The organism is Gordonia marina, assembly GCF_052036135.1.
Classification (GTDB): Bacteria; Actinomycetota; Actinomycetes; order Mycobacteriales; family Mycobacteriaceae; genus Gordonia.
Map to the genome: position 1 here is coordinate 57,672 of NZ_JBPSDN010000002.1, position 54,641 is coordinate 112,312.

A 54,641-nucleotide genomic window follows, 5' to 3' on the forward strand; every position below is an offset into this window, starting at 1 on the left:
GCTGGCCCGCTTTTCCGTGGCTGCGGCGTGCGGTGCTCGCAGAACATCGGCCGTCTCAGGGCCGCGGGCGGCGATCTTCCCTCGGCGGCCCGCTATCGGCCGGTGTTCTGCGCGGGGCGGCGTGATCGGTGGCGGTCCTTGGTGGTGATCGCCCGGATGTCTTCCAGTACCTCCGCCCAGCCGAAGAGGACGTCGTCGTAGGTGAGCCGAATGACGATCCAGCCGTCGACCACGGCCTTCCGGTCGCGGGTGCGGTCGGCTTGGAACTCGGCGGCCGACGAGTGGTACTGGCGGCCGTCGCATTCGATCACCAGCCGCCCGATACGGAGATCGGTGTGGCCCACACCGTCGATTCGCGGCTGGACGGTCACCTTGTAGCCGAGCGAGCGGAGCCGGACCCGGACCACCGATTCGGTGCCCGACTGAGAACGGGCGTCGGTTCGACCGAACCACTCCCGCACGCGCTGCGGAAGATCGCCCATCTCGGCGCGGAGCATCTCGGCCGAGACCCCGAGTGAATTCTGCACCGAATCGCAGACGGCGATCCAGTCCTCCTCGCGCATGCACCGCGCCGCGCATTCCAGGGCGACCGCCACCGGATCCACCGCCGTGCGACCGGCGGCGATCCGGGAGAAACCCCGGCACGACGACTCGTATTTCGCGGCGCCGCGGGCGCGGCGCACATGCACCTCCGGGTAGCCGGGCGGAACCCAGAACCTGTAGTACTTCAGCGCCGACACACACGACAGGACGCCGCCGCCCCGGACCGCCTCGTGCACCGTGGTGTGGCGGGCCGGGACGGCGAACCAGTCCTTGCGCGGCGACTCGAGCTCACCGGCCGCGAGCATCTCGCGCCGCTCGCGGTCGCCGATTCCGAGCGCTTCCAGCTCGTCCCGGTAGTACACGCCGTGGACGGCGCCGCCGTGACATTCGGTGGCCGACGAGACGGATACGACGGCCGATACGACATCCCCCATGTGTACTTAGACGCGCGCGGCGCCGATCCGGTTCCAACGGCCGGCGTGCCGGGCGTGTCCGCTACGGGACGGCGCGGCGGAGGGTGAGGTAGCCCAGCCCGGCGAGGACGGCGCACACGCCGAGAGCGATCAGCGCCACATACAGCGCGTCGGCGTGCACCAGGGCGTGTCCGACGCCCGCCCACGAATGCGTCGCCGAGATCGCGAACGCCGCGATCACCAGCGCCACGACCAGCCCGATCGCGGTGAGTAGCAGCCACAGCAGACCGAACCGCTTGTAGATCACCGCGCCGAGGAAGCCGAGGAGGAAGGCCAGCATCGCGACGACGAAGTAGAACAGGGCGGCGGCCAGGGCGCCGTGCGCCCAGATCCACGGCAGATAGAAGAAGTAGCCGTGGAAGCCCCAGCCGTCGGTGGCCCGCTCGATCAGGCCGCCGATTCCGAAGGTGACGGCCAGGATCAACGACGTTCCCGCGGCGGTCAGCACGGTGCCCGAGAAGAACTCGCGGCGCGTCACGCTCATCGCCTGGGAGAACGGGAAGGTCAGGTTCATCGCCTGCACGCCGACCACCAGGAAGTACCAGAGCGGCGCCTGCGTGCCCCCGCTGTACATCGGATGCTCGACCGGCCCGGGGACGGTGAACAGGATGATCCCGTAGATCGCGAGGGTGATCGCGAACGACGCGAACAGGATGAGCAGCGGCAGCCCGACGAACGTCTGGCGGTTCATCAGCTGCATGCGGACGACATTGGTGGTGCGGTTCATCGGACTGCTCCGTTCGCGGAGTCGTGGTGTTGGGTCAGGCGCACGACCAGCTCTTGCAGCGAGACCGGTGCGGTGCTCAGACCGGCGGCGGCCAGCCGGCGCTCGTCGTCGCCGGACAGCGCGCCGAGGACGGTGGCCGAGGCGACGGAGCCCAGCCGTTCGCGGTGCAGTTCCTCGCGGCCGGCGACGAACTCGTCGACGGCGGGCTCGGGGCCGACGACGGTCACCGCGCGTCCGCGCAGGTCCTCGACCGGCTCGTTCACGACGATCCGCTCGTCATCGACGACGAGGACCTGCTCGATCAGGTCGGCGATCTCGTCGATCAGGTGGCTGGAGATCACCACCGTGCGCGGGTGCTCGGCGTAGTCGGCGAGCAGCCGGTCGTAGAAGATCTGCCGGGCGACGGCGTCGAGCCCGAGGTAGGGCTCGTCGAAGAAGGTGATGTCGGCGCGTGACGCGAGTCCGATGATCACCCCGACGACCGACAGCTGCCCGCGGGAGAGCTTCTTGATGCGCCGGTTCATCGGGAGATCGAAGTCGTCGATCAGCTGCGCGGCGAGGTCGTCGCTCCAGTTCGGGAAGAACAGCTTCGCGATGGCGAAGGCGTGTCGCGGTTTCGCGTCGTCGGGGTAGCGCTGGCTCTCCCGGACGAAGCAGATGCGCGGCAGGACGCGGGGATTCTCGTACGGCCGCTCACCGAAGATCTCGGCGCGACCGGAGTCGGCGAAGTTCTGCGCGGTCAGGATCGACATGATGGTGGTCTTGCCCGAGCCGTTGCGGCCGAACAGGCCGCAGATCACGTTCTCCGGGATGTCGAAATCGATCGCGTTCAGGACGGTCTTGTCGCCGTAGGTCTTGGTCAGCCCCCGGACCCGGACGGCCGGTGCGGCGGTGGTGGCGCTCATTGCTACTCCTTTTCGGTGGCGTCGGTGCTGCGCCGGTGGATGAGGTCGATGACGTCCCCGGCGTCGAGGCCGAGCCGGGCGGCCTCGACGAGCAGGGGATCGAGGTATCGGACGGCGAACGACTCCTGCCGCTCCCGCCGCAGCCGGTCGCGGGCGCCGTCGGCGACGAACATGCCGATGCCGCGGCGCTTGTAGAGCACCCCCTGCTCGACGAGCAGGGTGATGCCCTTCGCGGCGGTGGCCGGGTTGACCCGGTAGAAGGCCGCCAGCTCGTTGGTCGACGGCGCGCGGGTCTCCTCGGCCAGTGATCCGTCGACGATCGAGTCCGCGACCCGGTCGGCGATCTGCTGGAAGAGCGGCCCGCCGTCGTCCTTCATCGTCGACTCCCTTGGTTACTTACTTGACTAACTAACCATGACACCTCGATGCCGGGCTGTCAACGCCGGATCGGTAGCGTGAGCGGCATGGGTGAACGGGCATGGTCGGAGAGCAGTCGTTGTCCGTGCGGGAGCGGCGACACCCTCGGGGCCTGCTGCCTCCGCTACCTCGCCGGGGGCGGCGGGGCGCCGGCGCCGACGGCCCGGGCGCTCATGCGCAGCCGCTACACGGCGTTCGCTCTGGGCGACGTCGCGCACCTGCTCGACACCTGGCATCCGAGCACCAGGCCGGCATCGCTCGACCTCGATCCACAGCAGCGATGGCTTCACCTGAATGTCGAATCATGGAGTGGCGGTGGGCCTTTCGATACCGAGGGCACGGTGGGGTTCACCGCCGTCTGCCGCGGTCCCGACGGCCGCGGAGAGCTGCGTGAACTCAGCCGCTTCGTCCGCGAGGACGGCCGCTGGTACTACGTCGACGGCGCTATCGGGTAACGCACGACGGGGTTGCGCGCGCCCTGATTCCAAGCATGGGCTCACCGGCGGAGGCCGCGTACACCTTGTCGGGTGACCTCACTGACCAACCACCCGGCCGCGGGCCTCGCTCTGCCGGATGCCGCCGTGCAGCCGGGCGAGCGGAGCCCCGGCTCGGGCGACCACCAGCCCCTCTGGCGCCGGGCCGGCCGAGCCGTCGCCCTGCCGGTCGCCTCGGTCCTGATCTTTCTCGGTCTCTGGCAGCTCGCCGCGATCTCCGGGATCTGGTCGGAGACCTTCGTGCCGCCGCTCGGCAAGATCTGGGACGCGTTCGTCGACATGTCGACCACGCACGACGGCGTCCGCGGCTACGCGGACTACTACCTGGCCGAGCACCTGTACATGACGCTCCGGCGGGTCTTCGTCGGCGTGCTGATCGGTGTGACCGCGGGCGTGGCGCTCGGCGTCGCGATGGGCTCGGTGCCCTGGGTGCGACGACTGCTGGAGCCGTGGCTGACCTTCCTGCGTGCGCTCCCACCGCTCGCGTACTTCTTCCTGCTGGTGATCTGGCTCGGCATCGACGAAGCGCCGAAGATCACCCTGCTGGCCCTCGCCGCGCTGCCGCCGGCCGCCGTCGCCACCACGTCCGCGGTGGCCGCGACGCCGCTCCCGCTGGTGGAGGCGGCCCGGGCGCTCGGCGCCTCGCGGCGCGCGGTGCTGCGTGATGTGGTGCTGCCTGCCGCCCTCCCGGAGACCTTCACCGGCATCCGGCTGTCGGTCGGCATCGCCTACTCGTCGGTGGTCGCCGCCGAACTGTTCAACGGAGTTCCCGGAATCGGGGGCGTGGTCAAAGACGCCTCCAACTACAACAACACCCCGGTAGTGCTGGTGGGCATCATCGCCATCGGCCTGTCCGGACTGATCATCGACGGGGTGCTGCGCGGCGTCGAGACGCGCGTCGTTCCCTGGCGTGGAAAGGCTTGACCCCCATGAAGATTCGTCCCCACCTGCTGCTCGCCGTGATCGCCGTGGTGCTGGCCGCGGTCACCGGCTGCTCGGTGTCGAACTCGGGCGACTCGTCCAAGCCGACCATCCGGCTCGCGTACCAGAGCTTCCCGAGCGGTGACCTGATCGTGAAGAACAATCACTGGCTGGAGGAGGCGCTCCCGGACTACAACATCGTCTGGACCAAGTTCGATTCGGGCGCCGACATCAACACCGCGTTCATCGCCAAGAAGGTCGACTTCGGCGCCATCGGGTCCAGCCCGGTCGCCCGGGGTCTGTCCGACCCGCTGCGCATCGGCTACAAGGTGGCCTTCGTGCTCGACGTCGCCGGCGACAACGAGGCGCTGGTGGCCCGCAACGGCACCGGTATCGAATCGGTCGCGGACCTGAAGGGCAAGCGCGTGGCGACGGCGTTCGCGTCCACCGCGCACTACAGCCTGCTGGCCGCGCTGGCCCAGGCGCACGTCGACCCGAAGTCGGTGGACATCATCGACCTGCAGCCGCAGGCCTCGCTCGCCGCCTGGCAGCGCGGGGACGTCGACGCCGTCTACACCTGGCTGCCGACGCTCGACGAGTTGCGCAAGACCGGCAAGCAGCTGATCTCCAGCCGCCAGCTGGCCACCGACGGCAAGCCGACCCTCGACCTGGGCGTGGTGCGCAGCGACTTCGCCGCGAAGAACCCGAAGGTCGTCGACGCCTGGCGACAGGTGCAGGCCCGCGCCCTGAACCTGATCAAGTCCGACCCGGCCGCCGCCGCGAAGGCGGTCGCCGCGCAGATCGGCACCACCGAGGCCGACGCCGCGGCACAGCTGAGCCAGGGCATCTTCCTCACTCCGGCGCAGATCGCCTCGCCGGAATGGCTGGGCACGCAGGGGCATCCGGGCAATGTCGCGCACAATCTGCGCGCCGCCGCGGAGTTCCTCAAGGAGCAGAACCAGATCCCCTCGGTGCCGTCGCAAGCCGACTTCGACGCGGCGATCTACACGGAAGGACTGCCCGGTGTCTTCGACGACGTCCACTGAACGCGGCACCACCCGCGCACCCGCGGACCGCCCGGCGGGCCGGGTCTCGATCACCGGTGCGGTCCGCGAGTACGGCAAGGGCGACCAGCGCGTCACCGCGCTCGGACCGGTGGACCTGCAAGTACCGGCCGGGGAGTTCGTGGTCCTCGTCGGACCGTCCGGTTGCGGCAAGTCGACGCTGCTGCGGCTGATCGCCGGCTTCGAGCCGGCGACCGCCGGCACGGTGCTCGTCGACGCTGCGGCGCCGGTGCCGGGACACAGCTCCGGGGTGGTCTTCCAGCAGCCCCGGCTGTTCCCGTGGCGGACCGTGCGCGGCAACGTCGCGCTGGCCCTGAAATACGCCGGAGTCCCGCGTGCGGAGCGCGCCGCCCGCGCCGACGACCTGCTCGAACGGGTCGGGCTGCACGGCACCGGCGACCGGCGGATCTGGGAGATCTCCGGCGGCCAGCAGCAACGTGTCGCGATCGCCAGGGCGCTCGCGGTGCCGACCTCGCTGCTCCTCATGGACGAGCCCTTCGCCGCCCTCGACGCGCTCACCCGCGAACGACTCCAGGCGGACGTGCGCCGGGTCGGCGCCGAATCGGGCCGCACGACGATCTTCGTGACCCACAGCCCGGACGAGGCGGCCTTCCTCGGGACGCGGATCGTCGTGCTGTCCGGCCGGCCCGGCCGGATCGTCGCCGATCTGCGCTCGACGCTGCCACGCACCGGCGTCGACCCCGATGCCCTGCGGGAGACCGGTGACTACCACCGGCTCCGGACCGAGATCGCGACGGCCGTCAAGGCGGCGGCCGCCGCAGCCGAGAGAGGACAACGATCATGACCGCCATCATCACCGCCCCGGCCGCGCGCAGCCGCGGAGTCGAGTTCGACGTCGAACGTCTCGGCCCGAACCTCGGTGCGCGGCTGCACGGCGTCGACGTCGCCGCCGTCGACGACGCCCAGGTCGCCGCGATCCGCGCGGCGCTCACCGAATTCAAGGTGCTGATCCTGCGCGACCAGGCGATCGACGACGCCGCGCACATCGATTTCGCCCGCCGTCTGGGTGACGTGACCTTCGGGCATCCGGTCTGGGACAGCGGCGACGTGCCTGACGAGGTGTACGAACTCGACAGCGCCGACGGCGGTTTCGCCGACGTCTGGCACACCGATGTCACCTTCATGCCGCGTCCGCCGGCCGCGTCGGTCCTGCGGCCGCTGATCCTGCCCGACACCGGCGGGGACACCAGCTGGGCCGACGCGGAGGCCGCGTACGCCTCGCTCTCGGCGCCGCTGCGACGGCTCGCCGATCAGCTGGTGGCCGTGCACGACGGGAACCGCGAATTCGGCTACTACCTGCGCCAGCGCCGCGGCGGGTCGGGCAACGTCTGGGACGGTGAACAGGTCCGCGACCTGCGCCCGGTCCGGCACCCGGTGGTCCGGATCCACCCGGAGACCGGCCGTCGCAGCCTGTTCGTGAACCCCGGCTTCACCTCGCACATCGAGGGCGTGTCGGACGCGGAGAGCCGGGGGCTGCTCGACGTCTTCTATGCGCACCTCACCAAGCCAGAGCACCTCGTGCGGCACCGCTGGCGCCTCGGCGACCTGGTGCTCTGGGACAACCGCAGCACCGCCCACTACGCCAACCGGGACTACACCCAGCGGCGCCTGATGCATCGGGTCACCCTGCGCGGCGACCTCCCGGTCGGCCCGAACGGCCCGATCGAGCCCTACCTGGACCCAGCGTGACGAGGTGCTTTGTCTGACGGCGCCGCTCTGACGGCTCACGGTCCATATGTGCACACGTGAGCTGCCATGGTGCCGGTGTCATGCGGGGGTGGTGTGCGGCCGGTGCCGCCAGGAGCCGGTGATCGCCCGGATGTCCTCGACCACCTCGTCCCAGCCGAAGAGGGCGTCGTCGTAGGTGAGCCGGATCGTGATCCATGCGCCCGCGGCCCGTACCAGTCCTTCCGCGGCGACGTCAGTGACCCGGCCGCGAGCATCCTGCGCCGCTGCATCGCGTCGATCCCCAGTGCCGCCAGTTCGTCCCGGAAGGACACGCCGTGCATCGCCCCGGCCTGCCCCGCCTTGACCGCGTCGACGGCACCCCGGCGCATCACGATTCAGGCCTGAGTTCGCGCACCTGAGCACAGATTCGACGGTTCAGGAGCGATTGGCGCTGGTCAGGAGGTCTCTGTTTCGGCGGTTCAGGCACTAATCCAGGCCGGTGTCGCCCTATCGCAGACGTCGAGGCGAGGATGTTGACGTGATCGCGGGACGCCGACCGGCCTCGCGCAAGGGAGTTGTTGTCGCTCAGAGTGGGCAGATCAGGCGTCCCAGCACCCAGGGGTGACCGGCCGACGACGCTGTCGTCACACCGACGCCGGCGCTGCACGATCGAGTTCTGCCCACTCTGAGCGACAACGCACCGACAAACGATCAAGGCCCGCCCGCGGTGCTGCTCCGGATCGAAGCCGCGCGAACTCAGGTCAGATAGGCACGTGTGACCGGCTATCGTGCCGTCGTCGTGCACGACGACGCGGGGTGTCGGCGGGGACGATCGCTCGCATCGGTACGCTTGCCCCGTTTGTGAACAATTTCGGTGGGGGGACGAGCATTGCCTGCGGAGTCGCGCGGAGTTTCGGGATCGGAGCAGTGGGGTGAGCAAGTAAACGACGCGCTGATCCGCCTGGGTCGCCGCGCCCTGCGCGGCGCATTGGGTGTTGGATTCGGCCTGTTGCCTGCCGCGATGACAATGGCGGTCCTGAGCATCCGCGGCACCGACGACGTCACCGAGCACGGGGTGACCCTCTCCGACGTCAGCCGCGTGCCGACGAACGCGATCATCCTGTTCGCCGCGGCGCTGGTCCTGCTCGTCGGCGCGGTGATCGCGGTGCTGCCGAAGCTGCGGAAAGACACCGCCGCGTGCGCGATCCTGATTGCCGCGGGCACCGCGCTGCTACTGACAGTGGTGTTCTCCCTGTACTTCGGCCTCCCCGGCGGCGACTCCGGTCACGACGACAAGGTGATCTCCGGGAGCGCCCGGCTGCGGGGACTCGCGGCGTTCTGGCTGGCCATCGTGGGACTCGGCGCCATCCTCGGCTGGTTCATCGGGGTCGTCGACGTGGTGAAGGCGCCGATCCGCCGGAGCGTGGTGCTCCTGACGGCCGTCGTGGTCGGCGTGGTGTCGGTGACCTTGATCGGGGTGGTCCAGCCGTGGCGTGGACAGCCGGCGGACACCTCACGTGTCGTCATCGACCGCATCCGGATACCGGACCCGGCGCCGCAGGCACCCCCGGCCGCGGTGAAGCTTCCGGGGAAGGAACTTCCCGATATCGTCAGCCTCTCCGGGAACGCGACGATCATCGGCTCGGGAATTCTGCTCCTCGACTCCGAGCGGGCCGCCATGTTCAACCTCGACGGGTCCGTGCGCTGGACGGCGAACCCTCCCGGTGGGGTGGGCCGGTCCTTTTCGATCGGCTCCATCCCGGAGGCGGGCGTGGTGCTGATCGCGACCCGCGCCGGGCTGTCCGGCATCGATGCGAGGACCGGCCGGACGCTGTGGGAGCGTGCTCCGGAAGACATGTCCAGGGTGTATCCGGACCTCGCCAGGGTGTATCCGTACCTCGAGCGAGAGGACGGCCTGCCAACGGCGTCGACCCTGACGGAAGTCGTCGATCTCGGTCGCGCGCTCCTGATCCTCGACCCGCGAACAGGGAAGCCGCGCCACCGTCATGAGTTCGCGGCCGACTGCGCACCGATCAGGGTGTCGGACGATGCCGGCGGTGTCGTCGTCGAGGCAACCTGCGTGGACGACCATTTCTACGAGCAGCGCATCGACGGCGCCACCGGCGCGGCGGGGCCGAAACGCTGGTACCGCCGAATGGGCGGCCTTGGTACCGACGATCCGTTGATGCGACCGTCGACGACCGAGTCGCCGGTGATCACGCTGGCCGACCAGGTCCTGACGATCAAGGACGGACGGCTCGTCGTCACCGACCGGAAGACGCACCGGGTGCAGTCCTTCGACGGCTACGTGCGGATTTACGACGTACCCGGTGGCGTACTCGCCGAGCACGGGTCCGGACGATTGACCTACTTCCCCGGGGTGGCGTGATGACCGAATCGAACCCGATGGCCCGCGGTGCCGCGCTCGCCTCGGCCCTCGTCGCCGGCGTCCTGGCCGTGTTGGCGCTGGTGTGGTCCGGCGGACTCTCCTCGGCTCCCGCCGTCCAAGGACAAGTGCGGTGGACGGCGATATTCGCTCTTGTCGCCGTGGTGCTGTCGATCGCTCTCGCCCTCGCACCGGTACGGCGTGCGCGGCGCAGCGCCGCGACGGTCGCCGGAGTGATCGCTGTGGTGGTTCTCGGCATCCGGACTGTCCACCTCAGTCATTCATTGGCGACGATCGCCTTCCTCGATTCGCGGCACAGCGCCTTGCTGGCAACCTTGTCGTTGACGGCCGGTGCGGTGTCGTTGCTCGGTGTCGCGCTGGCGACGGCTATTGCGCCCCGTCCAGACCGGACAAGGCGATTGCGTGCGGCCGGTTACGCCGGGCTGGCGATGGCCGTGGTGTGGACCCTTGCGGTCGGGATGGCGGTCGGCTCCGCACCCGCGACGCCGTGGCGGTCGTCACCGACCACGGCCGCCCCCGCCGAGTCCGCGCCGCTCACCGGAATCGACGAGGTCGCGTTCCGGAAACGACTCGAGTACGACGCCGACGTGTACCCGATCGAGGGCGGCTTCTTGGTCGACGGCAGCCCGATGACCGCGTACGACGGGCGCACCGGGCAGCGCAGGTGGTCGTTCGGGTTCGACGGGTATCCGCCGGAACCCAGTCAGAAGTCCCGCGAGGTCCGCAGCATTACGGTCCGCGATGCCGGCCGCGAAGTGGTGGTGACCAGCGGGATATTCACGGTGGGACTCGACGCGGTCAGTGGCCGCATGCGCTGGCGGTCGGCAGCCGAATCGGCTGCGATCCCGGGAAAGGACCGCCGGAATATGGACGAGCGGTCGGCCACCTGGATTCACGACGACGATCAGTGTGCCGCGCTGCTCGCGACGGCCGAGTACACGGCGCGACGTGTTTGCGACACCGATCGGATCGACATCTCCGGGCCGGGTGGCACCAACCGCGTGTTGACGATTCCCTCGCCAGCGGGTTTCAGATTCGACAATATGTGGGACGCCGGAGCGGGTCTGCTCGTGGTGACCTCCACTCCGTCGGGTCGTCAGAGCGGAGACAAGATCGTCCCGACTTCGGTGGCGGTGATCGACGGACGCAGCGGATCGGTCATCGATCAGTTCGAAGTCTCCACGAGTCGGGTCCGGATGGCGCTGGTCGGGACTGCGCACAACGGTCTCCTGCCGGTGGTCGTCCAGCAGAAGCGGCCGGGCAGCGAATGGGGGCGGGACGTGCTGGAGCTCCGTTCGCTGCGGAAGCACCAGAGCACGAGTCTCCTGCTACCCGACGAGGGAGTGGTGAACGGAACGCTGAGAGGCATCGGCGTGGTGATTGGAGCGTTCGCCTGGGTGGAGGACCGGCTGATCCTCGCGCGCGTGCACGGCCTGACCGTGGTCGATACGGGACAGTCGAACGCGCTGACGTATCGAGCTTCACCATGCATCGGCGATCAGGAGTCGTCCAAGATCACCGATCTCGTCGGCGTACCGGGATCGCTTATCGTCCGGTGCGAGTCGGGGCCGTTCGGCTACAAATTGCCGTTCGACTTACCATTCCGCGGCGAGCTCGTCGGCCTGCGCTGATCGCGGTTGCGCAGCCCGCCGGGCTCGTGCACGACGAGGCCCTATCAGGAGCCGAAGTGCGGGTCCCGGCCGGTGAAGGCGATCAGCTTGTCGGTGGCCGAGGCGCCGTGACCGGCGTGGACCTCGGGACCGAAGATCCCGGGGCCGCGGTAGATCTCGGCGGGCATGTCCTTGAACATGCCGCGGATGAAGTCGACGGCTTCGCCGGGGATCTCCACCCGGCGGCCGGTCGCGGCGGCGATGTCCCAGCCGTGCAGGAACAGGTCGGCGGCCGGGAAACTCAAACCCTCTTCGATGGTGCGCGGTCCCCGCGGTGAATCCACCACCCGATCGAGGTCGTCCACCGAGGTCGCGGCGTCGCGGGCGGCGGCCTCCACCTGCGCCCACCACGTGCCGGGGTCGCCGGTCACCGCCCCACCCGGCGGATCGACGCGGGTGAACTCCACCGGTTCACCGGCGAGGATCGCGGCGCCCATCGCGGTGGCCGCGCCGACGTGACCGAGGACGTCGAGCGCCGTCCAACCGGCGCACGGCGACGGCCGGCCCCACCCTTCGGCGGGCACCGCGTCGACCACCTCGCCGAAGAAATCGAGTCCGTTGGAGTACATCTGCAGCGAGTCCCAGGCCATGAGATCGACGCTACCCGCGGGATCGGCGAGTAGCGTGGAATCGTGGCATTCGAGACTGCGCACCACTCCGCGAAATCCTCCGCTCCGACCGCCGCGACACTCGGCGAACTTCGCGCCTCCGGGCACGTCGAACGCGACGTCCGGGACGAGATCCGGCACAACCTGCTCACCGCCCTGCGCGCCGGGGACGACCCGTGGGAAGGGATCGTGGGCTTCGAGTCCACGGTGGTCCCACAGTTGGAGCGGGCCCTGATCGCCGGGCACGACGTGGTGCTCCTCGGCGAGCGCGGCCAGGGCAAGACCCGACTCCTCCGCACGCTGCCGAATCTGCTCGACGAGTGGACGCCGGTGATCGCCGGCTCCGAGCTCGACGAGCACCCGTATTCGCCGATCCTCCCCGAATCGATCCGCCGCGCCGCCGGGCTCGGCGACGACCTGCCCGTCGAATGGCGTCACCGCAGCGAGCGATACAGCGAGAAGCTCGCCACCCCGGACACCTCGGTGGCCGACCTCGTCGGCGACATCGACCCGATGAAGGTGGCCGCCGGCCGCAGCCTCGGCGATCCGGAGACCATCCATTTCGGCCTCATCCCGCGCGCGCACCGCGGGCTCATCGTCATCAACGAGCTGCCCGACCTCGCCGAACGCATCCAGGTCTCCATGCTCAACGTGATGGAGGAGCGCGACATCCAGGTCCGCGGCTACAACCTGCGCCTGCCGCTCGACGTCCTCGTCCTGGCCAGCGCCAACCCCGAGGACTACACCAACCGCGGCCGCATCATCACCCCGCTCAAGGACCGCTTCGGCGCCGAGATCCGCACCCACTACCCGCTGGAGCTGGACGACGAGATCGACGTCATCGAGCAGGAGGCCGACCTCGTCGCGACGGTGCCGGGCTTCCTCATCGAGATCCTCGCGAGGTTCACCCGCTACCTGCGCGACCACCCGTCGATCGACCAGCGCTCCGGTGTCTCGGCGCGCTTCTCCATCGCCGGGGCGGAGACCGTCGCCGCGGCGGCGCTCCACCGCGCGACGGTGACCGGCGAAGAGATCGCCGTCGCCCGGCCGATCGACCTCGAATCGGTGATCGAGGTGCTGCGCGGCAAGGTCGAGTTCGAGTCCGGTGAAGAGGGCCGCGAACTGGAGATCCTGGAATACCTCCTGCGCAAGGCCACCGCCGACGCGGTCCGCGCGGGCCTCGGCGGCATCGACATGCGACCGCTCGTCGAGCGGCTGGAAGGAGGCGACGCGGTGCTCACCGGCGACCGGATCCCGGCCGCGCAGGTGCTCGACGCGCTCGACGACGATGCCGTCACCGATCTGCTCGACGAGCTGGCCGAGCAACTCGAGATCGACGACGCCGAACGCGCGAGCGCCCTCGAATTCGCCCTCGAGGGGCTGTATCTGGCGCGCCGCATCGGCAAGGAGCCCGACGAGCGCGGCCGCACCGTCTACCACGTCGAGCAGCCCGACGATGAGTCCTGACCGCTATCACCGCACCCGCTACCGGCGCTACACCGGTGGCCCTGATCCGCTGGCGCCGCCGGTGGATCTGCGGTCGGCGCTGGACGCGATCGGCGAGGACGTGATGTCCGGGGTGTCGCCGGAGCGGGCGCTGCGCGAATTCCTGCGCCGCGGCGACGGCACCACCCGCGGGCTCGACCGGCTCGCCGAACTCGCCAACCGGCGGCGCCGGGAACTCCTGCGCGAACGCAACCTCGACGGCACCTTCGGCGACATCCGGAAACTGCTCGACGAGGCGGTGCTCGCCGAACGCAAGCAGCTCGCCCGGGACCTCGACGACGAGGCCCGGTTCGCCGAGATGCAGATCGGCGCGCTCCCGTCGTCGACGGCGCAGGCCGTGCGCGAACTGGCCGACTACCAGTGGCGCAGCTCCGAGGCGCGGGAGAAGTACCAGCAGATCGCCGACCTCCTCGGCCGGGAACTCCTGGACCAGCGGTTCGCCGGGATGAAGCAGGCGCTCGAAGGCGCGAATGAGCAAGACCGCCAAGCGATCTCGGAGATGCTCAGCGACCTGAACGAGCTTCTCGACGCCCACAACCGCGGCGAGGACACCACCGAGCGGTTCGCCGAGTTCATGAACAAGCACGGGGAGTTCTTTCCGGAGAATCCGGAGAACACCGAGGAACTGATCGACGCGCTGGCACGCAGATCGGCGGCGGCGCAGCAGTTCTTCAACTCGCTCACCCCGGAGCAGCAGGCCGAACTGGCGGAACTCTCGCAGCAGGCGTTCGGCTCACCGCAGTTGATGGGGCAGCTGTCGCAGATGGATGCGGCGCTACGGGAGGCGCGGCCGGACCTGGATTGGGATGGCGGGCAGCGCTTCTCCGGCGACAACCCGATGGGACTCGGCGAGGGCGCCGCCGCCCTGCGCGACATCGGGGAGCTGGAAGACCTGGCCGAACAGCTTTCCCAGGGCTACGCCGGGGCGCAGCTGGAGGACATCGACCTCGACGCCCTCACCCGGCAGCTCGGCGACGAGGCCGCCGCCGACGCGCGGACACTCGCCGAACTCGACCGGGCACTGCGTGAGCAAGGCTTCTTCCAGCGCGACCCGGACGGGCAGCTGCGGTTGTCGCCCAAGGCGATGCGTCAGCTCGGGCAGGCGATTCTGCGTGACATCGCCGCGCAGCTGTCGTCGCGAGCGGGGGAGCGCGACGCCGACGTCGCGGGCCGGCTCGGTGAGCCGACCGGCGCCACGCGCGAATGGGCGTACGGCGACACCGAGCCCTGGGATGTCACGCGCACCATCGGGAACTCGGTGCTGCGGACCGTCGCCGAGGCCCCGCCCGGATCGGATCCGCTGGCGGACATGGCCTCTCGTGGTGTGCGCATCGACATGGGCGACGTCGAGGTGACCGACACGCAGGCACGCCCGCAGGCCGCCGTCGTCCTGCTGGTCGACACGTCGTTCTCGATGGTGATGGAGGGTCGCTGGACGCCGATGAAGCGCACGGCCCTCGCGTTGAACCAGCTGATCTCGACGCGGTTCCGTTCCGACGAACTGCACCTGATCGAGTTCGGCCGCTACGCCCGCGACACCGACGTCAACGAACTGACCTCGCTGGAACCCCGGATGGAGCAGGGCACCAACCTGCATCACGCGCTGCTGCTGGCGCAGCGGCATCTGCGGCGCTTCCCGAACGCGCAGCCGGTGGTGCTGGTGGTGACCGATGGCGAGCCGACCGCGCATCTCGACTCGGGCGGGGAACCGTTCTTCTACTACCCGCCGCACCCGCAGACCATCGGCCTCACCGTCCGCGAACTCGACCACCTGTCCCGGATGGGTGCCCAGGTGACCTTCTTCAAACTGGGCGACGACCCCGGGCTCGCCCGCTTCGTCGACCAGATCGCCCGCCGCATCGGCGGCCGCGTGGTGAGTCCGGACCTCGACGGCCTGGGCGCCGCCGTCGTGGGCGACTACCTCCGCTCGCGCCACTGACTCCCATGACGGTCGAGCGGAGTCGAGACCACTGACTCCCATGACGGTCGAGCGGAGTCGAGACCACTCCCGCGCACATACACTGACAAGCGTGACCCAACCGCAGCACGGCAAGTACTACCCGGCGCCGATCGGGAACGACCAGCGCGCCGGGATTCGCGCCAGCAACGCGGACCGCGAGGAGGCGCACGCCTTTCTCTCGGCCGCGATGAGCGTGGGTGCGCTGACCCCCGAGGAGTACACCGACCGGGCCGGTACGGCGATGGCGGCGACCACCCTCGCCGACCTGGACGCCCTGTGCGCCGACCTTCCGATGAACCGGCTGACCGGCGCCGTGGCCGACGTGACACTGAACGAGACCCGGGTGAGCGATTCGGGCGCCGCCCCGGTGACTCGGGCCGTCGCCATCATGTCGGGCAGCGAGATCAGCGGTGGCGCGGTGGTCGGCGCTCACCTGTCGGTGGTGGCGTTCATGGGCGGCGCCGAGATCGACCTGCGCGACGTCGAGTTCACCTCCCCGATCCTGGAGATCTCGTGCCAGGCGATCATGGGCGGGATCCGGATCACCGTGCCGACCGATGTGACCGTCGAGGTCCACGGCTCGGGCATCATGGGCGGCTTCTCCGGGCGCGCGGCGGGCCCCGGCCAGCCCGGCGCTCCGCGCATCGTGATCCGCGGTTTCGCGCTGATGGGCGGGGTCGACACCCGGCGCGTGGGCCGCGGCGACGACACCGGCCCCCGTCGCGCGAACTGAGGCCCGCGCGGATGGGCGTGACGAACGAGTACTTCGCGGCGGCCGACGACACCGCCGCGGCGCGGGTCCTGGGAGTGGGCCTCGGAGTGGTGCTCGGGCCGCTCGACGACGGCTTCGTCCTCGGCGGTCCGGTCCTGGGGCCCGACCCCGTCGTCGAACTGACCACGCTGGAAGCCCTGCTCCGGGGCCTGCCGGACGAGGCCGCGATCGCGCTGATCGACCGCCCCGACTGCGGGCGGGTCGTCGCCGGTGATCCGGGCGAGCAGGCGGTGCTGGCGGTCGCGGACGGCACGGTGGCCGCACTGCTGGGCGCCGACGACGGTGCGCTGGAACGAGCGGCCGGTCCGTGGTCGCAGGCCGAGGAGTTCTGGGGGCAGGCCGAGCCCGAGGTGCTGCTGGCGGTGGCGACCGCCCTGCGCGAGCTGTGCCGGCGGGCGGAGTCCACGGCGCGCGTCTACTGCCTCACGACTCTCTGACGGAGCTGACCGTACCGTGACGTAGCTTTGCCGGGGAACCCGTCGTCCTCGGTGAAACCGCAGGTCGCCGGCATTTCGGCGGCACATCACCGAAAGCTACGCCACGGTCGGGTCACGATGCGCCGAGCCGCTACGTCAGCACGACGGCCAGCAGGGCGATCACCGGGATCGACGCGATGGTGGTGACCAGGGCGCTGTCCCGGGCCAGGATCTCGCCGCGGGAGTAGCGAGTCGCGTAGACCAGCACGTTCTGCGCGGTCGGCAGGGCGGCGATCACCACCTGCGCGAACAGGTGGTGGCCGGTCATGCCGAAGCCCCACCGGGCCAGCACGTAGGCGAGCGCCGGCATGACCAGCATCTTCAGCACGCTCGCTAGCGCGATGTCCTGGCGCGGCGCCGCGCCCTTGGCGAACACCTTCACCCCCGTCAACGACAATCCGAAGGCCAGCAGGGCGAGCGGAACGGAGGCCTTTCCCAGCATGTCCAGCGGCGAGAACACCGCCGCGGGCAGGTGCACACCGGCCAGCGACAGCGCCAGACCGATCAGGCCGCCGATCACGATCGGGTTGCTCAGCGGGGTACCGATGGTGCGCCACAGCGACCCCCGGTGCGCCGCGTCGAGCGCGGTGAGGTCGAGCACGGTCAGTGCCACCGGCGAGTACAGCATGATCTGGAACAGCAGCAGCGGTGCGATGAACGACGCATCGCCGAGCACGAACAGTGCGATCGGCAGCCCCAGGTTGACGCTGTTCACGTATGACGACGAGAGCGCGCCGACCACGGCCTCGGGCACCGGCCGCCGCCACAGCAGGCGGACCAGGAGAAAGTAGATCGCCCCCACCGACACGGCGGTGATCGCCGCGACGGCCAACGTCGAGGAGAAGACCACGGACAGATCGTTGCTGGTCAACGAGGTGATCATCAGTGCTGGCGTGCACACGAAGAACACCAGCCGGGCCAGGACGGAGATCCCGTGCTCACCGAGGACGTCGAATCGGCCGAGCAGCCAGCCGATCACGACCACGATGAGGATGACGGTGAAACCCGAGACGACGCCTGACACTGCCGCCAGTCTAAAGGTGCCTGGCGCCGCGTTTTGCCACCGGGCACCCGCGGCCGTTAGTCTGTTCTGGTTGTGTGTTGCGCGGGTAGCGCGCAACACCTCAGCGAGACTTGGCCGCGAGTCGGCCGGATCGGGTACCCCGAACCCCACTCGCGCACGCAGGATAGAGCTAGTAGAGAAGGGCTGGAACCATGGCAGTACCGAAGCGCCGGATGTCGCGGGCGAACACCCGCAGTCGTCGTTCGCAGTGGAAGGCGGACAACGCCCCGCTGCAGGAAGAGAAGATCAACGGCGTGACCCAGCGCATGCCGCGCCGCCTGGTCAAGGCCGCGAAGCTGGGCCTGGTCGACCTCGACCGCCGCTGAGCTAAGACACTCGACGAAGCCGCGATTCCCTCCGGGGGATCGCGGCTTCGTCGTTTCTCCGCCGTGGCGGTCCGGCCCTCACGATACGAAGATGTACCGAAATCACGATCGCTCAATACGAATCTGTATTGAATCTGTTACTCTCACCCCTCAGATGTGACAGAGATCGCCCTCGCCGAGGGTGAAGACGAATCAGGGTTGGGGAATCCATGCGCCGTTCGATCTGGACCGCCGTCCTGGCGGCCGTACTCGTGCTCGCCGGGCTCGGTCAGTCGCCCGCGACCGCCGCGCCGCGCGTCGGAAGCGGCCACGGCAGCGTCTACCAGGCGTATCTGCTCGACGCCCGGCCGGGCGCGCAGGTCCGGCTCCTCAACGGCGCCGGGGCGACGGTCGGCAGCGGAACGGTCGACCGCCTCGGCTCCTTCCTGGTGCGCGATCTGCCGGCCGGCGGCGGCTATCGCTTCGTGGTGAACGGCGCCACCGGCAACACCTTCGCCGTGCGCGACGAGGCGCCGCCGAACCGCTCGCTCTACACCGGCCAGCATCTGCGGCCCGGACTGAACTACGTGCGCATGCGCGACGGCGTCGAACTGGCCGTCACCGTCCGGCTGCCGATCGGCAAGACCATGGCCGACGGCCCGTTCCCGACCGTGATCGAATACTCCGGCTACCAGCACGCGGCGCCCGACGACTTCCTTCTCGGCGCGCTCGGCGGCCTCGCCCACATGCCCGATCCGATGGCCCCGGCCACCGGCACGCTGCTGGGCAACGAGGTGGCGCCGGTCGCCGGTTTCGCCTCGGTCAATGTCCAGATGCGCGGCTCGGGCTGCTCCGGTGGCGCCTTCGACCTGTTCGACTACCCGACCATCTACGACGGCTACGACATCGTCGAGACCGTCGGCGCGCAGTCCTGGGTGAAGCACCACAAGGTCGGCATGGTCGGCATCTCGTTCTCCGGCATCTCGCAGATCTCCGTCGCCGGCACACGGCCGCCGAGCCTGGCCGCGATCGCCCCGATGAGCCTCACCGACGACCTCTACTCGACCGGTTTCCCCGGGGGCATCTTCAACACCGGTTTCGCGAACTCCTGGCTGTCCGACCGGCAGGCCGAGGCGCGCCCGGCGCCGGAGAAGGGCGCCCAGCCGTACGCGATCGAACTGGTCCGCCGGGGTGACCAGCACTGCAAGGCCAACCAGAAGCTGCGGCTACAGACCCAGCAGATCAAGCAGCTGATCGAGGAGAACCCGACCCGCAACCGGGCGCTGCTCGACCACCGGTCGCCGTCGTACTGGGCGCCGAAAGTGAACGTGCCGGTGTACCTGGTCGGCGCCCTGCAGGACGAGCAGACCGGACCGCAGTGGACGTCGATCATCGACAAGTTCAACGGCAACAAGAACGTGTGGGTGCGGATGATGAACGGTGCCCACCTCGACTCGATCGGGCCGCAGTTCCTCGGCCCGTGGTACGAGTTCCTGCGCATCTTCGTCGACCGGACGGCACCGACGCAGAACGACGCACTCACCGGGCTGATGCCGGTGATCTACGGGGCGGTGACCAACTCTCCGGGACGGCCGCTGGTGACGGCCCGGCACCCGGAAGCCACCACGCTCGCGCAGGCCAAGCGGGCCTTCGAGCGGGACCCGCGCGTGCAGGTGTTCTTCGACAACGGGTCCGGCACCCCGATCCCGGGCAATCTGTCGTCCCCGTGGTCGCGGGGCTTCAGCGCGTGGCCGGTCCCGGCGGCCGGTGACGGCCAGCGCTGGACGCTCGACGCCCGCGGCGCGCTGACCGGCGCGCCCGGCGCCGCGTCGACCGTCGCCTTCCGGCCCGATCCGAAGGCGCGCCCGGCCGGGACGATGAACGTCTCGGGCGCCTCGACCGAGCCGTGGTCGGCCTCGGCGAAGTACGACTGGGCGCCGATCCCCGGCCGGGCCGGCGTCGGATTCGTGACCGGTGCCCAGCCTCACGACCTGATGGCGGTCGGCCCGGCGAGCCTGGATCTGAAGCTGTCGAGCAGTGCGCCCGACACCGATCTGCAGGCGACCGTGTCGGAGGTGCGGCCGGACGGCACCGAGATCCTGGTGACCACCGGGGTGCTGCGGGCCTCGCTGCGTCAGACCAACGCGCAGGCGACGGCGCTGGATCCGCGCCGCGACTGGCTCACCCCGACACCGATGTCGGGGGTCCAGACCATGCGGATCTCGCTGAATCCGATCGCCCACACCTTCCGCGCGGGGTCGAGGATCCGCGTCACGATCACCGCGCCCGGCGGCGACAAGACGTCGTGGCGCTTCGACACCCCGGCGACCGGCGGCCGGGTGATCGACACGCTGCAACTGGGCGCGGGCGGTTCGACGCTGGTGCTCCCGGTGATTCCGGGCCAGCGGGCCGGCGGGCCCACCCCGCCGTGCGAATCGTTGCGCGGTGAGCCCTGCCGGTCGTACCGCCCCGCCTTCAACGGCGGCTAGCGCCGGGAAGGTCGTTTCGACACGTCTCGGCTAGCGCCTCGACGGCTCAACGGGCTGTCGCAGCCTGCTCGCCTCGACGGCGGGGGGGGCTGTCGGTGACCTGCCGCAGCCCGCCCCGCCGTCGACGAACATTTCGACGGAGCTCAATGTGAACTCCGTGAGGAGACGTGTCGAAACGCCCCTCCCGAAAACGGCGACTTACTGCGACAGCACCTTGTTGACCAGGCGGACGGCGCTGTTCGGGAGGAACTTGGAGGCGTTGCCGAGGAACGTGGTCTGGGCGCCGACCGAGTAGCTGGTGCGACGGGTCAGCAGGTCGACGCGGTTCGGGTGCACCGACTCCCACACCTTCTCGGCGACGTCCTCGGGGGTGAGCCGCACGCCGAGGGTCTGCGTCGACTTCGCGTCGGTGTCGGCGAGCGCGGTCTTGGCCCAGAGCGGCCAGATCGAGACGGCGCGGATGTCGTCGTGCTGCCATTCCAGTTCCAGCGCCTCGGTGAGGCCGCCGACGAAGAACTTGGTGGCGCTGTAGACGGCGATGCCGGGCTGGCCGTAGATCGCCGAGGCCGACGCGATGTTCACCAGGTGCGCGCCGGGGGTCGCCTTGAGGTAGGGGTGGGCGGCCTGCGCGCCGAGGGCGACGCCGAGGGCGTCGATGTCGATCTGTGCCTTGATCGCCTCGGGGGTGATGTCGGCCAGGTCGCCGGAGATCAGGATTCCGGCGTTGTTGTCGAGGACGTCGAGACGGCCGTCGGTGTGCGAGGTGAAATCGGCCAGCGCGTCGGCCCACTGCTGCGGCTCGCGGACGTCGAGCTTGCCGGTGATGAAGTCCGGGTTCTCCGCCTTCGCAGCGGCGAGGGCGTCGTCGCTGACGTCGTAGATCCCCACGGTCCAGCCCTCGCCGGCGAAGCGCTTGGCCGTCGCCAGACCGATGCCGGCGGCACCTCCGGAGATGAAGATCGATGACATGAGTTCCTCCACTCGTCCCGCGCGCAGGGCGTGTCCCTCCGCAAAACTTACTGATCAGTAACGGTTCCAGACGCCTCGACCCGGGCGCAACCCGGTGATAACGTGACAATAGATGTTGTAACAATGAAGTCCGTCACACGACGGGCTCGCGCACACGACGTCCCCAATGGAGGTGGACGACATGACTGTCACCGTGAACAACGACGTTCTCACCAGCCTGCAGGATGACGGACCGAACGAGGTCTCGGAACGACTGCTGGCCTCGGCCGCCCGGCTGTCCCGCAACGCGATGACCGAGATCGACTGGTCGCTGCCGATGGACCCGGACAAGTACGGCTGCAGCCCGGAGTGGAGTTCGCTCTACGGCACCGACTACTGGAACGAGATGTCCGAGGAGCAGCGGATCTCGCTGACCCGGCACGAGTTCGCGTCGATCATGTGCATCGGTATCTGGTTCGAGATGATCCTTCAGGAGATGGTCGTCCGCGACCAGTACCTGGGCCAGTATCACTCGCCGGAGTTCCAGTTCGCGCTCACCGAGATCGCTGACGAGTGCCGTCACTCGATCATGTTCGCCAAGGCATCGGAGAAGATGGTGGGCCGGTCGTACCGGCCGGGGCGCACGGTCGGACGGCTCGGCAAGTTCTTCAAGGCGACGGCCAAGAACGAGGTCGCCTACGCCGGGATCCTGGTGGCCGAGGAGGTGCTCGACGTCTTCCAGCGCGGCTGCATGCGCGACGATCGCGTCCTCCCGTTCATCCGGACCGTGAACGAGATCCACGTCCTCGAAGAGTCGCGTCACATGAAGTTCGCGCGCGAAGAGGTGCGCGAGTCGGTGCAGGGCATCAGCCGGTTCCGCCGCCAGTTCAGTGCGCTCTACGTCGCCCTCGGCGCGTACATGATCGTCACCAATCTGATCCAGCCGCAGGCCTACGCCGACGCCGGGCTCGACGCCGACCGCGCCGTCGCCGAGGCCGGCGCCAACGCGCACTTCCATTCGATGATCCGCAGCAGCTGTGCGCACCTCATGGAGTTCCTCGATGAGGTCGGACTGCTCACCAAGCCGGCGATGCGGTACTACCGCGCCGCCCACATGCTGTAACGGAGCGACGATGGTCTTCGTCATCACGCAGTCGTGCTGCAGCGACGCCGCGTGCGTCGCCGTCTGCCCGGTGAACTGCATCCATCCGACGCCCGAGGAACGCGGCTTCGGTACCTCCGACATCCTGCACGTCGACCCGCAGGCCTGCATCGACTGCGGTGCGTGCGCCGACGCGTGCCCGGTGAACGCGATCTTCCCGGCCGACAAGCTCGGCCCGCGCGACCGGATCTTCGCCGAGATCAACGCCGACTACTACGCGAACAACCCGCACATCTCGTCCGGGTGGAGCGATGTGGTCTATCCGGACCTGCCGCGGCTGCCGGACGGCCTGCGCGTGGCCGTGGTCGGCACCGGTCCGTCCGGCGGCTACGCCCTGCGGACCCTCCTGAACCGGACTCGCGCGCACGTCACGGTGATCGACCGGCTGCCCACACCGGGTGGCCTGGTCCGCGCCGGGGTGGCGCCGGATCACCCGAGCACCAAGGACGTGATGCGCACCTTCGACATCCTCTACCGGGATCCGAAGGTGACCATGGCGACCAACGTGGAGGTCGGGGACGACGTCGAGGCCGGCCAGATCACGCCCGCCGAACTGGCCGAGCACTTCGACGCCGTCTTCTACGCGGTCGGCGCATCCCAGAGCCGCCGCCTCGGGATCGAGGGGGAGGATCTGCCCGGATCGACCTCGGCGACCGATCTGGTGGCCTGGTACAACGCGGTGCCGGGCGCGCCCGACCCCCGGATCCCGGCGCACGGCACCGGCCGCGCCGTGATCGTCGGCACCGGCAACGTGGCGCTCGACGTCGCCCGCATCCTGGTGTCGCCGCCGGAACTGCTGGCCCGCACCGACATCGCCGACCGCGCCCTGGCGCTGCTTCGGGAACAGAACATCCACGAGGTGGTCGTGCTCGGCCGCCGCGGCCAGGAGTCCGCGGCCTACACCGCTGCCGAATACCGCGCGCTGTCGGTGATCCCGGGCGTGGAGGTGGTCGTGCACGACGACGCCGACGGGCCGCTGCCCGAACTGGACCGGCCGGCGGACCCGGAGAACCGGCGCATCGTCTTCCTCTTCCACACCTCCCCGGTGCGGACCGACGGCGACGGCCACCTCGAGACGGTGACGGTGCGGACCGGCGAGCGCGAACATCCGATCGCGGCCGACCTGCTGGTGCGCTCCATCGGCTACCGGTCGGCGCCGATCGGCGGCCTGCCGTTCGACGCCGATGCCGGCTACTTCCCGAACGTCGACGGACGGGTGATCGGTGCCGACGGCGAGCCGCTGCCGGGCACCTACGTCCTCGGCTGGGCCGGCCGCGGTTCCACCGGCGGCATCGGTGCGAACAAACTGCAGGCGACCGCGACGGTCGAGAGGTTCATCGACGACGTGGTGAACGGCGGAATCGTGCGGCCGACGTCGGAGCCGGAGGCGTTCGACGCCCTGCTGCGCCGCCGGAAGCGGGCCGTCGTCGGATACCGCGGTATCCGGGCGATCGACCGCCGGGAGCGGGAGAATGGGCGGCAGCAGCGGCGCCCGCGGGTGAAGTTCACGGAGGTCTCCGACATGCTCTCGGCCGCGGGCCGCCGCAAACGCTGACCGAAGGAGAGTGACCCGTATGTTCGGCATGAAGGGGCGCAACGAGCGCATGCACGACGCCGAGCTGGCGCAGGCGCGCGAGCAGGCCGAGGCCGCCGTCCGCGACACCGAGACCGACGATTCGTTCACCGATCCGGATGAGCCGCTGGAAGCCGAAGAGGAACCGACCGCGCCGGAGTGACCCTGCCCGGGTCCACCGAGGCCGGCGGCTACCGGGCCCGGGCGGCGCTGTCCGCGTCCAGCCGCTTGCGCCGGGCTTCACCGTCGAACGACCAGGTGCCGTAGAAGACCGAGCACACGGCGACGATCGCGAACCCGATCAGCCCGGCGATCGCCTGCGTCGTGAGCCCGGTTCCGCACCAGGCCGGAACCGTCAGTGCCGCGAGCCACGCCACGCGCCACGAGATCCCGCGCACCGTGACATCGCGGTTCCTTGTCAACACCATCGTCGCTCCCGTTCTGTGCGGTATCGCGTACCGGCTCACATGATCATCCGGCGCGGCGCGGCGCCGCGGGCGTCGCTGAGGCGAATACGCGCAGGTAGATTCGCCGAAACCGGTTTCTGGTCCAGAAATCTCGCGACCGCCGGATACCGGTCCGGCGGGCGCCGGCATGCCGGACCGGAATGCGGTCCGGAGGCCGCGCCGCCGTGGAAGGCGCTTTCCCGGCGCGGCGCTCAGCGCCTTCTTACCTGGGAGGGTTAAGACTAGTAGCCATGCGGATTCTTGTGGTCGACGACGATCGTGCCGTCCGGGAGTCGCTGCGCCGCTCCCTGACCTTCAACGGCTACACCGTGGAGACGGCCGGCGACGGGCTGGAGGCACTGGAGAAGGTGGTGGCCGATCGGCCCGACCTGATGGTGCTCGATGTGATGATGCCGCGCCTGGACGGACTCGAGGTGTGCCGCCGGCTCCGTTCGGCCGGCGACGACCTGCCGATCCTGGTGCTGACCGCGCGCGACTCGGTGTCCGAGCGGGTGAGCGGCCTGGACGCCGGCGCCGACGACTACCTGCCCAAACCCTTCGCCATGGAAGAACTGCTCGCGCGGCTGCGGGCCCTGTCCCGGCGCACCACCCGCGACGACGACCTGGACTCCGAGGCCATCAGCTTCGAGGACCTGACCCTCGATCCGGTGACCCGCGAGGTGACCCGCGGTGAACGGCAGATCAGCCTCACCCGCACCGAGTTCGCGCTGCTGGAGATGCTGATGAGCAATCCGCGCCGCGTGCTCACCCGCAGCCGGATCCTGGAGGAGGTCTGGGGCTACGACTTCCCGACCTCGGGGAACGCGCTGGAGGTATACATCGGCTACCTGCGCCGCAAGACCGAGGCCGACGGCGAGTCGCGCCTCATCCACACCGTCCGCGGCGTCGGCTACGTGCTCCGCGAGAACGCGCCGTAGCTCGTGGGTCCCTTCGGGCGCGGCCTGACCCGCCGCGCGCACGCGGCCAAGCGCACCATGCGCGACCCGCTGCCGCTGACCCGCTCGGTGTCGCTCCGCAGCCGCGTCGCGCTGCTCGCGGCGGCCGTCGTGGCGCTCAGCGCGATGCTGATGGCCGGGGCCACCTACGTCTTCGTCTACCGCGCGCTGTATCAGGACGTGGACACCCAGCTCACCGCGCGCGCCGACGGGATGACGGCGCTGGCCACCACCGGACAACTCGCGGCCGACCCTAAGAGACTGCTCGCCGGCACCGTCTTCTCCACCAACATCACCATCGCGCTGGTGCAGCCGGACGGGCATGCGTACGGGGTGGGCGACGTCCCCTTCGAGGAGGCTGAACGCAAGATCGCCGCCTCGACCAATCCGCCCGGCAAGCTCAACCAGAGCCTGCGCACGGTCGGCAACTACCGGGTGCTCGCCCGCAAGCTGTCCGACGGCACCACGCTGGTGCTGGCCCAGAGTCTGGACCACACCGACGCCATCCTGCGGCGACTCGCCTCGGTGCTGTTCGTGGCCGGCGGGATCGGTGTCGTCTTCGCGGTGGTGGCCGGCACCGTCGTCGCTCGCGGCGGATTGAGACCCGTGGCCCGGCTCACCGAGGCCGCCGAACGGGTCGCGCGAACGCAGGATCTACGGCCGATGCCGGTGGTCGGGCGCGACGAGCTGGCCCGTCTCACCGAGGCGTTCAACGCGATGCTGGCCGCGGTGGCGGAGTCGCGGGACAAACAGGCGCGGCTGGTCGCCGACGCCGGCCACGAACTCAAGACGCCGCTCACCTCGCTGCGCACCAACCTGGAACTGCTGATCGCCGCGTCCGAACCGGGCGCGCCGCCGGTGCCCGCCGCCGACATGATCGAGCTGCGCTCGGATGTCGTCGCCCAGATCGAGGAGTTGTCGACGCTGGTGGGCGACCTGGTCGACCTGGCCCGCGAGGACTCCCACGACGCGGTCTTCGAGGAGTGCGACCTCGAGGAGATCATCGACGAATGCCTGGTCCGGGTACGACGACGCCGCACCGACGTCGACTTCGAGGTGTCGACCCAGTCGTGGTTCGTCTTCGGCGAGGTCAGCGGGCTCTCCCGGGCGGTGCTGAACGTGCTCGACAACGCCGCGAAGTGGAGTCCGCCCGGCCGCGCGGTGCAGGTCCGGCTGCGTCAGACCGGCCCGGAGACCGCCGAACTGACCGTCGCCGACGCGGGTCCGGGCATCCCGCCGGAGGACCGCGAGCTGGTGTTCGAGCGCTTCTACCGAGCGGCGTCGACCCGGTCCATGCCGGGTTCCGGCCTGGGCCTGGCGATCGTGCGGCAGGTGGTGGAGCGCCTCGGTGGCCGGGTGCGGGCGGAGCAGTCCGAACAGGGCGGCGCCCTGATCCGCATGACCTTCCCCGGCCTGCCCATCCACACCGAACCCGACCCTGTGCTGGTCCCGCGGTAGTACCTTGTCATGCCGCTGCGGTTACCGCCGAGCCCATCACCAGCCCGTTGAGCCGCCGCGGAGCCCATCACCAGCCCGTTGAGCCGCCGCCGAGCCCATCACCAGCCCGTTGAGCCGCTGCCGAGCCCGATAGGGCGAGGTGGCGAGTCGAATCGCCCACCAGTCCCAGGAGCCCACCGGGCCACCGCCGGCTGGTTGAGCCGGTCAAGCCCTTCGACTTCGCTCAGGAACCACCGCCAGGCGTAGAGCGTGTCGAAGCCCAACCCACGACACGGAGTCCGATGACAGGAACCACCGAGCTACCTCACAGGAAAGTGTCTTAGGGTGGTGCGCATGACAGACCGGGGACCCAGCGACGCGCAGACGCCGCATGATCCGAATCCCTATGCACCCGATTCTCGAGCGGACCTGCATGACGGTCACGCCGAGTCGAGGCCGTTCACCCCCTACGAGAACGTTCCCGGAGCGGCCGCGCCCCCGCCGCCCATGACCGGCCCGCAGCCCACCCTCCCGTACGGCCCGGGCACCTATGGCCCAGGCACTCAGGGCACCAGCAGCCCTTACGGCCAGGAGCCCTACGGCACCGGCGCTTTCGGCGTCGCGCAGCCGCCCGCCGGGCCGCCGCCCGCACCACCGGGCACGGGCGGGCCGTCGTCGAACGGCGGCGGCCGTGGCCGCGGCCCGCTGTGGATCGCGTTGATCGCGATCCTGGCGTTGGTCGCCGGTGTGGTCGGCGGCGTCATCGGCGTCGTGGCGACCCGGGACTCGACCTCCTCGAGCTCCACCGACGTCGTCGCGGCCGGGTCGCCGAGTGCCCGCGTCACCACGCAGCCCCCGGCCAAGCCGGGTTCCGTGCAGGACGTCGCCGCGCGGACCCTGCCTGCCGTGGTGTCCATCCTGGTGACGGTGGGCCGCGAATCGGGCTCGGGTTCCGGCGTCGTCCTCAACTCCGACGGCACCATCCTGACCAACAACCACGTGGTCTCGGCGGGCGGCAGCACCCCCGCGCAGGAGGTGCTGGTCAGCTTCAGCGACGGCACCGTGTCCAAAGCCCGCGTGATCGGCACCGACCCGACGTCGGACATCGCCGTCATCAAGACCGAGAAGACCGGCCTCACCCCGATTCCCATCGGCACGTCCGACAACCTGTCGGTCGGTCAGGACGTCATCGCGATCGGCTCGCCACTCGGCCTGGAGGGCACGGTGACCACCGGTATCATCAGCGCGCTCAACCGGCCGGTGTCCACCTCGGGCGCCGACGGTTCCACCGAGTCGGTGATCGATGCGATCCAGACCGACGCCGCCATCAACCCGGGCAACTCCGGTGGTGCGCTGGTCAACGCCTCCGGTGCACTGATCGGTATCAACACGGCGATCGCCACGCTGGGCGCGTCGGAGGGCTCCTCCGGCTCCATCGGTCTCGGCTTCGCCATCCCGATCGACCAGGCGATGCGCGTGGCCAACCAGTTGATCAAGGGGGAGAAGGTGACGCGCGCCAGCCTCGGCGTCAACGTGCGTCCCAGCGCCGACGCGACCCAGCCGGGCGCGCTGGTCGCCAGCGTCGTCCGCGGTGGTTCCGCCGCACAGGCCGGTATCCCGGAGGGCGCGTTGATCACCGCCGTCGACGACCGCAAGATCCCGTCGTCGGAGGCGCTGGTGGCTTCGATCCGGTCGCATGCGCCCGGTGACACGGTGAAGATCACCTACACCGACCGGGGCCGTCAGCAGACGGCTACGGTGAAACTCGGATCGTCCTGACACCTGCGAGGAGATGACCATGATCGACGCACCCGACATCGACGAGATCGAGGCCGACGCCGCAGCGCTGGCCGACGACGGTATTCCGGCCGAGGCGCTACTCCGCGCGCTGGTCGTCGTGGTCGACGACGAGGGCGATGCCGGCCGGCTCGGCCCGCTGATGTGTGAGCTCCTCGAAGAGGGCGAGTACCACGTCGATGCGACGGTGACGGTCTCCGAGGACGAGGTGGAGATCCGCAACGCGCTGAACACCGCGGTGATCGGCGGCGTGGACCTGGTGGTCTCGGTCGGCGGCGTGGGCGTGCGTGCCCGCGACGTGACCCCGGAGGCCACCGAACCGCTGCTCGATCGTCGGCTGCGCGGTATCGAGGAGGCGCTGCGGGCGTCCGGGCTGTCGGCCGGCGCCACCGACGGCGGCCTGTCCCGCGGCATGGCGGGGATCTCCGGCCAGACCCTCGTGGTGAACCTCGCCAACTCGCGCGCCGCCGTTCGCGACGGGATGGCCACCCTGATTCCGCTGTCGCACTACATCATCGATCAGATCAGTGAATTCTGACGCACCCAGGGACTATTCCTTGGACGAACCTGAGTGGCGCCGCAAGCGACGGCTCGAAGAGATTTTTGGGGATCTGCTTCCGGATCAGGTCACCAAGGATGGTGATACTCCTCACACTGCGCGCGATCGTCACTGGTTCGACCAAAACCGGCCCCCTCACTACGAGTAGCGCCTGGCCAGGGCCTATAAATAAAACGCAATATGACCGCAAATCGCACGCAATGCGCCGTTCATCGTCTGATACCTGGAAGTAACAAAGTGCCTCGTTGATCCGATGGCGGCGGGTGCCTCGCATCGGTTACCGTTCTCGCGACGGGTGTCACTCAGGGAACTCTTACCCGGGGGCGCTTCTCAGTAGACACTTTCCCCGAACGAGGAGAATCAGATATGCGCAAGAACCTAATGCGCAATAGCGTGATCGCCGGTGCGATCGCCGCAGTCGGTGCCGCAGGCATCCTGTCCGGTGCGGGCGAGGCCTCGGCCCTGCCGAACGGCTCCAAGGTAACCAGGGGCCTCGACGGCGAGAGCGCCAAGATCACTCGCAAGGGTGAAAGCGCTCGTGTGATCGGCACGGTGGCCAACAACCCGGCGTCTCGCGGCGCCCTGCTGTCCGGTACCTACACGGCGGACCTCGGCGGGGGGATCAACGGCACGGAGACTTTGTACCTCATCGCGGGCTGCCAGGTGGACGTCAGCGGTGTGACGCTCGACTTCAGTGCGGCGATCTCGCTGAATGCGCTGAATGCGTCGACCGGGCTGAGCCTTCCGCTCAAGCCGGGCGAAGTCGCGATCGCGAAGATCACCGACAAGTCGATCAAGACCGATGGCAAGGCCTCGATTCAGCTGTCCGGCTACTCGGTCGCGATCAACCAGTGCGGAGGCTACGCATCGGCGCGTACGGCTGCGGTCGTCGAGGGCGCCAAGGGCTACGCGATCAACAATGACGACGACGTGGTGACCGGTACCGGCACCTTCCTCAAGACCACCCTCTACGGCCGCCCGTTCAGCCTCGGCTGAACCGTCCGTCGTCAGATCTCACACTTGCGTAAAGGAAGACAATGAACAAGTTCAACAAGCGTCTGGTCGGTGCCGCAGCGGTTGGTGCCGCGGCCGTGGTCGGACTGTCCAGCATGAGCGTCGGATCCGCATCGGCGACCCCCGTGCCCGGCGGCACCGCGACCAAGAAGTTGGTCGACGGCACCCCGGTCACCATCAAGCTCTTCGATCAGCATGCGGCGGTTCAGCGGGCAGTGACCAACGTCCCGTCGTCCCGCGAGGTCTGGGTTTCGGGCAAGGTGCGCGTCACCGTCGGTGGTGCCGCTGAGGGCGGCTCGATCAAGGTCGGCTACGACGTGGGTTGCCAGGTGAACTTCGGTGGCGTGGATGTCGACACGCCCCGGATCGGTGGCACGCTTGACAGCTCGGGTCCGTCCATCACGAGCCCGGGTTCGGATTCCTCCCTTCGTGGAAAGGTCACCCTCGGCCCGGGACAGGTCAAGCGCGTGTGGCTGATCAACGACACCGACGATGACGACGACGCGGTCAGTTCGTACAGCTTCGCCGGCGGGAACGGCGGCGTCGTTTACGGCCAGGAGGCGTTCCGCGTCGAATCGTGCGCCGGCTATGCCTCCGCGCGACCGGTCATTTCGGTGACCGTAAACACAGACTCGGTGAAGGGCATCGTCACGTACACCGGTCGTCCGTTCACGATGGGCTGATCCCCGGTCACACTGACACGACGTCGGGCCCCGTCTCTGCTGAGAGGGGCCCGACGTCGTGTCGATCCGGCTCGCCGGCGAGAGCTATTCGATTCGGCGCGCGGTGACCAACGTTCCGACGAGCCGTGAGATCGTCGTCTCCGGAAAGGTCCTAGTGACCACATCCGGATCGGTCAAGGGTGCGTCGGTCACGGAGGGTTACCTTGTCGGTTGTCAGCTGAACTTCGGTGCCGCTGCCGGTGCCACCGGCGGCCTGGGCCAGGACTGGGACGTGACCGGCGGCACCGTCGGCGATTCCAGTCAGAAGGCGAATTCCAAAGCCGGTTTCGCGCTCGGCCCCGGATCGGCGAGGTTCGTTCCGGTGGTCCGGCAGGAGATCAACGACACGGTTGTGACCAGCGTCTACTTCACGGGCGACCGGGGCGGATTGGTGTACAGCCAAGAGCGCTTCGGCGTCAACGGCTGTGTCGGCTTCGCCCAGGCGCGTGCGCTGGTGAATGTCCGATTCGCGGCCGACGGCAATCTCGGCAACGCGACTCTGTACGGAGCGCCGTTCAGCATCGGTTGACCGCTTCTTCGCGATACCCGGATCGGGCCCCGTCTCTCCTCGAGGCGGGGCCCGAGCCATATCGTCGTCTGGGGGTGTTCCCCGCCTTGCCGATCGGGCGGGCGGCGGGATCGTCGGACCAAGTCGCTCCGGGGCTTGGCTTCGACTCGCGCCTCGCCCTTGCGGGCTCGGCGCGGCTCAGCCGGCGGCGGGTGTGGCGGGTTGCCGTGCGGGGCCGGACTGCCCGTCGCGCCGCTCCGGGACGCGCTCAGCCCGCGGCGCCACCCCGAGCCCCGGCATGGCGAGGGCATGTCGCTGAGTGGTCAGGCCGCGTGGTCGGCCGGGGTTTCCGGGTCGGCCCAGAGTCGGGTGAGTCCGAGTCGGGGTTCGTATTCCTTCTCGATGATCGAGCGGGAGTCGTTGCGCCGTACCGCATCGTGGGTGGCGGGAGTGCCGGGTGGGTGTGGTGGCCCGTGGACGCGGTCGGCGATCTGTTCGGCGAGTCGCTGTGGATGGTGCAGCGGATTGAGATTCCAGGGGCGACGGGCGCCGGTGGGCCGCCACACCATGCGTCCGGCGTCGCGACCGGTATGCAGGATGTCGGTGGTCCAGTGACCAGGCAGTGGACCTTCGGCGCGGTTGTGGCCACCGCATGCGGCGCCGAGGGCGTCGATGTCGGTGCGTCCGTCGTTTTCCCAGCGGGGTGAGTGGTGGGCTTCGGTGCGGGCGAAGGGCATGTCGCAGGCCGGTGCGGTGCAGCCGCGATCGCGGGCGAACAGCATGAGCCGTTGTGCCTTGGAGGCGGAGCGCCGTCCACGCCCGAGGTAGAGCGGCTGGCTGGTGTGGTCGCGGAAGACGGCCAGGTACGGCCGCGCCTGGTTCCGGGAGGCGAGTTCGATCAGGTCGCTGACCGGGATGAGGGTGCCGGTGGCGGACTGGGCGATCCCAGCGTGACGGGCGAGGTCGGCGTCGGACACGGTGATCACCAGATCGGTGGAGATGGTGCCGGGCTTGCCCAGGCCCCCGTGGGCGATCACGAAGTCGAGGGCCGCCTCGAAGGCGTCGTGACGGCGTTGCCCGGGAGCGCGGGTGTCGCGTTCCCGGGCGGCGGCCAGAGCGTCGGCGTCGGGTTCGTCGCCGGCCGGGTGCGGGGAATCGGGATCGGCGGGGTTGTTGACCCCCGGGGCGGCCCACGTGGTGAGGATGAGGTCCAGCTTGGCGCGCGCGGACGGGGTCAGGTGTCCGTCGATCTCCGACATCAGGTCGTCGTCCTGGCCGTATACGGTCAGATCCCGCCGGCGTTGCCGATCCTCAGGATCGGTGTAGTCCCCATCGGGGTTCAGATACGCCAGCAGATGCGCTCCCACGCGGGCCAGATCCTTGGGGTTGAGGTCTTTCGCCGCCTGGACCAGACGCTCCTCGGCATCGGCAATCACCTGCGGGCCGAGGCATTCGGGGATCTTCGCCAGGACCGCGGAGATCACCTCCACGTGCCGGGCACTGATCAGGCCGTCGGCGACAGCCACGGCGGCCGCGGGCATCACCGGATCCAGTGTCTCGCCGGTCAAAGCCGTCCGATGGGCGAGGCGATTGGCCAGGGCGGTGCGGGCCCGGGCCTGACCCAGCCCGAGGCGGTGCCCGTAAGCGAGGTAGCTGATCATCGTCAGATACCCGGTGGCGCGATCGACCGAGCGGTCATTGCACTCGGCATACAGGCCGGCGGAGAGCCCGTCGTGGCGGCGCCGGACCCGTTCGGAGATCTCGGCCATATCGGCGACCTGCCGCACCGACCCAGACGCCAGCGGCGTGTCACCGAGCACTGCCATCGCCGTGTCGATGATCTGCCACAACAACATCGGATCATCCGGAAGAGATACACCGGTCGCGGTTTCCAGCTGATCGGGGGTGAGCGGGGCGGCACCGGCGTCGTCGAGCCCGACCGGTGTGTCGTCACCGAAATACATCGACCCTCACCCCCTGCTGAGCTTCCGATAGAAATCGCTCATACGTTCGAGTTCTGCCTTCAAACTACGCCTTACCACCGTGATGTGCAAGTGTTCGAACGGGTGGAGTCCGGTGGTGGCGGAGCCTGATCTCGACTCCGCTCGATCGGCGTGGGGCGGGCGGATCCGGAGAACTCGGCGTTCTTCCCGGCCTGGCGTGACGGTGATCCTGGTGTGCGGACGGTGGTGGGTTCGCGGATCGAGGGGATCGGGCGTCAGCGGGTGGAGCCCGGCTTCTTGCTGGCGGTGGTCGACCGGATGGTGTCGGTGCCCGATGCCGCTGCTGTCGCGGCGATCGCTCATCTGGAGGCGGTGACCGGCCGGCGTGCTGGTGCGTCGACCGGGACCGGGTTGTGGGCGGCGTACCGGATCGTGGGCGAGTTGCGGGATGCGGGTCGTACCGGGAGTGTGGTGGCTCTTCTGTGTGATTCCGGTGATCGCTATGTGAATAAGTACTACTGCGCGGACTGGCTGGTGGATGAGGGGCTGGATCCTGCGCCGTACGCGGCGCGGCTGGAGCGGTTCTTCGCCGGGGGCGGGCTTGACTAGGGCGCGTTTCGACACGGGCTCGGCTAGCGCCTCGCCCGGCTCAACGGGCTGTGCGGGGCGTTTCGGCACGGGCTGTGCGAGGTGTTTCGCCCGGCTCCAACGGGTTGTGCGAGGCGTTTCGACACGGGCTCGGCTAGCGCCTCGCCCGGCTCAACGGGCGAGGCGGGGGCGTTTCGAGACGGCGGTGTGTGGGGGCGGCGGGGGCGTTGCGAGACGGCGGTGTGTGGGGGCGGCGGGGGCGTTGCGAGACGGCGGTGTGTGGGGGCGGCGGGGGCGTTGCGAGACGGCGGTGTGGGGGTGCGGGGGCGTCTCGACACGGCTCAGCGGCATAGGCGGCCCGCCCGCCGGTGAGGAACCCTTCGGCAAGCTCAGGATGAACTTCGTGACGAACCGTGTCGAAACGACCCTCGATCAGCGGCGGTAGCGGTCCAGGTTTCCGCTGAGTTCGGTGAAGACGTCGTGGTTCAGGCGGAAGGCCCGGCGGACCTCGTCGACCACGGTGAGCCGTTGCTCGTCGGTGAGTGTCGCGCCGATCGCGTCGAGCTTCACCCGGTACTCGTCCTTGTACGGCTTGCTCTTGCCGATCTCGGCGAAGTCGTAGAAGGCGAGGCCGGCGCCGTCGAGTCCGAAAGCGCGGTCCAGGATCTTGCCGACCGCCTGGCCGCCGGAGAGATCGCCCAGATAGCGCGTGTAGTGATGGGCCAGGTACTGCCCGCCCCAGGCGGCGCTGGCCGCGATGGTGGCGGCGTACGCGTTGGCCGCCGCGGAATCGGTCTCGTGCGACTCGCCCGGTGCCCAGTAGTCCAGGTCCGCGTCGATCGCGGCCAGTCGTTCCAGTCCCGCGTCGATCACCGGGCCGGCGACGGGATCGTCGGTGAGCTCACGGCCCAGCCGTTCCAGCGTCGCGTACACCGGGCGGAGTGCTCGCAGGTAGTCGGCGTAGCCGGCCCGGTTGACGTGTCCGCCGAGCAGCTGATCCATGAACGCCGAGTGCTCGGCCTCGTCGTGCTCGATGGCCGAACCCTGCTTCATCGCGGCGGACAGGGTGAGTCCGGCCAGCTCGGCGGGTTCCAGCGGGGTCGTGGTCATGGCACTAAGGGTACCCTGTGCTGATCGCGGGGGTCAGAGCGAGTGGCGCGGCCCTTCCGGCGGGTACTGGCCGGCGGCCGGATCGGGCAGACCGGGTGCCGGCGCGGGGGCGGCCGGGCGGTTCGCGCCGAGCAGGTCGCGGATCTCGGTGAGCAGGCCGACCTCGGTCTGCTCGGCCTCTTCCTCGGCCGACGCCGAGCGGCGGGCGGCCGCCAGCTCGTTGAGCTTGTTGTACGGCACGATGATCAGGAAGTAGACCACCGCGGCGACGATCAGGAAGTTGATGAACGCGGCGATCACGGCACCGAAGTCCATCACCGTGGACGGCGAGCTGTCGACCAGCTGATAGGTCAGGCCACAGACCTGGACGGCGGCGGCCTGCGCCTTGTCGGCGCCGGTGGCCATCGTCTGGCCACAGTCCTGGCCGGTGGGGATCGCGGCCAGCAGCGGGCTGATGATCTTGTCGGTGAACGCGGTCACGATCGCGGTGAACGCGGCGCCGATGATGACGGCGGTGGCCAGTTCGACGACGTTGCCGCGGAGGATGAATTCCTTGAAACCCTTGAGCACGGGTCGAGTGTAACTCAGTGAATCACCAGCGTCAGGGCGTTAGCCAGCCCGGCGGCGGCCACCCGGTGCGCCGCGTCCTCGTCCATCGCGAGCAGCACGGGCGCATCCGCGGCGGCGACGGCCGATCGCGGCGGGGCCGCGGGCACGGCCACCACGGCCCCGGCCGCGAGCAGGTGGGCGTCCTCATCGAGCACGTCCACGACGTCCCCGGACCGCAGCAGCCCGGTCACCGCGGCGTCGGCCGGACGGACCGGAACCAGTCGTGCCCGCGGATCTCCGGTCACCGCCGACGGCAGCCGGGAGCCGAGCAGCCGCGTCGCGGTGAGGGCTTCGCCCGCGGCGACGGCACCGGTCAGCCGCGAGCCGGTGGCCTCCCGTTTCTCATGCAGTGCGCCGAGCGCGACGTCCCGGGGGACGCGGGTGACGCGCAGGTCATCGTCGGACAGCACGACGCCCGGCCGCAGATCCCGCGCCGCGACGACGACGGTCCGATCCCGTCCGTCGGCCGGCCGGGCGACGAACAGTGCGGCCGCCGCCAGTACGCAGACGACGGCGATCGCCCGGCGGACGGTGGCCGCGCGGACCCGGGACAGCGAACCGGTGGTGATCGGAGTTCTCATGCTTCGACGCTGACACCGATCGCCGCCGCCTGCGACCGGCTGTCCACAGGCCCGTACGAGTGGATGCGAAGATGTCCACATGGTGCAGGGACGACTTTCGAGCTGGATCTCCCGTGATGTCAGCGGCGGCATCCTGCTGGTGATCGCCGCCGTGATCGCCCTCGTCTGGGCCAATTCGCCCTGGCGAGCGGCCTATCACTCCCTGTTGGAGACCGAGGTGGGGCCGTCGTCGCTGCACCTGCGGCTGACGCTCGGGGAGTGGGCCGCCGACGGTCTGCTGGCCCTGTTCTTCTTCATCGTCGGGATGGAACTCAAGCACGAATTCGTGACCGGCAGCCTGCGCAACCCGCGCCGCGCCGGGGTCCCGGTGGCCGCTGCGGTCGGCGGCATGGTGGTGCCCGCGCTCTGCTACGCGGCGATCGTCGGTCCGCTCGACGGCGACGCCGTCGGCGGCTGGGCCATCCCGTCGGCCACCGACATCGCCTTCGCGCTCGCCGTGCTGGCGATCTGTGGGCGCGGGCTGCCGATCGCGCTGCGCGTGTTCCTGATGACCCTGGCCGTGGTCGACGACCTGCTCGGCATCGCCGTGATCGCCACCGTCTACACCGAGCACATCGACCTGCCGCTGCTCCTCGAGGCGCTCGGCTGCGTCGTCGTCTTCGGCCTGCTGGTGCGGGCCCGCCGCCTGTACTGGTGGCTGCTGGTGCCGATCGCTGTCCTGACGTGGGGCCTGGTGCACGCCTCCGGGGTGCACTCCACCGTGGCCGGGGTACTGCTCGGGTTCACCGTCCCGGCGGTCGCGCGGCACGGCGAGGCGCTGCCGCGGGCGATCGTCGGGGCGCACGCGCTGACGCCGTGGTCGTCGGGCGTGGCACTGCCGCTGTTCGCGTTCGCGGCGGCCGGGGTGACCGTGGTCGGGGTCGGACACATCGTGCAGCCGGTGAGCGTCGGCGTGGTCGTGGGCCTGGTGGTGGGGAAGGTGGCCGGCGTCCTCGGCACCACCTGGCTGGTCACCCGGTTCACGCCGCTGCGCCTGCCCGATGCGATCGGCCTGCGCGACCTGCTGCCGATCGGTTTCCTCTGCGGCATCGGTTTCACCGTCGCCCTGCTGATCGCCGAGCTGTCGTTCCCGGACGAGTCCGCAGGCGGGCACACCGCCGCGGCCAAGGTGGGCATCCTGGTCGGGTCGTTGCTCGCCGCCGTCCTGGGCGGCGCACTGCTGCGCTGGGATGCGGGCCGGGCCCGCAGCGCGGACATGAATCGCGACGGTGTGCCCGACACGGACACCCGCGCGATCGAATGATCGCACCCCGATTGGCACTCGGAATGATCGAGTGCCAATGCGGGTTACACTGAACACCGATCTTTACCTGATTTCTCGGAGGTATTCGTGCCCACCTACAGCTACGCATGCACCGACTGCGACAACAAGTTCGACGTCCAGCAGTCGTTCTCCGACGATGCGCTGACCACGTGCCCGCAGTGTCAGGGCAAGCTCCGCAAGCTGTTCAACTCGGTCGGCGTGGTCTTCAAGGGCAGCGGCTTCTACCGCACCGACTCCCGCAAGGGCTCGGTGCCCTCGGGGTCGTCCAACTCGTCGTCGAGCGGTTCTTCGTCCGAGAGCTCGTCGTCGAGTTCTTCGTCGTCCAGTACCTCGTCGTCGACGACGTCGACCACCAGCGCCGCCTCCTAGCGTCGGGGCGTTTCGACACGGTCCTCGCCCCAGGGGCTCGGACCGGCTCAACGGGCTGCTTTTTGCGCGCTCCTTGTGTAGCTCCTTGAGTCGGTGAGGAGCGAAGCGACGAACCGTGTCGAAAGGTGCGCGGGCTCAGTCGGCCGTGGCGGGAACGAAACCCCTCGACGGGGTGAGGATCCAGTGCGCGCGGACGTCAGTCGGGTCCTCCGGCAGATCGTGCTCCACCAACTCGCCGTCGTGCACCACCGCCACGATCGCGCCGGGCATCCCGGCCAGCGTCCGGTCGTAGTAGCCGGCGCCGCGGCCCAGCCGCACGCCGCGCCGGTCGGCGGCCACCGCGGGCACCAGGATCAGCTTCGCGTCGACCAGTGTGTCCGGATCGAGGCGCATTCCGGTGGGCTCCAACAGATTCCAGCGGCCCTCGCCGAGGTGCCGCTCGCCGCGATAGACACCCCACTCCAGTCGCTGCGGCGGTCCCTCGGGCACGATCGGCAGGATCACTCGCAGCCCGCGGTCGGCCAGGGCGTCGAGCATCGGGGTGCCGCCGGGCTCGCGCCGGGTGGCGACATAGGCGGCGACGGTGTCGCCCTCGGCCAGTTCGACGGGCAGCGCGTACATCCATTCGGCCAGGTCGCCGATGGCCTGCGATTCGGCGAACGGGCTCATCGCCGCGCGGGCGGCGAGCAGGCCGGCACGGAGGTCGTTCTTGTCTGCGGGCATCACTCTCACCGTTCGGCATGTCAGCGTTCGTCCAGGACTCGTGTCCGATCCTGCCAGAACCCGCCAGTAAGGTGAGGCTCATGTCGCAGTCGAAGATCCCCCACACCGCGGTGGTGCCCGCGGCCGGTCTCGGAACCCGATTCCTGCCGGCCACCAAGACGGTGCCCAAGGAATTGCTGCCCGTGGTCGACACCCCGGGGATCGAGCTGGTCGCCGAGGAGGCCAAGTCGGCCGGGGCCGAGCGGTTGCTCATCATCACCTCGCCCGGCAAGGACGGCGTGGTGGCGCACTTCGTCGAGGACCTGGTGCTGGAGCACACCCTTTCCTCGCGCGGCAAACAGGCCATGCTCGCCAAGGTCCGCAACGCGCCGTCGTTGCTCCAGGTGGCCTCGGTGGTTCAGGACAAGCCGCTCGGTCTCGGCCACGCCGTCGGCTGCGTGGAGCCCGAACTCGGCGACGACGAGGACGCCATCGCCGTCCTGCTGCCCGACGATCTGGTGCTGCCCGGCGGGGTCCTGACGCGCATGGCGGAGACGCGTGCCCGCTACGGCGGCAGCGTGCTCTGCGCCATCGAGGTCGGGCCCGACGCCATCAGCTCCTACGGCGTGTTCGACGTCGAGGAGGCCGATCCGGTGACGCCGAACGTCAAGCGGGTCAAGGGGATGGTCGAGAAGCCCGCCGCCGCCGATGCGCCGTCGAACCTGGCCGCCGCCGGCCGCTACATCCTGGACCGCAAGATCTTCGACGCGTTGCGGGAGATCACTCCCGGTGCGGGTGGGGAACTGCAGCTGACCGACGCGATCGCGCTGCTCATCGCGAAGGGTGAGCCGGTGCACGTCGTGGTGCACGAGGGCACCCGGCACGACCTGGGCAACCCCGGCGGGTATCTGAAGGCCGCCGTCGACTTCGCGCTCGACCGCGACGACTACGGCCCCGAGTTGCGCGAGTGGCTGGAGCAGCGGCTCTCGCAGTAGCCGATTCGCAGACGGCGGAGTTGTGGGTCGTGGTGACCCACAACTCCGCCGTTCGGCATCCGGCCCCGCCGGTTGACCCGCCCCAGATCGTCGGTCGAGCGCCGTCGACCGCCGATTGAGCGTTTCCGATCGCCGGTTGAGCGTCGTCGGTCGCCGGCTGCGTGCTCCCGATCGCGGGCTGCGTGCTCCCGATCGCGGGCTGCGTGCTCCCGATCGCCGGTTGCGCGTCTCCGATCGCCGGTTGAGCTCGTTGAAACCCCGCGCGCCTGCCGTCGGGCGCGTCGTCCGTTGATTAACCTCGGAGCCAGCGACGGTGAGGAGAGAACATGCGCTCGGTGCAGGACCAGTTGAGCCTGGTGGCCGCCTCGGTGGTGGCTCCGCGACCGGTCCAGGTGGCGATCTCCGAGGCACAGGGTCTGCTGTGCGCCGAGGAGGTGGTGACCACCGATCCGCTGCCCGGGTTCGATCAGGTGGCGGTCGACGGCTATGCGGTGCGCGCCGTGGACGTGGTGCTCGCCGGGACGGCGGCGCCGGCCGAGATGGCGGACCTGGACAGCGGTGGCATCGAGGTCACCCGCCCCGACGAGAGCGACGATCTGGTGGTGCACCTGCCGGTGGTCGGCGAGGTGGAGTCCGGCTCGCGCACCCCGATCCGGCTGCAGCCCGGGCAGGCGGTACGCGTCCAGACCGGTGCGCCGATGCCGACGCTGGCCGACGCCGTGGTGCCGCTGCGCTGGACCGACGGCGGCGACCAGCGCGTGATGATCGGGCACGCGGTGGAGAGCGGCGAATACGTGCGGCGCATCGGTGACGACGTGATGCCCGGCGATGTCGCGGTGCGCGAGGGCGCGGTGATCGGTCCGGCGCAGGTCGGACTGCTGGCCGCGGTCGGTCGTTCCCGGGTGCTGGTCCATCCCCGACCGCGGGTCGCGGTGATCTCGGTGGGCAACGAACTGGTCGACATCTACCGCGATCCCGGTCCCGGTCAGGTGTACGACGTCAACAGCTACGCGCTGGCCGCGGCGGCCCGCGACGCCGGCGCCGACGTGCACCGGGTCGGCGTCGCAGGCCGCGACAAGGACCGCCTGCGCGAGACCGTCGAGGCGCAGCTGATCCGCTCGGAGATCGTCGTGATCTGCGGCAGCGTCGGCGGCGAGGCCTCGCGCGATGTGGCCGAGGCGCTGGCCGACCTGGGCGATCTGGAGATCGCCCGGATCGCGATGCACCCCGGCTCGGTGCAGGGCTTCGGCCGGCTCGGCCGCGACGAGATCCCGGTGTTCTGGCTGCCGGCCAACCCGGTGAGCGCGCTCGTGACCTTCGAGGTGATGGTCCGGCCGCTGATCCGCATCGCTCTCGGGAAGCGCCAGCCCAAGCGGCGCACGGTCACCGCGCGCACGGTCGGTCCGATCGCGTCGGTCGTGGGCCGTACCGGCTACCTTCGCGGACAGCTGATGCGCGACGAGCGCTCGGGGGAGTACCTGGTCCAGGTCATCGGCGAATCTCCTACGGGGAGTTCGCATCTGCTTGCCGAACTCGCGGAGGCCAACTGCCTGATCGTCGTCGATGAGGACGTCGAAGAACTCGAGACCGGCGACCGCGTGGAGGTCATGTTCCTGGCTCAGCGCGGCTGACGAGATGCTGAGCTGGCTGGTCGACTCGCCCTCTCATCCCGGCTGGCCCGCGACGCTCGGGCCGATCGGTACCGCCGCCGGCGTGGTCACGGCGCGGCCGATCCGCGCGCGCGACGGCCGCGAATGGAGCCGGCTCCGCATCAAGAACCAGAACCTGCTGCTGCCGTGGGAACCCACCGCGCAGGGGTCGTGGGCGCGCAGGCACCAGCCGTCGTCGTGGACGCCACTGCACTCGGTTCTCAAGGCCGAGGCGCGGCGCGGGAACGTGCTGCCGTTCGTGATCGAGGTGGACGGGCGCTACGCCGGGCAGTTGACCGTCGGCAACATCCAGCGCGGTGCGGTGCGCAGCGCCTGGATCGGCTACTGGGTGGACGAGGACGTCAGCGGCAAGGGTGTCGCCACCGCCGCGGTGGCTCTCGGCGTCGACCACTGTTTCGGTCCGGTCGGGCTGCACCGGCTGGAGGCGACCGTGCAGCCGACCAACGGTGCGTCGCAGGCGGTGCTCGCGAAGGCCGGCTTCCGGGAGGAGGGCCTGCTCAAGCGGTACATGGATGTCAACGCCCGCTGGCGCGACCACCTGCTGGTGGCCCTGACCGTCGAAGAGGTGACCGACACGGCGGTTCAGACCCTGATCCGGGCGGGTCGTGCCTGGGCCGTGTAGCGGAGTGGGGGCGTGCGCCTGGCTGGTCGTGCGCGTCATGCCGGTCGACCGACGTCTCCGTCGAGACCGCGTTGTACCCGCGCCGCGTGACCCTACTGTGGCGTAGATCAGCCGACCGTCGTCACCACACGTCATCTGCCCAGGTCGCGCTCCGACCCGCCGACTTCTACGCCACGGTAGGGACAGCTGCGCCGGATACCGGTCTCAGTCGGTGCGCCGTTGCAGCGTGGCGGAGCCCAGGGCCAGCGAGGCGACCGTGAACCCGAGCAGAATCCCGATGTCGCGCCAGAGCAGCCCGGTCGGCGCCGCGTAGTCGCGGATCTGTTCCAGGGCCTGCACCGCGTAGGTGAGTGGCATGACATCGGACAGGTACTGCATCCACGTCGGCAGTTGTGCCCGCGGCACGAACAGCCCGCACACGAAGAGCTGCGGGAACACCAGCGCGGGCATGAACTGCATCGCCTGGAACTCGGTGCGCGCGAAGGCGCTGCACAGCAGTCCGAGTGCCACGCCCAGCACGCCGACCAGGATGCAGACGCCGATCACGCCGCCGACCGTCCCGGCGACGGTGAGATCGAACGCGCCGAACGCGAGCCCGCACGCGACCGACGCCTGCACCGCGGCGAACAGCGCGAACGCGAGGGTGTAACCACCCATCAGCGCGCCCTTGCTGATCGGGGTGGAGAGCACGCGCTCGAGGGTGCCGGAGCTGCGTTCGCGGAGCATGGCGATCGAGGTGACCAGGAACATCGCCACGAACGGCAGGATTCCGAGGATCGCGGTGGCGACCCGGTCGAAGGTGCTCGGCTGGCCGGGGAACTGCGGCAGGCCGGAGAACATGTAGTAGAGCAGGGTCAGCAGTACCGCGGGGATGGCGAGCAGCATGACGACGGTGCGCGGGTCGGCACGGAGTTGCTGCAGGACCCGCAGCGTGGTGGCGCCGGTGGTGCGGAGGCTGTTCACGCGGCGTCACCGCCGTGGGTGATGAGATCGAGGAAGGCGGCGTCCAGGCTGGAACATCCGGTGCGGACGCGCATCTCGTCGGCGGTCGTGGTCGCGACCAGCCTGCCGTCGCGGAGCAGGATGAGGCCGTCGCAGTGGTCGGCCTCATCCATCACGTGGCTGGAGACCAGAAGCGTGGTGCCGTCGTCGGCGAGGCGCCGGAAGCGTTGCCAGAGATCGGCACGGAGCACGGGGTCGAGGCCGACGGTCGGCTCGTCGAGGATCAGCAGTTCGGGCGCGCCGACCAGTGCACTCGCGATGGAGACCCGGCGGAGCTGGCCGCCGGAGAGGTTCGCCGCGCGCTGTCGCGCCACGCCGGTGAGGTCGACGGCGGCGAGTGCGTCGTCGACGCCGGACGAATTGCCTTGCAGCCGTGCGAAATACGTGATGTTCTCGCGCACGGTGAGGTCCGCGTAGACGGAGGCCGCCTGGGTCACGTACCCGACGCGGGACCGGAGTGCACGAACTCCGGCGGGCAGACCGAGCACGGTCAGCGTGCCGTCCACGTGGCTCTGCGTGCCCACGATCGCCCGCATCAGGGTGCTCTTCCCACACCCCGACGGGCCGAGAAGCCCGGTGATCGACCCGCGCGGAACGGTCGCGGAGACGTCGTCGAGCGCGAGATGCGGGCCCCGCCGCACGGTGACTCCTCGTGCGACGACCGCGGCGTCCGGAGTGCTCATTTCTTCACGGTAGATCACCGGGGTGCCGATTCGCCGGGGCCACGGCGCGCCTGCACCGCGATCGGGGAGTGCGCACCTAGGTTGAAGGGTGGTCGATTGTCGGTCCAGAAAGGAAGCGGAGGCTGCGTCATGAACTCGTCGGTGCTGTGGATCTTCCTCATCGTCGCCTGGCTGTTCATCCTGCTGCCGATGGTGCTGCGCGGTCGTCCGGAGGTCCGGAAGACCACCGAAGCGGTCGCCAATACCCGCGTCCTGCATCGGGGCGGTGAGCGCGCCGCGGTGCGCCGTCGTTCCGCCGGCCGTCATCCGAGCAATCCCGACTACGTGCGCAAGCGCGAGGAACCCGCTCTGAAACGAGCCGTGATCGAGGAGGACGACGTGCCGGAGGAGACCGAAACCGCGACGCAGGCCCGGACCGACGCTCCCGTCGACGCCGAGGTGACCGACGTGCTCGACGCCGTCGATCCCGATGAGGTGATCGATGCCGATGAGGTGATCGAGGCCGACGAGGTGGACCTGGACGCGGACGCCGAGCACGACGACGAGGCCGGCGCCGACCTCGACGACGAGTTCGATGACGACCTCGAGGATCTTGACGACGAGTATGAGGACGACCTCGACGCGGAGGCCGAGGACGACGCCGACGACCGGCTCGACGACGAGGCCGACGACCTGGACGAACTAGACGAGCCGGCGCCGGCGGCGCGGCCGACGCCGCGGGAATTGCGTGGCCGCGGGTCGTACACGCCGGACCGGATCGCCGAGCGTGACGCGCGCCGGTACGCGGAGCGGCGTCGTACCGTCACGGGGCTGCTGGCCGTGACGGTGCTGGCGATCGCGAGCTGCTTCTTCTGGCAGCCGTACGGCTACATCGCGGCCGCGACGATGGTCGTGCTGAGCGGGCTGTACCTGTACTTCCTGCGGCGCACCGCGCTGGAGGAGCAGCAGTACCGGGCGCAGCGCGCCGAGCGGCTGCGCCGGCATGCCGCCGAGGACGAGCGGGTTCGCCGTCAGCAGGAGGAGGCGATCCCGGCCCGTCCGGCGGCGCCGCCGCGTCGTCGCCCCGGCGGCATGATCGTGGTGGAGCTCGACGACGAGGACCCGGCATTCGACCACCTGCCCGTTTACGACTTCTCGTACGCCGAGTCGGTGGCGGACGACGACGAGTACCGGCGCGCCGTCTAAGGTGAGTGGCATGAGCGCAACCGATGGGGATTGGTACTACGACGTCGCGACCGGTGAGGTCAGCCGGGGCAAGGTGCCCAACGCCCTGAACCGCATGGGTCCGTACGCCACCGAGGACGACGCCCGTCGTGCCATCGAGATCGCCCGCGAGCGCAACGCCGCGGCCGACGCCGAAGACGAGGACTGACCCTTCCGCGCCGCTGGCGCACGTCCGTCATTCACGCCGACTTCAACGCCGCTGGTCCTACCTGACCAGCGGCGTTGAGCTTTGCGGGCGTCCTGTGACGACGCCCGCCCGGTCGGCGACCGACCCCGATTTGGACCTCCCGGAGACGCTGTTACACTGGTCTCCGGTTCGCTCGCGAGAGTGAGATCCGGGGCTATGGCGCAGTTGGTAGCGCGACTCGTTCGCATCGAGTAGGTCAGGGGTTCGATTCCCCTTAGCTCCACATCCGCCGCCCGCCTGTTCACGCAGGTGGGCGGCTTTTTTCATGCCGGATTGGCGGTCGCCAGACCCGTCGTGCCCACATTTCGCCCACACTCCGCGGCAGCCATCGCCTTGCCCATGCGATCGGCGATCACGTCGAGATCGTCCTCGAACAGGTGCCCATACTGGTCTGGTGTCATCGTCGCGGATTTGTGGCCGAGTTGCCGCTGCACCGTCTTCACGTGTGCGCCGGAGGCGATCATGAGCGATGCCGCGGTGTGCCGCAGTTCGTGCGCGGTCACGCGGGGGAACGATGACGGACCGGCGGGGGCACCGTCGGCGTCGAGCGGGGTGGTGCGGTCCACCAGGCGGCTGACCGCCTGGCTGAACCAGTGGCATGACGACGGCGGCCGCATGAAGTCGCCGGCCCGCGGGCGGGGCCAGAGGAGCGCGTCCGGCGAGGGAGCCGCGTCGATGATGGGGATGAGGAGATCGCGCACGGTGGCGGGCATGGCGACGACGCGGCGTTCCCAGGTCTTCGGTGCGCCGATGACCGATTTGCCGTCGACGGTCGCGACTGATCGTGCGATCTGTATGCGGCAGCGGTCGAGGTCGATGTCACGTGGCCGCAGCACAGCCATCTCCCCGCCTGATCCCGGTGTAGGCGAGGATCAGCACGACTTCCGGGCGCTGGCTCACTTCGCGGGCGAGTTGTCGTACTTGCAGGTGGGTGAGGTAGTTGTGCTCGACGAGTTCGCGTTTCGGGAGTTCGACCTTCCGGGCCGGATTGGATGCGATGAGGCGTTCTTCCACGGCCGTGTCGAGGACGGCGGCAAGTACCCCATGAACGTCGCTGATGGTTGATGCGGAGAGGACCCCGGACAGGTCGGCGATCCAGTCGCGGATCTCCGGTTTCGTGATCGACGCGATCGCGCGGCTACCCCAGACGGGCGCGATCTGGACGCGCAGGATCGATTCCTGCCGGGACTTCCACGACGGCTTCTTCCAGACCTTCCGGGCGAACCATCTCCCGGCGACGGCGTCAAGGGGCTCCCGCCCGAGCGAGGGGGCCACGTAGGAGCCGGTGAGCTTGTCGACTTCGACGGTGGCGGCGAAGGCTTCGGCGGCCTTCTTCGTGGTGAAGCCGCGTTTGTCGGTCTGGCGTCCGTCAGGTTTGCGGTAGCGGACCCGGTACCGGCGGCCGGACTTGGTGTCGTAGCGCTCGATGGTGGCCATCAGGGCATCTGCCAGGCGTACAGGAGGACTAGCGCTGCGGCGGCTGCGACTGTGAGGGTCCAGCACGCCGCGGCGAGGAGTCGGACGTTCACACGGCGACCCCGAGGGATTCGGCGACGACAGCGATGAGGTCGCGGGCCGCGCATGGGGGTGACGGCGTTGCCTGCCATTCGGACCTGTTCGCGGCGGGTTCCGAGCACCACGTAGAGGTGCCGGGGAAGTCCATCGCGGCGATGATCTCGCGGGGCTCGAGCATGCGGAACCGGACGTCTGCGATGTCGATCGTCGGCGTGGTGGCGTCGAGGAGCGACTGGTGGCCGGCTGTGGTGACGGTGCGTGCGGGTTCGGTGACCGGTGTCGACATCTGGCCTTGGTCGCCGCGGGCGGTGTTGTTCCGCATGAGGAGGGCGTGCTTCTCCACCGCGGTGACCGTCGGAATCGGATGCCCGGTCGGAATGGTGCCGCCCTTCCCGTAGTAGGAGGTGACCAACCCGTGGTGGTTCCCGGACGCGGTGACCGTCGACAGCGGGTCGGCCGTCGGTCGGGCGTCGGACCCACCGCCGCACAGCTCGGCGACGAACGGCGGCGCCTGCACAAGACCGTGGTTCGCGTCGTCGGCGACGACGGTGGTCAGCGGCTCGGTGTGCGGGTCCAAGTCGCGCACCCGGTCCCGGAACTGCGTCAGGAACGCGAGCCCGTCGGTGGCCGAGTCGCTGCCTCGCGCCAAGTCCCACCGCACGGCACGGCCAGCGCAGTCTCCGCGCGGGTGGTCATCGTGCGCAGCGGTCCGTCGGCCGGCCGCGCTTCCTTGCCCTCGCGGCCTTCCATCGGGACCGCGAGGGCCTTCGACGCCGTGGTGTGCACGGTACGCAGCGGGTCATCAACTGGCCATGCCCGCATGTACGCGCCCAGCTGACCATGCTGCGGGTGCTTCGGGTCGGCCGCGTCGTAGGTGTTGCCCGCGGCCTCAACGATGAGTGGCCGCCAGTAGCGGTCGATCCCGGCCTGGATCCGCTTCATCGTCTTTTCGGCGAGCGGCTTCGCCCGGTCCCCGATTCGCTGCCCTTCGAGCGACCAGTCGATGATCTCGGCGGCGGCCCGCACTGTCGGCTCGACGACCTGATTGCGGCAGCTCGTGTTCGGGCAGCGGTACTGATACTGCGCGCGGTACCGGCCCCACGCCGGCCGATCGGGCTTCTTCCACGCCTGCACGGCGAGCACCGGCCCGCAGTCCGGGCAGACCGCAGGCGGACGGTTCAGCTTGTGCAGGTCGGGCGCCGGGTTTCCTTCGAGGGTGAACACCACGTACATGCGGTCCCTGCTCTGCGCGGCGCCCGCACCGCCGTACTGGGCGTGCATCGAGTTGAGCCACACGACCTGGTGTCGGTAGCCGAGGGCCTTCATCGCCATCAGCCAGGCGTCGAACATGACCCAGCGTGCGGCGTCGACGACGTTCTCGACGATGACCGCGCGGTACCGGTGGACCTCGGCGAACCGCGGGACGTCCCACATCGTCGCCCGCGAGCGTTCAGCCGCGGCGTCGGGCAGCACCTCGCCGAACAGATCCGGCTGATTCCCGACACGCTTCCGGCCCTTCGCGACAGAGTGGTTGGGTGCAGTTCTTCACCACGATGCCGTCGAGCACGTACGAGTGGTCCTCGTCGACCTCGATGTTGTAGACCGTGACGCTGGTGCGCGCGGGTTCGACGGAGCGGACCCGGGACCACGCGTGGATGCCGTCGACAAACGCCTCCGGCGATCGCTTGGCGGCGAGCTTCGGTTCCCAGTGCATGATCCACTGCAGTCGTGCGCGGCCGGTGCGTCCTTCGATCGCGTAGGTCTCTCGGTTGTCGTGCGCGAGCGCGACGCGGTGGCCGATCGATTCGGCGAGCAGACGCATGCTGATCGCGAGCTTCTTCGACACGGTCGACGCGCGGTGACGGCGCTGGGTTGTGCCACCGTCGGCCGACATGTATCCGGCGAGCAGTTCGGCGCGCTCCCCTGGACTGAGCATGAGCGCCCAGGTGGGCACCTGCTTCTTGCCCGCGCCCACGCCGCAGTGATGGGCGAGCCAGTCGCGTGCTTCGCGGTTGCTGATCCGGAAGTTGATCGCGGTGCGCTTGTGGTCGGCCTTCCACTCGTACTGGGTGCGGTCGAGCCACTTCCCGAGTTCGGCTTCTTCGTCGAACGAGCACGAGATCACGACCTCGGTGTTCCGGCCGAACGAGAGTGATCCGTCGCCCAGCCACCGGCCGAGGATCCAGGCGGCCAGCTCGGCGTCGTCACCGAAGATCGCCGGATAGTTCGGCACTCCGCAGCCTCTCTCGATCTTCACGGGTGTGGCCCACAGCGCTTCACGCGACGCGAGTTCGTCCGCGCTGATCCACTCCGCGTCGGAGTACATGCGACGGTACTGGCGGATGTCGTTCTGCCAGACCCGCCCGCTCTCACGCGCCCAGAAGCGGTGATTCGGGGTCGCCTCGATTCCGGTGTGCCCCTGCCCCTTCACGAGGACCGTCGCTGCTGCGGTCTTCGACTGGACCCGCGTGACCGGCCGGAACCGACCCTCGTGGGTCAGCGCGAGCATGCCGACTTCGACGTCCTCGATGGGCACCTGGCCGTGCTCGTAGGTGGTCACCGGGTGGCCAGCGGTGAATCACTCGGGAGACGCCCAGAGAATGTCCGACGGCAGGAAGTAGCGCGGGTCGATCTGCGACAGGTCCGCGCAGATGTGCGCGACCCGGCCCGAGCACACCGGCTTGCCGGCGGCGGTGTACCTGAGGGTCGGGTCGTCGCCGAGGGCGCCGCAGATCGTGATGGAAGGGTCAGGCATGGATTGCCTCCTGGCTTGGGCTGGACAGCGCGGTCTTGCGGGCGGTGGCGGCAGCGATGATCTCCCCGCCCCGCGGGGACATCTCGACGCGCTTCCCCAGACGACGACCGATGGTGGACACGCTATCGAGCGTGTCCGCTGTATTGAGCTCGGCGAGTACCGCGTCGACTTCGTCGTCGGTCAGGGGCCGGTGGGGGATGTCCTGTGCGAGCTGGTTGATCAGATCGCCGAGCACTGTCGGTTCACCGGACAGGTCGATCGTCGGACCGGCGAGCAGACGGTTCTGCTCGACCTCGCGGTACAGCGCCCGCAGATCGTCGCCCGTCCCGGCGGCGAGAGCGCGGGATCGGTACTCGGCGATCGACGGAACCTGATCCCCGTCGGACAGCCAGTCGCGGATCTGGTCGGCCAGCTCCGGGCCCGGCAGTGGGATCACGGCCTTGTTCAGCGTGTGGATACGGGTCTTCACCACGGTAAGCGTGTTCTGGTGGTCCAGGTCGCCGACGATGTCGAACTCGTACTCGATGCCGTCGTGCTGGACCGGCTTCATCCCGACCTTGCGCGGCACCTTCCGGCCGCGGCTGTCCTCCTCGATGACGTACTCGGTCTTGGACCGCATGGTCACCACGACGTGGCCGGGGTAGGCGATCAGGGCGTCGATCATCCGGCGTTCCTCGGGTCCGACTTCCTTCCACCCGGAGAACGAGTTGGTGCCGTGCTTGCGGCGGTCGGCCTGTTCGAGGAGGCCGTCGGTGCCCATCCAGTAGTGCGACAGCGAGTCGATGAGGATTGCGCCGTATCCGGCGCCGGCGGCGACGCCCAGGATCTCCACGAGGGACAGCGGGGAGAAGCGGTCGGGCTGGATGGTGTCGAACTGCCAGCCGTTCAGGCCGACATATTTCGACGCCGACCCGCGCTCGGTGTCGACGACGGCGACCCGATCCGAGAGCGCCGACGCGAGCGCGAGCCGGTGTACGTCTTCCCGGATCCGGCCGGTCCCGACAGCGCGATCCGGGCGAACGCCGCCTGCTTGGTCGCCGGGGTGAAGGTGATGGTCATGATGCGGCCGCCATCGGGTCGACCATCCGGCGGGCCGTCGCCAACCGCACGCTGCGGATCGCGGCCAACTCGACCGGCACCTCCCGGCCCAGCCGGTGGTAGCGGTCGATGATCACGTACGGCGACATGCCGAGCCGGACCACCGCCTGCACCGGCGACAGACCGCAGATGTGACGCATGAACTCGAACTCGTGGACATCGAGCTCGGCGTCCTCGATGCTGATCATCGTGTTGGCCTTCGTGGCGCTCAGCGGGTGCAGGTCCTCGCCGCGGCGTTCCTGCTGAATGTGCCCGGAGCACAGGCCGCGATTGCGGGCGAGCTTGGTGCAGCCGGGGAATCGGCAGGCGGCGCCGTCGAGGTACACGCGCAGCGTCTCCCGGCTCACCCCGACTCGCGTGGCAGCATCCTGGCGCGTCATCCCGGCGGCGATCAGCCTCCGCGCCTTCCTCACCTTCTGCTCCGTCGGGGTCACTGGCCGGCTCCTTCCGGGAGCGGGAGCACGGTGTCGAGCACCGGCTCGCCGCGCTGCCACATGGCGACGACCTCGGCCTTCGCGTCTGCGTCCTGCCGGAACGTCGCGACCGGCCTGCCCGGCTCGGGGATCTCCACACCCGGCACAGACTTCCCGGCCTTCACCGCGGCCAGCACCGACGCGCGGCCCTGCTCGGACAACCGGTGCTCGATCATCCCCTCGGCGCCGAACTCTTCGATGACCCACGACAGCGCGCGGGTTTCGTCGACGATCCGCGGTGCGCCCTGGCGGGGCCTCGACATCGTGAACGAGCCGAACACCGGGCTCTGCGGGTCGGCGGCGTCGGCGACGACGTACAGCGTGCCGCGCACAACCTCGGCGCCGAGGACGGCCTTCGCCGGCCTTCACTTCGTCGTTGACGACGCTGCTCAGTGCGTTCAGCGCCGCCAATCGGCGCGAGCGGGTGCTGGTATCTTCGGGGTGCGTCATTGAATCTCCAATCCGGTGACGGTGGTGGACCCGTCGCTCGTCGAGCGGCGGGTCTTCTGCATCAGGGCGGCCAGCGCGCTGGCCTGATGGTCGGTGACGGGCGGGACGGCGCCTCGGACGGCCTCGACCCGCTCACGCAGCGGCATCGCAGCGCGGTGGGCGAGAGCGGCGTCCGAGGTGTCGCTCGACGCGTAGGCGAGGGTGATGCCGCACCGTGCTTCCGGCCCGGCTTGTGCGGCATCGACGGCATCCCGCGGTCGATCCAGTCCTGGACGTGCTTGGGGCGGAAGAAGTGCTTGACCTTCGGCCGGTTCTCCCGCGGCAGACCCTCCAGCGCGCCGGTGTTCGCGGCGGAGTTGATGTGATTCCGGCTCCTCCCGGTGATCTCCATGACGTCGGAGATCGTCAGCGGCGCGACGATGCCCCACGGATTCGGGTTGCGGTCACTGGTGGTGGTCGTCATCGAAGACTCCTTCGCGGCACATGTCGATGTAGAGGGCGGGGACGGACAGGCTGGTCAGCACGACGAAGATCGCCTGGATGTAGATCACGCCGCGGCCTCCACCCGGGTCGCGCCGTCGATGAGGTCGAGGAGCAGGGGCCCGCCTCGACGAAATCGGTCGTGCCGTACATGTCGACGTCGAAAACCGAGGAGCCTCCGGTGGTCCCGATCCTGGTGTGCACCTGGTGGAACCAGTCGTCGATCCTCTGTTCCTCGGTCAGGTAGTCGGCGATGGTGCAGAGCCCAATGCGGTCGAGCTTGATGGTGACCACGACGCGGTCGGTGCCGATCCGCGACTTCACCTGCTCGCACAGGTCGAGGAGGGAGGCGATCGGCGTGGCGGGCCGGACGAGGGTGCCGGCGGGCTCCTGCACGGGGCGGCCGGTCGGCACCGTGTCGAGGGCCTCGGCCTCGCGGTCGGCGAAGTCGAGGAGAGCCGAGGTCAGGGCGGCCTCGGTGGGCGAACTCCCGTTCGAGGGCAGGGGGTGGCTAGCGTTCGACATGCGTCAGTGCTCCTTCGGGGCGTTGATGTGGTGGGTAACGGCGGCAGCGGATTCTTTGGCGAGAGTGGCTGCTGCCGTTGCTTTTTCGTTCGTTCTGTCAACATGTATAGCCGTCTGCGCAGCACCCGCGGCCCATCGCATATCCGCCACAGACCCCGCCAGAGGCCCACTGTGCGCCCACCATCACGCCTCCTTCGGGAATCGGGACGAATAGGCGGCTTGGCCGGTGGGGTCGTAGATGGTCCAGGGACGACCGGCCCACAGCGGGTACTTCGTGCGATCGGCGGCGTCGGAGAGGTGCACGAACAACTCGGGGTCGAGGACGCCCTCGTCGTCGCATAGCACGAAGTCAGGCATCGGGCACCACCGCGCCCGCGTCGCGGAACACCTTGACGAAGACCTGCTGGGTGACCGGATCTGTCGGCACCTCGTACCGCCCCGGTGAGGGCAGGTCCGGATGACCGGACGACAGCTCTCCCCGCCATGTCTGCGGGCCCTCGCCATCGGGGAGCGGATGCCACACGACCTCGGTGGTCAGTTCGTTCTCGACGATCCAGATCCGCGACTGCACGATCCGCCCGTTCGAGTAGGTCTTCGGATCACCGAACTCGGCGGCCAGGCAGTAGAGCTCGCCGACAGCCTCGCCGATCGCGTCCGTCTCGACAGAGTGGTCGACGTCGCACATCGAGCCGCCGATCGAATCGCACGCCCAGTCGGTGCAGTGCGCGAGCTTGGCCGCGGCGTACTTGATGGCGTCGTCCGCGCGCATCACGAGGCAGCCGCCATGATCTGGATCGGTTCGGAGGCGCCGAGGCGCTTATGCAGTTCGGCGAGACCCTTGGCTGTGATCCGGATCGTCGGTGCGGGGAGCTCCATGTCGCCGGTCCGCTCGTTCATGAACGGCTTGCCCGGCTTCTCTGCGAGCCGGCCGTTGTCGACCTGCGTCTGGTAGGCGATCCACGGCTTCCGCTTCGACTGCGCGCGGTAGACCCAGCCCTGAGCCGCCATGAACGCGAACAGCCGATCGCGGCCGATGCTGATGTTCGGGTCTCGGCTCAGGATCTTCGCGGCGTCGGCGACGGCGTAGTCGCCGGTCGCGACGACGAGGTGCTGCCACGCAGCGGCGGGGGTTTCGAGGGAGGCGGCGTGCTGTTCAGCTTCGAGTCGTGCGGTGTGCTCGCAGTCGGCGCGGTCCTCGGCCTCGATGACCATCTGGGCCAGGTCTCGCTTCGTGATCTGGGCGACGGTGCCGTAGCTGCCGGTGCGTCGGATCTCGGAGAGGACGGTGCCGGTGAGCCAGCGGCGGAAGGTGACGACCTCCGGTTTGTCGCTCCGGAGGACGACCTCGTACATGCCGGGCTCGGACACGACGGCCTTATTCGGGTTGCCCGGGGTTCCATCCGCCAGCCGGATGGAACTCTTCACGTCGTCGGCGAGCCGCGCGGTGACGTTGCCGATGTTCGAGATTCCGAGCGCGGCGCAGAGGTCGGCGAGGACAAACCACGGTTCGCCGTCGATGGTGACGACACGAACCGCGGTCTGGTCGTCGTAGTGGAAGAGCGCGGGCGCGCTATCCTGGTCCTGCATTTTGGTTCCCTCCTTGGGAGTCGTGGTCGTCGTCCGTGGCAGCGGGCGGCGACCGATTCTTTGGGTCAGGCTGAACGCGACAGACTGTCGCGCGGGGTGATCGATCGGCGGTCGAGTTCCTCGCCGACGACGTCGCGCACGAGATCGCGTAGCGCGATGGAGTTACCGTCGGCATCCGCGTTCCGCTGCCGAGTCAGCACGGACGCCGGGCAGTCCAATGCGAGCGCGATCTTCTTCACCTGAGTCGCATTGGGCCAGCGATGGCCGGCTTCGAGGTCCGACAGGTAGCCGAGGCTCACGTCAGAATTGCGCGACAACGCCGCGAGTGATTGGCCGTCCTTCGTGCGGACGACGCGCAGCGTTTCCCACGGGCCGTAGGTGCTGATCCGGGCTGCCATCAGTGTGCGATCCCGTTGCGGTGGTTCATCGATTTCTCCTTGGACATCTGGAAGATCTCTTCGGTACGCATTATAGAACGCGTACGTACGCACACGTCAAGCACAGAGCTGCATAGGTGTGAGTTCGTGCTTCTGACCTG

At 69.4% G+C, this 54,641-nt stretch carries 58 protein-coding genes, 1 tRNA gene and 2 pseudogenes; 32 read left to right on the forward strand and 29 right to left on the reverse strand.

Going from position 1 to position 54,641, the window contains the following annotated elements; all coding sequences use genetic code 11:
• Window positions 1-92: 92 nt before the first annotated feature.
• The 4 genes from ACSEEN_RS01215 to ACSEEN_RS01230 form a co-directional block, all read right to left on the reverse strand.
• Window positions 93-977, reverse strand: coding sequence for an endonuclease domain-containing protein (locus ACSEEN_RS01215; RefSeq protein ID WP_440712047.1), 885 nt, complete (start codon window positions 975-977; stop codon window positions 93-95).
• Between the two features lie 61 nt (window positions 978-1,038).
• On the reverse strand, window positions 1,039-1,743 hold the full coding sequence (locus tag ACSEEN_RS01220; protein ID WP_440712048.1) for a hypothetical protein: 705 nt from the start codon (window positions 1,741-1,743) through the stop codon (window positions 1,039-1,041).
• Window positions 1,740-2,648: an ATP-binding cassette domain-containing protein gene (locus tag ACSEEN_RS01225; RefSeq protein ID WP_440712049.1), complete on the reverse strand. Its 909-nt coding sequence runs from the start codon at window positions 2,646-2,648 to the stop codon at window positions 1,740-1,742. The genes ACSEEN_RS01220 and ACSEEN_RS01225 overlap by 4 nt, the downstream gene beginning before the upstream one ends.
• Window positions 2,649-2,650: 2 nt before the next feature.
• Window positions 2,651-3,025, reverse strand: coding sequence for a GntR family transcriptional regulator (locus ACSEEN_RS01230; protein ID WP_440712050.1), 375 nt, complete (start codon window positions 3,023-3,025; stop codon window positions 2,651-2,653).
• Window positions 3,026-3,112: 87 nt separating this feature from the next.
• Here ACSEEN_RS01230 and ACSEEN_RS01235 point away from each other — a divergent pair, with 87 nt between their 5' ends.
• The 7 genes from ACSEEN_RS01235 (at window position 3,113) to ACSEEN_RS01265 (ending at window position 11,271) form a co-directional block, all read left to right on the forward strand.
• Window positions 3,113-3,520, forward strand: a complete 408-nt coding sequence (locus ACSEEN_RS01235) for a YchJ family protein (protein WP_247866485.1) — start codon at window positions 3,113-3,115, stop codon at window positions 3,518-3,520.
• Window positions 3,521-3,721: 201 nt separating this feature from the next.
• The gene (locus ACSEEN_RS01240; protein ID WP_371307641.1) at window positions 3,722-4,483 is read left to right on the forward strand and encodes an ABC transporter permease; all 762 of its coding nucleotides are present in this window, start codon (window positions 3,722-3,724) and stop codon (window positions 4,481-4,483) included.
• Between the two features lie 5 nt (window positions 4,484-4,488).
• Window positions 4,489-5,526, forward strand: a complete 1,038-nt coding sequence (locus ACSEEN_RS01245) for a taurine ABC transporter substrate-binding protein (protein ID WP_298446575.1) — start codon at window positions 4,489-4,491, stop codon at window positions 5,524-5,526.
• Window positions 5,504-6,349: an ABC transporter ATP-binding protein gene (locus ACSEEN_RS01250; protein WP_440712051.1), complete on the forward strand. Its 846-nt coding sequence runs from the start codon at window positions 5,504-5,506 to the stop codon at window positions 6,347-6,349. Before ACSEEN_RS01245 ends, ACSEEN_RS01250 begins: the two co-directional genes overlap by 23 nt.
• Entirely contained in the window at window positions 6,346-7,254 is a 909-nt protein-coding gene (locus ACSEEN_RS01255; protein ID WP_440712052.1) for a TauD/TfdA dioxygenase family protein, read from the forward strand. Before ACSEEN_RS01250 ends, ACSEEN_RS01255 begins: the two co-directional genes overlap by 4 nt.
• Before the next feature lie 1,000 nt (window positions 7,255-8,254).
• Window positions 8,255-9,622, forward strand: coding sequence for an outer membrane protein assembly factor BamB family protein (locus ACSEEN_RS01260; protein ID WP_440712053.1), 1,368 nt, complete (start codon window positions 8,255-8,257; stop codon window positions 9,620-9,622).
• Window positions 9,622-11,271: an ABC transporter permease family protein gene (locus ACSEEN_RS01265; RefSeq protein ID WP_440712054.1), complete on the forward strand. Its 1,650-nt coding sequence runs from the start codon at window positions 9,622-9,624 to the stop codon at window positions 11,269-11,271. Before ACSEEN_RS01260 ends, ACSEEN_RS01265 begins: the two co-directional genes overlap by 1 nt.
• Window positions 11,272-11,315: 44 nt before the next feature.
• Here ACSEEN_RS01265 and ACSEEN_RS01270 read toward each other — a convergent pair whose 3' ends face one another.
• A complete protein-coding gene (locus tag ACSEEN_RS01270) occupies window positions 11,316-11,900 on the reverse strand; it encodes a TIGR03086 family metal-binding protein (protein ID WP_440712055.1) in 585 nt (194 codons plus the stop codon).
• A 42-nt stretch (window positions 11,901-11,942) separates the two neighbouring features.
• On the opposite strand from ACSEEN_RS01270, the gene ACSEEN_RS01275 reads away from it, so the two are divergent.
• From ACSEEN_RS01275 to ACSEEN_RS01290, 4 genes are all read left to right on the forward strand, one after another.
• A complete protein-coding gene (locus ACSEEN_RS01275) occupies window positions 11,943-13,385 on the forward strand; it encodes a sigma 54-interacting transcriptional regulator (RefSeq protein WP_247866489.1) in 1,443 nt (480 codons plus the stop codon).
• Entirely contained in the window at window positions 13,375-15,363 is a 1,989-nt protein-coding gene (locus ACSEEN_RS01280; protein WP_440712056.1) for a vWA domain-containing protein, read from the forward strand. The genes ACSEEN_RS01275 and ACSEEN_RS01280 overlap by 11 nt, the downstream gene beginning before the upstream one ends.
• 91 nt (window positions 15,364-15,454) lie before the next feature.
• Window positions 15,455-16,117 (forward strand): DUF1707 SHOCT-like domain-containing protein, encoded by a 663-nt coding sequence (locus ACSEEN_RS01285; protein ID WP_247866491.1) that lies wholly within the window; start codon window positions 15,455-15,457, stop codon window positions 16,115-16,117.
• 11 nt (window positions 16,118-16,128) lie between these two features.
• Window positions 16,129-16,593, forward strand: a complete 465-nt coding sequence (locus ACSEEN_RS01290; protein ID WP_440712057.1) for a hypothetical protein — start codon at window positions 16,129-16,131, stop codon at window positions 16,591-16,593.
• A gap of 130 nt (window positions 16,594-16,723) precedes the next feature.
• Here the strand turns inward: ACSEEN_RS01290 and ACSEEN_RS01295 are convergent, their stop codons facing one another.
• A complete protein-coding gene (locus tag ACSEEN_RS01295; protein WP_440712058.1) occupies window positions 16,724-17,656 on the reverse strand; it encodes an AEC family transporter in 933 nt (310 codons plus the stop codon).
• Window positions 17,657-17,847: 191 nt separating this feature from the next.
• On the opposite strand from ACSEEN_RS01295, the gene rpmF reads away from it, so the two are divergent.
• Together rpmF and ACSEEN_RS01305 are read left to right on the forward strand one after the other, a co-directional pair.
• The gene (rpmF, locus tag ACSEEN_RS01300; RefSeq protein WP_247866494.1) at window positions 17,848-18,021 is read left to right on the forward strand and encodes a 50S ribosomal protein L32; all 174 of its coding nucleotides are present in this window, start codon (window positions 17,848-17,850) and stop codon (window positions 18,019-18,021) included.
• Window positions 18,022-18,230: 209 nt separating this feature from the next.
• Window positions 18,231-20,489 (forward strand): CocE/NonD family hydrolase, encoded by a 2,259-nt coding sequence (locus tag ACSEEN_RS01305; protein ID WP_247866495.1) that lies wholly within the window; start codon window positions 18,231-18,233, stop codon window positions 20,487-20,489.
• A gap of 198 nt (window positions 20,490-20,687) precedes the next feature.
• Here ACSEEN_RS01305 and ACSEEN_RS01310 read toward each other — a convergent pair whose 3' ends face one another.
• A complete protein-coding gene (locus ACSEEN_RS01310) occupies window positions 20,688-21,458 on the reverse strand; it encodes an SDR family oxidoreductase (protein ID WP_440712059.1) in 771 nt (256 codons plus the stop codon).
• A gap of 181 nt (window positions 21,459-21,639) precedes the next feature.
• Between ACSEEN_RS01310 and ACSEEN_RS01315 the strand changes: the two genes are divergently transcribed.
• The 3 genes from ACSEEN_RS01315 to ACSEEN_RS01325 are packed head-to-tail and all read left to right on the forward strand — an operon-like array spanning window position 21,640 to window position 24,335.
• Window positions 21,640-22,560 carry an AurF N-oxygenase family protein gene (locus tag ACSEEN_RS01315; RefSeq protein WP_247866497.1) on the forward strand — a complete coding sequence of 307 codons (921 nt, stop codon included), beginning with the start codon at window positions 21,640-21,642 and terminating at the stop codon, window positions 22,558-22,560.
• Window positions 22,561-22,570: 10 nt separating this feature from the next.
• Complete coding sequence (locus tag ACSEEN_RS01320) at window positions 22,571-24,154, forward strand: FAD-dependent oxidoreductase (protein ID WP_440712060.1); 1,584 nt, start codon at window positions 22,571-22,573, stop codon at window positions 24,152-24,154.
• Window positions 24,155-24,173: 19 nt separating this feature from the next.
• Window positions 24,174-24,335, forward strand: a complete 162-nt coding sequence (locus ACSEEN_RS01325) for a hypothetical protein (RefSeq protein ID WP_298446587.1) — start codon at window positions 24,174-24,176, stop codon at window positions 24,333-24,335.
• A gap of 28 nt (window positions 24,336-24,363) precedes the next feature.
• Here the strand turns inward: ACSEEN_RS01325 and ACSEEN_RS01330 are convergent, their stop codons facing one another.
• Entirely contained in the window at window positions 24,364-24,600 is a 237-nt protein-coding gene (locus ACSEEN_RS01330) for a hypothetical protein (RefSeq protein WP_440712061.1), read from the reverse strand.
• Between the two features lie 269 nt (window positions 24,601-24,869).
• Here ACSEEN_RS01330 and ACSEEN_RS01335 point away from each other — a divergent pair, with 269 nt between their 5' ends.
• From ACSEEN_RS01335 to ACSEEN_RS01365, 7 genes are all read left to right on the forward strand, one after another.
• The gene (locus ACSEEN_RS01335; RefSeq protein WP_298446589.1) at window positions 24,870-25,556 is read left to right on the forward strand and encodes a response regulator transcription factor; all 687 of its coding nucleotides are present in this window, start codon (window positions 24,870-24,872) and stop codon (window positions 25,554-25,556) included.
• Window positions 25,557-25,613: 57 nt separating this feature from the next.
• The gene (locus ACSEEN_RS01340) at window positions 25,614-27,032 is read left to right on the forward strand and encodes a HAMP domain-containing sensor histidine kinase (RefSeq protein ID WP_247867921.1); all 1,419 of its coding nucleotides are present in this window, start codon (window positions 25,614-25,616) and stop codon (window positions 27,030-27,032) included.
• A 333-nt stretch (window positions 27,033-27,365) separates the two neighbouring features.
• On the forward strand, window positions 27,366-28,790 hold the full coding sequence (locus ACSEEN_RS01345) for a S1C family serine protease (RefSeq protein WP_371307456.1): 1,425 nt from the start codon (window positions 27,366-27,368) through the stop codon (window positions 28,788-28,790).
• 19 nt (window positions 28,791-28,809) lie between these two features.
• Window positions 28,810-29,346, forward strand: a complete 537-nt coding sequence (locus tag ACSEEN_RS01350; protein WP_440712062.1) for a MogA/MoaB family molybdenum cofactor biosynthesis protein — start codon at window positions 28,810-28,812, stop codon at window positions 29,344-29,346.
• Window positions 29,347-29,760: 414 nt separating this feature from the next.
• The gene (locus tag ACSEEN_RS01355) at window positions 29,761-30,363 is read left to right on the forward strand and encodes an MspA family porin (RefSeq protein ID WP_440712063.1); all 603 of its coding nucleotides are present in this window, start codon (window positions 29,761-29,763) and stop codon (window positions 30,361-30,363) included.
• Between the two features lie 41 nt (window positions 30,364-30,404).
• A complete protein-coding gene (locus tag ACSEEN_RS01360) occupies window positions 30,405-31,064 on the forward strand; it encodes an MspA family porin (protein WP_440712064.1) in 660 nt (219 codons plus the stop codon).
• A gap of 58 nt (window positions 31,065-31,122) precedes the next feature.
• Complete coding sequence (locus ACSEEN_RS01365; RefSeq protein WP_440712065.1) at window positions 31,123-31,632, forward strand: MspA family porin; 510 nt, start codon at window positions 31,123-31,125, stop codon at window positions 31,630-31,632.
• A 302-nt stretch (window positions 31,633-31,934) separates the two neighbouring features.
• On the opposite strand, the gene ACSEEN_RS01370 is transcribed toward ACSEEN_RS01365, so the two are convergent.
• Window positions 31,935-33,575: a DUF222 domain-containing protein gene (locus tag ACSEEN_RS01370; protein ID WP_440712066.1), complete on the reverse strand. Its 1,641-nt coding sequence runs from the start codon at window positions 33,573-33,575 to the stop codon at window positions 31,935-31,937.
• 213 nt (window positions 33,576-33,788) lie between these two features.
• Here ACSEEN_RS01370 and ACSEEN_RS01375 point away from each other — a divergent pair, with 213 nt between their 5' ends.
• A complete protein-coding gene (locus tag ACSEEN_RS01375; RefSeq protein ID WP_440712067.1) occupies window positions 33,789-34,163 on the forward strand; it encodes a hypothetical protein in 375 nt (124 codons plus the stop codon).
• A gap of 411 nt (window positions 34,164-34,574) precedes the next feature.
• Here the strand turns inward: ACSEEN_RS01375 and ACSEEN_RS01380 are convergent, their stop codons facing one another.
• The 3 genes and pseudogenes from ACSEEN_RS01380 to ACSEEN_RS01390 form a co-directional block, all read right to left on the reverse strand.
• A complete protein-coding gene (locus ACSEEN_RS01380; RefSeq protein ID WP_298444387.1) occupies window positions 34,575-35,252 on the reverse strand; it encodes a biliverdin-producing heme oxygenase in 678 nt (225 codons plus the stop codon).
• 48 nt (window positions 35,253-35,300) lie between these two features.
• Window positions 35,301-35,822: pseudogene (gene mscL / locus ACSEEN_RS01385) on the reverse strand (large conductance mechanosensitive channel protein MscL); the annotation flags it as partial.
• Window positions 35,823-35,836: 14 nt separating this feature from the next.
• A complete protein-coding gene (locus ACSEEN_RS01390; protein WP_440712068.1) occupies window positions 35,837-36,442 on the reverse strand; it encodes an SAF domain-containing protein in 606 nt (201 codons plus the stop codon).
• Window positions 36,443-36,521: 79 nt separating this feature from the next.
• Between ACSEEN_RS01390 and nhaA the strand changes: the two genes are divergently transcribed.
• Window positions 36,522-37,745, forward strand: a complete 1,224-nt coding sequence (nhaA, locus tag ACSEEN_RS01395; RefSeq protein ID WP_440712069.1) for a Na+/H+ antiporter NhaA — start codon at window positions 36,522-36,524, stop codon at window positions 37,743-37,745.
• 87 nt (window positions 37,746-37,832) lie between these two features.
• A complete protein-coding gene (locus ACSEEN_RS01400; protein WP_440712070.1) occupies window positions 37,833-38,135 on the forward strand; it encodes an FmdB family zinc ribbon protein in 303 nt (100 codons plus the stop codon).
• Window positions 38,136-38,270: 135 nt separating this feature from the next.
• Here ACSEEN_RS01400 and ACSEEN_RS01405 read toward each other — a convergent pair whose 3' ends face one another.
• On the reverse strand, window positions 38,271-38,858 hold the full coding sequence (locus ACSEEN_RS01405) for a 5-formyltetrahydrofolate cyclo-ligase (RefSeq protein ID WP_440712071.1): 588 nt from the start codon (window positions 38,856-38,858) through the stop codon (window positions 38,271-38,273).
• Between the two features lie 80 nt (window positions 38,859-38,938).
• Here ACSEEN_RS01405 and ACSEEN_RS01410 point away from each other — a divergent pair, with 80 nt between their 5' ends.
• From ACSEEN_RS01410 to ACSEEN_RS01420, 3 genes are all read left to right on the forward strand, one after another.
• Complete coding sequence (locus ACSEEN_RS01410) at window positions 38,939-39,832, forward strand: UTP--glucose-1-phosphate uridylyltransferase (protein ID WP_298444397.1); 894 nt, start codon at window positions 38,939-38,941, stop codon at window positions 39,830-39,832.
• Window positions 39,833-40,158: 326 nt separating this feature from the next.
• The gene (gene glp, locus ACSEEN_RS01415; protein ID WP_440712072.1) at window positions 40,159-41,463 is read left to right on the forward strand and encodes a molybdotransferase-like divisome protein Glp; all 1,305 of its coding nucleotides are present in this window, start codon (window positions 40,159-40,161) and stop codon (window positions 41,461-41,463) included.
• A gap of 4 nt (window positions 41,464-41,467) precedes the next feature.
• Window positions 41,468-42,124 (forward strand): GNAT family N-acetyltransferase, encoded by a 657-nt coding sequence (locus ACSEEN_RS01420; protein ID WP_371307444.1) that lies wholly within the window; start codon window positions 41,468-41,470, stop codon window positions 42,122-42,124.
• A 204-nt stretch (window positions 42,125-42,328) separates the two neighbouring features.
• Here ACSEEN_RS01420 and ACSEEN_RS01425 read toward each other — a convergent pair whose 3' ends face one another.
• Complete coding sequence (locus ACSEEN_RS01425; RefSeq protein WP_247866517.1) at window positions 42,329-43,087, reverse strand: ABC transporter permease; 759 nt, start codon at window positions 43,085-43,087, stop codon at window positions 42,329-42,331.
• A complete protein-coding gene (locus tag ACSEEN_RS01430; protein ID WP_440712073.1) occupies window positions 43,084-43,809 on the reverse strand; it encodes an ABC transporter ATP-binding protein in 726 nt (241 codons plus the stop codon). The genes ACSEEN_RS01425 and ACSEEN_RS01430 overlap by 4 nt, the downstream gene beginning before the upstream one ends.
• Before the next feature lie 129 nt (window positions 43,810-43,938).
• Between ACSEEN_RS01430 and sepX the strand changes: the two genes are divergently transcribed.
• From sepX to ACSEEN_RS01445, 3 genes are all read left to right on the forward strand, one after another.
• On the forward strand, window positions 43,939-44,994 hold the full coding sequence (gene sepX, locus ACSEEN_RS01435) for a divisome protein SepX/GlpR (RefSeq protein ID WP_440712074.1): 1,056 nt from the start codon (window positions 43,939-43,941) through the stop codon (window positions 44,992-44,994).
• 10 nt (window positions 44,995-45,004) lie between these two features.
• Entirely contained in the window at window positions 45,005-45,181 is a 177-nt protein-coding gene (locus tag ACSEEN_RS01440; RefSeq protein ID WP_247866519.1) for a hypothetical protein, read from the forward strand.
• A gap of 189 nt (window positions 45,182-45,370) precedes the next feature.
• Window positions 45,371-45,443, forward strand: a tRNA-Ala gene (locus ACSEEN_RS01445).
• A 40-nt stretch (window positions 45,444-45,483) separates the two neighbouring features.
• Here ACSEEN_RS01445 and ACSEEN_RS01450 read toward each other — a convergent pair.
• From ACSEEN_RS01450 to ACSEEN_RS01515, 14 genes and pseudogenes are all read right to left on the reverse strand, one after another.
• Window positions 45,484-46,056, reverse strand: a complete 573-nt coding sequence (locus ACSEEN_RS01450; protein WP_440712075.1) for a tyrosine-type recombinase/integrase — start codon at window positions 46,054-46,056, stop codon at window positions 45,484-45,486.
• Entirely contained in the window at window positions 46,040-46,657 is a 618-nt protein-coding gene (locus tag ACSEEN_RS01455; RefSeq protein ID WP_440712076.1) for a phage integrase central domain-containing protein, read from the reverse strand. Before ACSEEN_RS01455 ends, ACSEEN_RS01450 begins: the two co-directional genes overlap by 17 nt.
• An 88-nt stretch (window positions 46,658-46,745) precedes the next feature.
• Window positions 46,746-48,268 (reverse strand): annotated as a pseudogene (locus tag ACSEEN_RS01460) (hypothetical protein); the annotation flags it as partial.
• The gene (locus ACSEEN_RS01465; protein WP_440712150.1) at window positions 48,186-49,244 is read right to left on the reverse strand and encodes a hypothetical protein; all 1,059 of its coding nucleotides are present in this window, start codon (window positions 49,242-49,244) and stop codon (window positions 48,186-48,188) included. The pseudogene ACSEEN_RS01460 and the gene ACSEEN_RS01465, both read right to left, overlap by 83 nt.
• 69 nt (window positions 49,245-49,313) lie before the next feature.
• Window positions 49,314-49,490 (reverse strand): single stranded DNA-binding domain-containing protein, encoded by a 177-nt coding sequence (locus ACSEEN_RS01470; RefSeq protein WP_440712077.1) that lies wholly within the window; start codon window positions 49,488-49,490, stop codon window positions 49,314-49,316.
• Window positions 49,483-50,478: an AAA family ATPase gene (locus tag ACSEEN_RS01475; RefSeq protein WP_440712151.1), complete on the reverse strand. Its 996-nt coding sequence runs from the start codon at window positions 50,476-50,478 to the stop codon at window positions 49,483-49,485. The genes ACSEEN_RS01470 and ACSEEN_RS01475 overlap by 8 nt, the downstream gene beginning before the upstream one ends.
• A 67-nt stretch (window positions 50,479-50,545) precedes the next feature.
• Entirely contained in the window at window positions 50,546-51,022 is a 477-nt protein-coding gene (locus tag ACSEEN_RS01480; protein WP_440712078.1) for a hypothetical protein, read from the reverse strand.
• Window positions 51,019-51,393: a hypothetical protein gene (locus tag ACSEEN_RS01485; protein WP_440712079.1), complete on the reverse strand. Its 375-nt coding sequence runs from the start codon at window positions 51,391-51,393 to the stop codon at window positions 51,019-51,021. The genes ACSEEN_RS01480 and ACSEEN_RS01485 overlap by 4 nt, the downstream gene beginning before the upstream one ends.
• 179 nt (window positions 51,394-51,572) lie before the next feature.
• Window positions 51,573-51,974: a hypothetical protein gene (locus ACSEEN_RS01490; RefSeq protein ID WP_440712080.1), complete on the reverse strand. Its 402-nt coding sequence runs from the start codon at window positions 51,972-51,974 to the stop codon at window positions 51,573-51,575.
• A complete protein-coding gene (locus ACSEEN_RS01495) occupies window positions 51,971-52,516 on the reverse strand; it encodes a hypothetical protein (RefSeq protein ID WP_440712081.1) in 546 nt (181 codons plus the stop codon). The genes ACSEEN_RS01490 and ACSEEN_RS01495 overlap by 4 nt, the downstream gene beginning before the upstream one ends.
• 183 nt (window positions 52,517-52,699) lie before the next feature.
• Window positions 52,700-52,873 (reverse strand): hypothetical protein, encoded by a 174-nt coding sequence (locus ACSEEN_RS01500; RefSeq protein WP_440712082.1) that lies wholly within the window; start codon window positions 52,871-52,873, stop codon window positions 52,700-52,702.
• Window positions 52,866-53,285 carry a hypothetical protein gene (locus ACSEEN_RS01505; protein ID WP_440712083.1) on the reverse strand — a complete coding sequence of 140 codons (420 nt, stop codon included), beginning with the start codon at window positions 53,283-53,285 and terminating at the stop codon, window positions 52,866-52,868. Before ACSEEN_RS01505 ends, ACSEEN_RS01500 begins: the two co-directional genes overlap by 8 nt.
• The gene (locus ACSEEN_RS01510) at window positions 53,285-54,103 is read right to left on the reverse strand and encodes a BRO family protein (protein ID WP_440712084.1); all 819 of its coding nucleotides are present in this window, start codon (window positions 54,101-54,103) and stop codon (window positions 53,285-53,287) included. Before ACSEEN_RS01510 ends, ACSEEN_RS01505 begins: the two co-directional genes overlap by 1 nt.
• A 65-nt stretch (window positions 54,104-54,168) precedes the next feature.
• The gene (locus tag ACSEEN_RS01515; protein ID WP_440712085.1) at window positions 54,169-54,501 is read right to left on the reverse strand and encodes a helix-turn-helix domain-containing protein; all 333 of its coding nucleotides are present in this window, start codon (window positions 54,499-54,501) and stop codon (window positions 54,169-54,171) included.
• Between the last annotated feature and the right edge of the window lie 140 nt (window positions 54,502-54,641).

What these genes read in the sequence shown, in the direction of transcription:
- ACSEEN_RS01215 (WP_440712047.1), bottom strand. Translation starts at nt 977, where the DNA reads ATGGGGGATGTCGTATCGGCCGTCGTATCCGTCTCGTCGGCCACCGAA.
- ACSEEN_RS01220 (WP_440712048.1), bottom strand. Translation starts at nt 1,743, where the DNA reads ATGAACCGCACCACCAATGTCGTCCGCATGCAGCTGATGAACCGCCAG.
- ACSEEN_RS01225 (WP_440712049.1), bottom strand. Translation starts at nt 2,648, where the DNA reads ATGAGCGCCACCACCGCCGCACCGGCCGTCCGGGTCCGGGGGCTGACC.
- ACSEEN_RS01230 (WP_440712050.1), bottom strand. Translation starts at nt 3,025, where the DNA reads ATGAAGGACGACGGCGGGCCGCTCTTCCAGCAGATCGCCGACCGGGTC.
- ACSEEN_RS01235 (WP_247866485.1), top strand. Translation starts at nt 3,113, where the DNA reads ATGGGTGAACGGGCATGGTCGGAGAGCAGTCGTTGTCCGTGCGGGAGC.
- ACSEEN_RS01245 (WP_298446575.1), top strand. Translation starts at nt 4,489, where the DNA reads ATGAAGATTCGTCCCCACCTGCTGCTCGCCGTGATCGCCGTGGTGCTG.
- ACSEEN_RS01255 (WP_440712052.1), top strand. Translation starts at nt 6,346, where the DNA reads ATGACCGCCATCATCACCGCCCCGGCCGCGCGCAGCCGCGGAGTCGAG.
- ACSEEN_RS01260 (WP_440712053.1), top strand. Translation starts at nt 8,255, where the DNA reads ATGACAATGGCGGTCCTGAGCATCCGCGGCACCGACGACGTCACCGAG.
- ACSEEN_RS01265 (WP_440712054.1), top strand. Translation starts at nt 9,622, where the DNA reads ATGACCGAATCGAACCCGATGGCCCGCGGTGCCGCGCTCGCCTCGGCC.
- ACSEEN_RS01270 (WP_440712055.1), bottom strand. Translation starts at nt 11,900, where the DNA reads ATGGCCTGGGACTCGCTGCAGATGTACTCCAACGGACTCGATTTCTTC.
- ACSEEN_RS01280 (WP_440712056.1), top strand. Translation starts at nt 13,375, where the DNA reads ATGAGTCCTGACCGCTATCACCGCACCCGCTACCGGCGCTACACCGGT.
- ACSEEN_RS01290 (WP_440712057.1), top strand. Translation starts at nt 16,129, where the DNA reads ATGGGCGTGACGAACGAGTACTTCGCGGCGGCCGACGACACCGCCGCG.
- rpmF (WP_247866494.1), top strand. Translation starts at nt 17,848, where the DNA reads ATGGCAGTACCGAAGCGCCGGATGTCGCGGGCGAACACCCGCAGTCGT.
- ACSEEN_RS01305 (WP_247866495.1), top strand. Translation starts at nt 18,231, where the DNA reads ATGCGCCGTTCGATCTGGACCGCCGTCCTGGCGGCCGTACTCGTGCTC.
- ACSEEN_RS01310 (WP_440712059.1), bottom strand. Translation starts at nt 21,458, where the DNA reads ATGTCATCGATCTTCATCTCCGGAGGTGCCGCCGGCATCGGTCTGGCG.
- ACSEEN_RS01315 (WP_247866497.1), top strand. Translation starts at nt 21,640, where the DNA reads ATGACTGTCACCGTGAACAACGACGTTCTCACCAGCCTGCAGGATGAC.
- ACSEEN_RS01320 (WP_440712060.1), top strand. Translation starts at nt 22,571, where the DNA reads ATGGTCTTCGTCATCACGCAGTCGTGCTGCAGCGACGCCGCGTGCGTC.
- ACSEEN_RS01325 (WP_298446587.1), top strand. Translation starts at nt 24,174, where the DNA reads ATGTTCGGCATGAAGGGGCGCAACGAGCGCATGCACGACGCCGAGCTG.
- ACSEEN_RS01330 (WP_440712061.1), bottom strand. Translation starts at nt 24,600, where the DNA reads ATGGTGTTGACAAGGAACCGCGATGTCACGGTGCGCGGGATCTCGTGG.
- ACSEEN_RS01335 (WP_298446589.1), top strand. Translation starts at nt 24,870, where the DNA reads ATGCGGATTCTTGTGGTCGACGACGATCGTGCCGTCCGGGAGTCGCTG.
- ACSEEN_RS01340 (WP_247867921.1), top strand. Translation starts at nt 25,614, where the DNA reads ATGCGCGACCCGCTGCCGCTGACCCGCTCGGTGTCGCTCCGCAGCCGC.
- ACSEEN_RS01345 (WP_371307456.1), top strand. Translation starts at nt 27,366, where the DNA reads ATGACAGACCGGGGACCCAGCGACGCGCAGACGCCGCATGATCCGAAT.
- ACSEEN_RS01350 (WP_440712062.1), top strand. Translation starts at nt 28,810, where the DNA reads ATGATCGACGCACCCGACATCGACGAGATCGAGGCCGACGCCGCAGCG.
- ACSEEN_RS01360 (WP_440712064.1), top strand. Translation starts at nt 30,405, where the DNA reads ATGAACAAGTTCAACAAGCGTCTGGTCGGTGCCGCAGCGGTTGGTGCC.
- ACSEEN_RS01370 (WP_440712066.1), bottom strand. Translation starts at nt 33,575, where the DNA reads ATGTATTTCGGTGACGACACACCGGTCGGGCTCGACGACGCCGGTGCC.
- ACSEEN_RS01380 (WP_298444387.1), bottom strand. Translation starts at nt 35,252, where the DNA reads ATGACCACGACCCCGCTGGAACCCGCCGAGCTGGCCGGACTCACCCTG.
- ACSEEN_RS01390 (WP_440712068.1), bottom strand. Translation starts at nt 36,442, where the DNA reads ATGAGAACTCCGATCACCACCGGTTCGCTGTCCCGGGTCCGCGCGGCC.
- nhaA (WP_440712069.1), top strand. Translation starts at nt 36,522, where the DNA reads ATGGTGCAGGGACGACTTTCGAGCTGGATCTCCCGTGATGTCAGCGGC.
- ACSEEN_RS01405 (WP_440712071.1), bottom strand. Translation starts at nt 38,858, where the DNA reads ATGCCCGCAGACAAGAACGACCTCCGTGCCGGCCTGCTCGCCGCCCGC.
- ACSEEN_RS01410 (WP_298444397.1), top strand. Translation starts at nt 38,939, where the DNA reads ATGTCGCAGTCGAAGATCCCCCACACCGCGGTGGTGCCCGCGGCCGGT.
- glp (WP_440712072.1), top strand. Translation starts at nt 40,159, where the DNA reads ATGCGCTCGGTGCAGGACCAGTTGAGCCTGGTGGCCGCCTCGGTGGTG.
- ACSEEN_RS01420 (WP_371307444.1), top strand. Translation starts at nt 41,468, where the DNA reads ATGCTGAGCTGGCTGGTCGACTCGCCCTCTCATCCCGGCTGGCCCGCG.
- ACSEEN_RS01430 (WP_440712073.1), bottom strand. Translation starts at nt 43,809, where the DNA reads ATGAGCACTCCGGACGCCGCGGTCGTCGCACGAGGAGTCACCGTGCGG.
- sepX (WP_440712074.1), top strand. Translation starts at nt 43,939, where the DNA reads ATGAACTCGTCGGTGCTGTGGATCTTCCTCATCGTCGCCTGGCTGTTC.
- ACSEEN_RS01440 (WP_247866519.1), top strand. Translation starts at nt 45,005, where the DNA reads ATGAGCGCAACCGATGGGGATTGGTACTACGACGTCGCGACCGGTGAG.
- ACSEEN_RS01455 (WP_440712076.1), bottom strand. Translation starts at nt 46,657, where the DNA reads ATGGCCACCATCGAGCGCTACGACACCAAGTCCGGCCGCCGGTACCGG.
- ACSEEN_RS01465 (WP_440712150.1), bottom strand. Translation starts at nt 49,244, where the DNA reads ATGCTCGCGCTGACCCACGAGGGTCGGTTCCGGCCGGTCACGCGGGTC.
- ACSEEN_RS01470 (WP_440712077.1), bottom strand. Translation starts at nt 49,490, where the DNA reads ATGCCTGACCCTTCCATCACGATCTGCGGCGCCCTCGGCGACGACCCG.
- ACSEEN_RS01490 (WP_440712080.1), bottom strand. Translation starts at nt 51,974, where the DNA reads ATGACGACCACCACCAGTGACCGCAACCCGAATCCGTGGGGCATCGTC.
- ACSEEN_RS01495 (WP_440712081.1), bottom strand. Translation starts at nt 52,516, where the DNA reads ATGTCGAACGCTAGCCACCCCCTGCCCTCGAACGGGAGTTCGCCCACC.
- ACSEEN_RS01500 (WP_440712082.1), bottom strand. Translation starts at nt 52,873, where the DNA reads ATGCCTGACTTCGTGCTATGCGACGACGAGGGCGTCCTCGACCCCGAG.
- ACSEEN_RS01505 (WP_440712083.1), bottom strand. Translation starts at nt 53,285, where the DNA reads ATGCGCGCGGACGACGCCATCAAGTACGCCGCGGCCAAGCTCGCGCAC.
- ACSEEN_RS01510 (WP_440712084.1), bottom strand. Translation starts at nt 54,103, where the DNA reads ATGCAGGACCAGGATAGCGCGCCCGCGCTCTTCCACTACGACGACCAG.
- ACSEEN_RS01515 (WP_440712085.1), bottom strand. Translation starts at nt 54,501, where the DNA reads ATGGCAGCCCGGATCAGCACCTACGGCCCGTGGGAAACGCTGCGCGTC.